The organism is Vibrio rotiferianus CAIM 577 = LMG 21460 (genome assembly GCF_002741985.1).
GTDB lineage: Bacteria > Pseudomonadota > Gammaproteobacteria > Enterobacterales > Vibrionaceae > Vibrio > Vibrio rotiferianus.
On record NZ_APHW01000023.1, the window covers coordinates 1 to 57671 of the forward strand.

The window sequence follows — 57671 nt, forward strand, 5'->3', positions numbered from 1 at the left end:
CAAGCTTTTAGGGCTCGTAGTAGCCATAACCAAGTTTGCAACGCCAATGAACGTGATGACAAAAACGGTCGATCGGCCAGATTAGTAACCTGATACAAAAAATAGCACCTAGTTGCTTTGGGGCTTTTAAGGATAATCTGGCGCGGATATCATCGTGGAGCGGGGAAGTTAATGTTCCCAACGTGGACTCCGAATACATTAGCGCAAACCAACTCCGTTATTACTAAATTGTAGTTGCAATAACGGGGCGGACCATACATTTTTTTCACCCAGTGCAAGTTAACTAGGCACTCCATAGCTCTGGCTCCTATCACTCCCCAACTCAGGTAATCAAAGCACTTTGGCCAGCCACAACCTTGAGATTATTCAAGTCGACACCAAACTTAGGTGCCAACAGGTGCAGCCAAAAACATTGGAAGCAAGATAACAGAACTCATTTTCAATGAGCTATCTTACGCTATTTTTATCACCTTCATTTTCTACTGATTTACCATTTTTTATCTTGCAAAATACACCTTAATTACACTTCATTTCTTGTATAAAAAAAGCATGGTCAGCTGCCTTCTTTCGTTTACAAAAACAGCCATTTTCACTCCAATCAGGCTAATAAGACCAACAATTGATGTAGATTGAGACGTCAATCACAACAGAACGGCAGATTAAATTTCACCTAATAAATTAACGTCATTTTACGCTGTGAGCCAGATCGCTAATGTAATCAAAAGGCAAAAACCCCTTCATTTAAAAATGATCACGGGTTAGCAATCACTAACATGACAAGTTTAACCCCATATAAACTGCGAGGCATATCAATGTTCAAAAAATACGCTCAGAGAGCAAAATCAAATCAGAAATGACGTTTATAACGGAGATTTGATGTGTTTTAACGTTTTTAACGGGAATCGAGTTTGATTATTTAGTAGATAAGGTGTTTTCTTAGTCCTGCCTAAGGCCTACAGGCCACTCTAGAACTCAGTTGTAATGACAGAGGTAGGCCTTAGAGAGTGTTTATCAATTGATGACATTCAATTCCATTAGTGAAATGAAAGCAAATAGTAAGGAACAGCTATGCTTGCCAATATTAAAAAAACAGCACTAGCAACAGCAATTATTGCCACTGCTACTACAGGTTTCGCATCAGTAGCAACAGCAGCTGAACGTAGTGAGCTGACTATCCACCCTAAAGAGTTTACAACTTTTGTTCGTAACTTTAACCCGTTCTTGGGTGCAACTAACCTGCACACAACAACAGACTTCATCTACGAGCCATTAGTAGTTTTCAACGAAATGCATGGTAACACGCCTGTATTCCGTCTAGCAGAAAACTTCAAAATGGCCGATGACCTAATGAGCGTAACTTTCGATATTCGTAAAGGCGTGAAGTGGTCTGACGGTAAAGCATTTACTGCTGACGATGTTGTTTACTCATTCAACCTAGTAAAAGAAAAACCTGAACTAGACCAGTCTGGTATCAACTCTTGGGTTACTGGCGTTGAAAAAGTTAACGATTACCAAGTGAAGTTCCGTCTAAGTGAAGCGAACTCAAACGTTCCTTACGAAATCGCGAAAGTACCAGTTGTACCGAAGCACGTATGGAGCAAAGTGAAAGATCCATCAACATTCACTAACGAAAACCCAGTAGGTACTGGTCCATTCACAGAGATCGATACTTTCACTCCTCAGCTATACATCCAGTGTGAAAACCCGAACTACTGGGATGCAGCTAACCTAGATGTAGACTGTCTACGTGTTCCTCAAATTGCGAACAACGACCAGTTCCTAGGTAAGATTGTTAACGGCGAAATGGACTGGACGTCTTCATTCGTTCCTGATATCGACCGTACTTACGCTGCAGCAAGCCCTAGCCACCACTACTGGTACCCGCCTTCAGGCACTCAAGCGTTTGTTGTGAACTTCAAGAACCCAGACGCAGCTAAAAATGAAGCGCTAACAAACGTTGATTTCCGTCGTGCATTCTCTATGGCACTTGACCGTCAAACTATTATCGATATCGCATTCTACGGCGGCGGTACAGTGAATGACTTCGCATCTGGTCTAGGCTACGCATTCGAAGCATGGTCTGACGAAGCAACACACAACAAGTACAAAGGCTACAACACGTACAATGCTGAAGGTGCTAAGAAGCTTCTATCAAAAGCTGGCTTTAAAGACGTAAACAAAGACGGTTTCGTTGATACTCCATCAGGCAAGTCTTTTGAACTTCTAATTCAATCTCCAAACGGTTGGACAGACTTCAACAACACTGTACAGCTAGCAGTTGAACAACTAGCTGAAGTAGGCATCAAAGCTCGTGCTCGTACACCAGATTTCTCTGTGTACAACCAAGCGATGCTAGAAGGTACTTACGACGTGGCGTACACCAACTACTTCCACGGTGCAGATCCACACTTGTACTGGGATAGCGGCTACAACTCTAAACTGCAATCTGGTGACGGTATGCCTCGCTTCGCGATGCACTTCTACAAGAACGAGAAACTAGATGGTCTACTTAACAGCTTCTACAAAACAGCTGATAAGCAGAAGCAGCTAGAGATTGCTCACGGTATTCAGCAAATCATCGCTCAAGACCAAGTAACTATCCCTGTGATGTCTGGTGCTTACATGTACCAATACAACACAACTCGCTTCACTGGTTGGTGGAACGAAGAAAATCCTAAGGGCCGTCCAAACATTTGGGCTGGTATCCCAGAGCGTCTACTTCACGTACTGGACCTAAAACCGGTTAAATAAGTAGAAGTTCATTCCTCGCGGCACACCTTCCGTGTGCCGCCTATAAAAAATCCCCTCGTGACCAAAGCAACATATGGCGCTCGTCGTCAGGGGATTTTTCGCTCTAAATTTCGCTAGGAGCGACCTGAAACCAGAAACAGGGAAAAAATCTGGGTGAGTAAGGTGTGAGTTATGGGTTATTTTTTAAGACGTTTGTCGTTCTATCTTGTCGCGCTCTTGGTTGCAGCGACGTTAAACTTCATTATTCCGCGAGCAATGCCTGGTGACCCAGTTACCATGATGTTCGCTAACGCTTCAGTACAGGTTACGCCAGAAAGAATCGCAGCAATGAAAGAGTTGCTAGGTTTCGTTGATGGTCCTATTTACATTCAATACCTGTCATACATCAAAAACATTCTAAGCTGGGAGCTAGGTACTTCTATTCAGTTTTACCCGCTTTCAGTTAACAGCCTACTAGGTAGTGCATTCGGTTGGTCACTATTTCTTGCTGGTACTGCAGTAGTACTTTCGTTCTCGATTGCTTCTGTACTAGGTATCTTCGCGGCATGGAAGCGTGGCAGCAAATATGATGCTTTCGTTACGCCAGGCACACTGATTGTTCAAGCGATTCCACAAATGGTTATCGCAATGCTAGCGCTATTTACTTTCTCAATCGGTCTGAAATGGTTCCCATCAGGTTACGCTTACACGCCAGGTACTATTCCAGATTGGACTAGCTGGGAGTTCCTAAAAGACGTTGGTTACCACGCAATCCTGCCATTATTCTGCGCAACGATTGTTCAGATTGGTGGCTTCCTGGTAAACATGCGTAACAACATGATCAACCTTCTTGCTGAAGATTACATCACAATGGCAAAAGGTAAGGGTCTGAGCGAAAACCGCGTAGTATTCAATTACGCTGCACGTAACGCTCTTCTACCAAGTGTGACAGCACTTTCCATGTCACTAGGTATGGCGATTGGTGGTCAGCTAATTATCGAGATGATCTTCAACTACCCGGGTCTAGGTACCGTTCTTCTAAACGCAATTCACGCACGTGACTACCAAGTACTTCAAGGTCAGCTAATCATCATGACCATGTTCATGCTGTGCTTCAACTTAATGGCTGACATGCTGTACATGATTCTAGATCCTCGCCTACGTAAGGGAGGCAAATAATCATGAAAGATCTATTCAAACTAATTCTGGGCAACCCGTTCGCACGTATTGGCCTAGGTATCGTAACTGTGTTCCTGTTCGTGGCAATTGCCGCACCATTAATTACCAAGCATGCTCCTGACAAACGTACAGGTAATCCACATGAGTACCCGGGCTTTGTTGTGAAGCAGGCGCAGAATAACCCTGATGGTTGGGTCGCGAAAAACCTTGCTGATGACCGTCGCACACTGATCATGTCTAAGAAGGCTGATCATGTTATGGGTACAACCCGTATGGGTCGTGATGTTTGGTCTCAAGTGGCTTACGGTGCTCGAGTATCGCTAGGTGTTGGCTTTGGCGCTGGCATTATTGTGTGTTTCTTAGCAACGGTAATCGGTATCTCAGCTGGCTACTTTGGTGGTCGTGTCGATGACATTTTGAGTGCAGCAATGAACATCATGCTGGTAATTCCTCAGTACCCACTATTGTTCGTACTTGCTGCTTTCATTGGGGAGGCAGGCCCGCTCACCATTGCCTTGATCATCGCTGGTACCTCCTGGGCTTGGGGCGCCCGTGTCGTTCGCTCTCAGACGATGGCACTGCGCGAGAAAGAGTTTGTGAAAGCCGCTGAAGTACTGGGTGAATCGTCGTTCCGTATTATCTTCGTTGAGATTTTGCCAAACCTTATCCCTATCGTGGGCGCAAGCTTCATCGGTTCGGTAATGCTAGCAATCAACACAGAAGCGGTAATCTCGTTCCTAGGTCTAGGCGACGCAAATACCATCAGCTGGGGCATCATGCTGTACAACGTACAGACTTCGTCTGCAATGCTTATCGGCGCATGGTGGGAAGTACTAGCTCCTTGTATTGCACTGACTCTACTGGTTACAGGTCTTGCTCTACTGAACTTCGCAGTAGATGAAATTGCTAACCCTCAGCTTCGTTCTCACAAAGGTATGAAGCGTTGGAAGAAATTGGCATCACAAGACAAGAAAGAACGTGAGCCTGAATTGGCACCACAAAATGCACTATGGAGCGGAGATAAATAATCATGACTGCACCACTAATTTCTATCCGTAACCTATGCGTAGACTACATTACAGACGCGGGCGATGTCCGCGCCTGTAACAACGTCAGCTTTGATATTGCACCAGGTGAAGTATTCGGCCTAGCTGGTGAATCAGGCTGTGGTAAATCAACCGTTGCATTCTCGCTAATGCGCCTTCATAAGCCACCAGCGTTTATCACAGGTGGTGAGGTTATCTTCAACGGTGAAGATATCCTCAAATACAGTGATGACCGCATGCAAGCTTTCCGCTGGAGCGAGATGTCGATGGTATTCCAAAGCGCAATGAACGCTTTGAACCCTGTTCTTACTATGGAAGAGCAATTCTGTGACGTAATCATGCGTCATACCAATATGACTCGTGCTCAAGCGAAAGTTCGCGCTGAAGGTTTATTGGAAATCGTAGATATCCACCCTAGCCGTCTAAACGATTACCCGCACCAGTTCTCTGGTGGTATGCGTCAGCGTCTGGTTATTGCTATTGCTTTGGCTCTGAATCCAAAAATGATCATCATGGATGAACCAACGACGGCACTAGACGTGGTTGTTCAGCGTGAGATTCTGCAGAAGATCTATGCACTTAAAGAAGAGTTTGGCTTCTCCATTTTGTTCATCACCCATGACTTGTCATTGATGGTCGAGTTCTCTGACCGCATCGGCATCATGTACTCGGGTGAACTGATTGAAGTCGCGCCTTCTAAGCAAATTCTGGAAAGTCCTTACCACCCTTACACTAAAGGTTTGGGTAGCTCTTTCCCTCCATTAACTGGTCCTAAAACCAAATTGACTGGTATTCCAGGCAACCCTCTGAACTTACTAGAAGTTCCTCAAGGCTGCCGCTTCCAAGCTCGTTGCGAACGCGTCCACGAAGCTTGTACTCGAGTACCAACTCAGCTGCGTCAAATTGAACCTGGTCGTTTCTCAAACTGCCACTTATACGGCGACCCGATTGCTCAAGCCAAGGTTTAACAACAAAAAATAACGCTAGCTAAGAACAAAATTACACTGGAGAGAATTATGAGCAAACAACTCGGCGAACTGCTGATTGAAGGTAAAAATGTCGTTAAGGACTTCCCTTTAAACAGTAACTCAATCAAGCAGTCTAAGATGCGTGCTATCAACGACGTATCATTCAAAATGTACAAAAGCCGCGGTTTGTCAGTAGTAGGTGAATCTGGTTCAGGTAAATCTACTACCGCAAAAATGATTGCGAAAATGTACGCACCTACGGATGGCATCATCGAGTACAAAGGTCGCGATATTCAAGATATCACGTCTAAGCACGACTTAATGACCTACCGTGAAGGCGTACAAATGGTATGGCAAGACCCATTTGGCTCGCTAAACCCAACGCACAACATCTTCCACCATATCGCTCGTCCATTGCTTATCCATAAAAAGATAGCACCAGGCAACAAGAAAGAGTTGGAAGAGCGCGTGTATGATTTGTTGGAACAAGTTGGTCTGATCCCACCAAAAGAGACGGCACAAAAGTTCCCTCATCAGCTATCTGGTGGTCAGCGTCAACGTGTTAACTTGGCACGTAACATCGCAGTGGGTGCAGAAGTGGTTCTAGCAGATGAACCTACCTCAATGCTAGACGTATCGATTCGTGCAGGTGTACTGAACCTGATGGAAGAAATGAAGTTTGAGAAGCAAATGTCTCTGCTTTACATCACTCACGATATCGCAACAGCACGTTACATCGCAGAAGATCTCGCAGTTATGTATGTAGGCCACATGGTTGAATGGGGCGATACCGAGGAAATCATCCACGATCCTCAACACCCATATACACAATTGTTGGTTTCTGCAGTGCCAGATCCATCGAAGTCAATTCACGAAAAGTTGAAAGGCAACAAAGGTGAGATCCCTCTTTGGACACCAGAGTCTGTAGGTTGTCCATTTGCAGGACGCTGTGTTCATGCAACAGAAAAATGTCGTGAGCGACTGCCTGGTGTGACGCAACTGTCCGATAACCACTTTGTTCGTTGTTACTTATTCGAAGATTAATCATAACGAGGGTCAGGTATCAACCTGACCCCTTTTTCCATTTTATTTTATTGTTTCCCGGAGAAATCGAATGCTGCTACTGACTAACCACATTGGTTACGAGCGCCTGGGCCCTAAGAAAGCGATCATCCAGACGAGCCGACCACGTCTGTCTTCTTACACAGCTTTACTCGTATGCGCAGATAGCCACCAGACGGTCGCAACTCTGACAGTAGAGAAGCAAGGCAAAGTAGCAAACTGGCATCAAGGTCATTTCTACCTTATCGACTTTTCCTCATTTAATACTCCAGGTCACTATTACCTTCGTTTCGATCATTTACGCTCGTCTCACTTTGAGATCGGTGAACATATTCTTCTCGATTGCACGCTGTCTGATGTGATCCACTACTTTAAATCTCAACGCTGTGGTGGCATTTTCGATCAACAAGATCGTCAAGCACCACTGCTTAATTCAAATGAAACCGCAGATGTTCACGGCGGTTGGTATGACGCATCGGGTGACGTCAGCAAATATCTGAGCCATTTGTCATACGCAAACTATCTGAACCCACAACAAACACCAATGGTGGTGTGGAATATATTGAAAGGTTTGTCTCTGCTTGAAGGCAACGACAAACTGGCTAAATTCACGGCTACTCGCCTTATTGAAGAAGCACTATTCGGCGCTGATTTCCTTGTTCGTATGCAAAACGAAAAAGGCTTCTTCTACATGACGGTGTTCGACAAGTGGAGTAAAGACACAGCGCAACGCGAGATCTGTGCCTACGAGACTCAGCTCGGTCATAAATTTGATGATTACCAAGCGGGCTACCGACAAGGCGCTGGCGTTAGCATTGCGGCATTAGCCTCGGCAGCACGCCTAGACTTTCACGGTGAGTTCGACCAACAAAAATATCGCAATGCGGCAGAAAATGGCTATTGGCATCTAAAAGAACACAACACCCAATATCTAAACGATGGTGAAGAGAACATCATCGATGAATACTGCGCACTGCTTGCCGCTGTCGAGCTATTCAAGACGACGAAAGAAACGCGCTACTTAGAAGAAAGCCGCTTGTGGGCGAACCGTCTTTCAGCTCGTCAAATGAGTGATGAGCACATTCAACACTTCTGGTCAGCCAATCAAGATGGTAGCCGCCCTTATTTCCATGCGGCAGAAGCCGGGCTTCCTGTTATCGCGCTATGTGAGTACTTATCAATTGAAGACGACTCTGAGCTCGCATCACCAGTAAAACAAACCATCAACAGAGCGTGTGAATTTGAAGTCTCTATCACCAACAAAGTAACCAACCCATTTGGCTACCCTCGACAATACGTAAAAGGTGTGGACGAGGCCAAACGTGATGCGTTCTTTGTGGCACACAACAACGAATCCGGTTACTGGTGGCAAGGTGAAAATGCCCGCCTGGGTTCACTGGCAACCATGGCTTATGTGGCGCAACCTTTCATTGAATCAGAAACTCTACAGCAGCAGCTTTCAAAACTGGCACAAGACTCTATGAACTGGATTGTTGGCTTAAACCCGTACGACATGTGCATGTTAGACGGTCACGGCCGCAATAACCCTGATTACCTTCCGCAATACGGTTTCTTCAACGCAAAAGGTGGCGTATGTAACGGCATTACTGGCGGCTTTGAAGATGAGGAAGACATTGCATTTAATCCACCAGCACAGAAAGACGACATGCTTCAAAACTGGCGCTGGGGAGAACAATGGATCCCACATGGTGCTTGGTATCTACTCGCCGTAATGAGTCAGGCTCAGCACATCTCAACTTTAGCGAACTCTCAAGCATTCAAGGAACAATAAACATGGGGATGTATTTTGTAGGTATTGATGGCGGTGGCACTTCATGTCGCGCCCGTATCAAAGACGCGCAAGGCAACTTCATTGGCGAAGCAAAAAGTGGTAGTGCCAACATTATGTTGGGAGCAGAAGTCGCAATGGCATCGATTCTTGAATCTATTGCTTCAGCAGCACAACAAGGCGGCCTAACCCAACAAGACTTTGCCTCTATGCACGTAGGTTTAGCGCTTGCAGGAGCTGAGCATAAAACCTCTTGGCAATCTTTTATGGCTTTGGAACACCCATTCGCCAGTATGACTCTCAACACCGACGCATACGGTGCTTGTATCGGTGCACACAATGGTGAAGATGGCGCGATCATGATTGCAGGAACAGGTTCTTGCGGCATTTTCCTAAAAGGCCTTGAGCAACACGTTGTTGGTGGCCGAGAGTTCCCAATATCCGATCAAGGCGGCGGTGCTGTAATGGGTCTACGCCTAATTCAGCAAGTCTTGCTAGCAGAAGATGGCATCCGTGAAAAAACACCTCTGGCCGCGCACGTTATGGCTCATTTTGAAAATGACGTCGACAACGTGGTGGCATGGTCTAAGCAAGCTCTGCCTCGCGATTACGGCCAGTTCTCTCCAGCAATTTTCCAACATGCAGAACAAGGTGATGCACTGGCGATTGAAATGCTAAAGCAAACCGCAGCGGATATAGAAATGTTCTTAGTTGCTTTGAATAAGCGCGGCGCAACTCGTATTTGCTTGATGGGTAGCATTGCCGAGCGAATTCTGCACTGGCTATCTCCACCAGTACAACAATGGGTGGTAGAGCCTCAGTTTGATGCGATTGAAGGGGCAATTATGTTTGCTGGCAAGCCAGAACATAACCTTTACTCGGTGAGTGTTGAATAGGAGTGAGCATGGAATATCGTGTTGATTTAGTGGTCCTTTCTGAGCAAAAACAAAACTGCCGTTTCGGACTCACCTTTCATAACTTGAGCGATCAGGACCTAAACAACTGGAGTCTGACCTTCGCATTTGATCGCTACATACTTCCAGATAGCGTTTCAAATGGTCAACTGACTCAGATTGGTAGCTTTTGCACACTCAAACCTGAGGGCATGGTGCTGGCTGCCAACCATCACTACTACTGTGAATTTAGCATTGGCTCTAACCCATTCCGTTACTACTCGGATGGTTTTAATGAAGCGATAATCGACTTTATGGTAGATGGTCAACCTCAACGTGCTCAAGTCGATGTCACCCCTATCGTTTTAGCTTCACCTTATCGTGAGCGCAGTGACATTCCAGCAAGCTTAACCCACGCTCAGCCGCTGCTACCGAAACCAAATCATATTGAAGTCAATGAAGGCTACTTTACGCTGACTGAGCAATCTGGTGTTGCAACATATACCGATTTGGCTCAGCCAGCTCAAAATTGGTTCATAGACGAACTTCAGCGCATTCATCAGTTCTCAGTAAAAGAATCAAACAGTGGCAATGTAATATTTAAAGGAAACCCGACTTTAGACGAAGGCGTCTACAAGCTAAAGATATCGGAAGAATCAATCAAGATCGAAGCAGGTTCCACTTCCGGTTTTATACACGCGACAGCGACATTGTTGCAGCTAGTTAAGGCGGGGAGAGAAGCATCCACTCTCGATTTTGTCTGCGTCACAATCAAAGACAGCCCTCGCTTTCGTTACCGCGGCATGATGCTAGATTGTGCTCGTCACTTCCATTCTGTAGAGGAAGTGAAACGCCTTATTAACTTATTGGCACACTATAAGTTTAATACTTTTCACTGGCACCTCACTGACGACGAAGGTTGGCGAGTTGAGATTAAATCCTTACCAGAACTAACCAGTATTGGCGCTTGGCGAGGTGTAAATGAAGCGGTTGAACCTCAATATACTCATTTATCTGAGCGTTATGGTGGCTTCTATACCCAAGAAGAAATCAAAGACGTTATTGAGTTTGCAGCGCAACGTAGCATCACGATTATTCCTGAAATTGATGTACCCGGACATTGCCGCGCAGCGATCAAATCTCTGCCGCACCTTTTGGTAGAGAAAGAGGACTCAACAGAATATCGTAGTATCCAGCACTACAACGACAATGTCATCAACCCTGCTCTACCGGGAAGCTACGAGTTTATCGACAAAGTTCTTGAGGAAGTAGCCGCTTTATTCCCAGCTCCTTATGTACATATCGGCGCCGACGAAGTACCTAATGGCGTGTGGTCAAAGAGCCCTGCATGCCAAGCGTTAATGGAGCAATTGGGTTACACCGATTACAAAGAGCTGCAAGGCCACTTCCTACGCCACGCCGAAGACAAGCTGCGCAAGTTGGGCAAACGTATGGTGGGCTGGGAAGAAGCTCAGCACGGCAATAAGGTCAGCAAAGACACCGTGATCTACTCATGGTTAAGCGAAGAAGCAGCACTGAACTGCGCTCGCCAGGGCTTTGATGTGGTGCTACAACCAGCACAAACCACTTACTTAGACATGACTCAAGATTACGCACCAGAAGAGCCAGGTGTGGACTGGGCGAACCCGTTGCCACTAGAGAAAGCCTACAACTACGAGCCGTTAGCAGAAGTACCTGAAGACGACCCAATCAGAAAACGCATTTGGGGCATTCAAACTGCTCTATGGTGCGAAATCATCAACAACCAATCGCGCATGGACTACATGATTTTCCCTCGCCTAACGGCCATGGCTGAAGCATGTTGGACTGAAAAACAACACCGCAATTGGACCGACTATTTATCACGTTTGAAAGGACACCTTCCTCTGCTCGATTTGCAGGGAGTGAATTACCGTAAACCGTGGAAGTAATAACAAGCCAGATGCAACCGCATCACGCTTAAAGAGTTTTTAAATTTTTGGCTGCAGACGCAGCTTAGTAAAAAGGAAATACACAAATGAAATACGGCTATTTCGATAACGAGAATCGCGAATACGTCATCACTCGCCCTGACGTACCAGCACCATGGACAAACTACCTAGGTACTGAGAAGTTCTGTACGGTTATCTCGCACAACGCGGGTGGCTACTCGTTCTACAACTCTCCAGAATACAACCGTGTTACTAAATTCCGTCCAAACGCGACATTCGATCGCCCAGGACACTACGTTTACCTACGTGATGATGAGACAGGTGATTACTGGTCAATCTCTTGGCAACCAGTTGCGAAGAGCCTAGACGAAGCAAACTACGAAGTCCGCCATGGCTTGTCTTACTCTAAGTTCAAATGTGAATACAGCGGTATTACCGCAACGAAAACACTGTTCGTGCCAAAAGGCGAAGACGCTGAAATCTGGGATGTAGTAATTAAAAACACTTCAGATAAACCACGTACGATCAGCGCATTCTCATTTGTTGAGTTCTCATTCAGCCATATTCAGTCTGATAACCAGAACCATCAGATGTCTCTGTATTCTGCGGGTACGTCATACAATGAAGGCGTGATTGAGTACGACCTGTACTACAACACGAACGATTTCGAAGGTTTCTACTACCTAGCTTCAACGTTTGACCCAGATTCATACGACGGCCAACGTGACAGCTTCCTAGGTCTATACCGTGACGAAGCAAACCCGTTAGCGGTAGAACAAGGTAAGTGTTTCAACACTGCACAGACTTGTTACAACCACTGTGGCTCTCTGCACAAGCAATTTACTATCCAGCCGGGTGAAGAAGTTCGTTTTGCTTACATTCTAGGTATCGGTAAAGGCAACGGTGACCGTCTACGTGCTAAGTACCAAGACCTTGCAGAAGTCGACAATGCGTTTTCGGGTATCAAAGCACACTGGGATGAGCGTTGTGGCAAGTTCCAAGTGAAATCGCCAAACGAAGGTCTAGACACCATGATCAACGCTTGGACACTATACCAAGCAGAAACTTGTGTGGTGTGGTCTCGTTTTGCTTCGTTCATCGAGGTGGGTGGTCGTACTGGTCTTGGTTACCGCGATACAGCGCAAGATGCAATCTCAGTTCCTCACGCTAACCCAGCAATGACGCGTAAACGTATCGTCGACCTACTGCGCGGCCAAGTGAAAGCGGGTTACGGTCTACACCTATTCGATCCAGATTGGTTCGATCCAGAGAAAGCTGACGTTAAACCATCGAAATCTCCAACAGTCGTTCCAACACCTTCTGATGAAGACAAGATCCACGGCATCGAAGACACATGTTCTGATGATCACCTATGGCTAGTTCCAACCATCTGTAAGTACGTGATGGAAACGGGTGAGCACAGTTTCTTTGACGAAGTGATCCCTTACGCAGATGGCGGCGATGCAAGCGTTTATGACCACATGAAAGCAGCGCTAGACTTCTCTGCGGAGTACGTAGGTCAAACCGGTATCTGTAAAGGTCTACGCGCAGACTGGAACGACTGTCTAAATCTAGGTGGTGGCGAATCTTCAATGGTGTCGTTCCTACACTTCTGGGCACTGCAAGAGTTCATCGACCTAGCGAAATACCTAGGTAAAGAAGCCGACGTAGAGAAATACACGGAAATGGCAGCAAACGTTCGTGAAGCGTGTGAAACACATCTTTGGGACGACGAAGGCGGCTGGTACATCCGTGGTCTGACGAAGAATGGCGACAAGATCGGTACAGCGCAACAAGCAGAAGGCCGAGTGCACCTAGAGTCAAACACGCTAGCGGTACTTTCTGGTGCGGTATCTCAAGAGCGCGGTGAGAAAGCGATGGACGCAGTCGATGAGAACCTGTTCTCTGAATACGGCCTGCACCTAAACTCACCATCATTCGCAACACCAAACGATGACATCGGTTTCGTAACTCGCGTTTACCAAGGCGTAAAAGAGAACGGCGCTATCTTCTCACATCCAAACCCATGGGCTTGGGTAGCAGAAGCGAAATTGGGTCGTGGTGACCGTGCAATGAAATTCTACGATGCACTAAACCCATACAACCAAAACGATATCATCGAAAAACGTATTGCAGAACCTTACTCATACGTGCAGTTCATCATGGGTCGTGACCACCAAGATCACGGTCGTGCAAACCACCCGTGGTTAACAGGTACATCTGGCTGGGCTTACTTCGCTGTTACCAACTTTATCCTTGGTGTGCGTACAGGCTTCGATGGTCTGACTATCGATCCATGTATCCCAACGAACTGGCCTGGTTTCGAAGTGACTCGTCAATGGCTAGGTGCAACGTACAACATCAAAGTAGTTAACCCAGACTCAGTAAGCAAAGGCGTTAAGTCGATTACTGTGAACGGTGAAGCTGTAAATGGTGCCTCTGTACCAGTTCAAGCGGAAGGTTCAGTAAACGAAGTTATTGTTACTCTAGGTTAATCATCTTTTAGGGGAGAGCTTCTCCCCTTTTGATTTATCCGATGCGCTTGAGTTTGATGAGTGCATCGGTTCGCTAGCAAAGATTTAAGAAGCGGTGGGATGCCGCTCTTATCGAGGATCGAATCATGATCAAATTTGGTACAGGCGGCTGGCGTGCATTTATTGGTGAGGAGTTCACCAAAGATAATGTACGTTTGGTGGCTCAAGCAGTAGCAAACATTACCAACAACGAATCCGCTGCTGATCGCGGCTTTGTGATTGGCTATGACCGTCGTTTTCTTTCTGATAAAGCAGGCCGTTGGTTTGCTGAAGTATTGGCAGCAAACGGTATTGTGGTTAGCTTTATCGACAAGTTTGTCCCTACACCTATCGTGATGTTCAAAGCGAAGGAAATGGGCTGTGCTTACTCTGCATGTATTACCGCATCGCACAACCCAGCCGATTACAACGGCATCAAAGTCTTCATCGAAGGCGGTCGTGACGCAGATGAAATCATCACCCAAAAGATCGAATCACAAATCTCAACCCTAACAGTGAATGACGTGAGAAGCGTCGATTTCGAACAAGCAGTTGAAGACAAGCTAATTGAAATCATCAACCCAATGAACGAGTTTGTTGACTCGATCATCGACTTTATCGACATCGAGGCGATCAAGAAGGCGAATCTACGCGTGTTGATCGACCCTATGTTTGGTGTTGCGAAAAACGCGCTACAAACCGTGCTGATCAACGGCCGTTGTGAAGTCGACGTGATCAACGATGGTAAGAACCCAGACTTCGGCGGCTTAATGCCATCACCAAGTGCTGCAACCCTTTATCGCTTGATGCACCTCGTGGAACAAGAAGGCTATGACATCGGTATTGGTACCGATGGCGACGCGGACCGTCTTGGTATTATCGACGAGAAAGGTCACTTCATTCATCCAAATGAAGTGTTACTGCTGCTTTACTACTACCTACTTGAATACAAAGGCTGGACAGGTTCCGTGGTACGTAACATCGCAACCACTCACCTGTTGGATAAAGTCGCAGAAGATCACGGCGAGAAATGCTTTGAGGTTCCAGTGGGCTTTAAGCACATCAGCTCTCAAATGGAAGCTGATGATTCATTGATTGGCGGTGAAAGCTCTGGCGGCCTAACTATTCGCGGTCACATCAAAGGTAAAGACGGCGTATTCGCATCAAGCCTATTGGTAGAAATGATTTCAGTAACTGGCAAGAAGCTGTCTGAGTTGCTGGATGAAATCTACGGTAAGTACGGTTATGCCTACATGGCAGAAGGTGATTGCAAGTTCAAACCGGCGCAAAAAGAAGCACTGTTCAACAAGGTTTATGTTGAGAAACAGTTACCTGAATTTGAATTTGAAATCGAAAAAGTCAGCTACGAAGATGGGGCAAAAGTGTACTTCAAAAATGGCGGTTGGATCATCGCTCGTTTCTCAGGTACTGAACCATTACTACGAATTTTTGCAGAGATGCAAGATAAAGACACTGCAGAACGTGTTCTTCAACAGTTTAAGGACTTTCTGTCCTTATAGCTAAATTGTGTGCCCGCTTCGTGCACACGACCTATAGGTGAAGAACACTTGCCCGGCGACATACCCGCCGGGCCTTTTTCTTTTCGATGATACTACTTAGGCGAACGCCAACACGCCTTGAGTTTCTACTTTCACCGTCACACTATCACCAACATTCAACGCTTGGGTTGAAGTTGCCAACAGTCGGTCACCATTGACATCAATCACGTAGCGGCAGTGGTCACCCATAAAGTGCTGCTCAAGTACTTTGACCGCACTCTCTTCATCAGCAGCAATTTGCACATGTTGTGGGCGAAGCAGTAATGCACATTCTGCATCAACTTGGATTTCTTGCTGAGCATTGGCTTCCACCACACCAAGATGAGTTTCAAATTCACTGTCAGAAATGCGCTTCGCTGCAAGGTAGCTACCACCACCTAAGAAGTCTGCAACAAATTTGCTCGAAGGCTGGTAGTAAAGCTCAGAGGCTGTTCCATATTGCTCGATTACACCGTGGTTCATTACTGCCATCTTATCGGCAAAGGCAAACGCCTCTTCACGACTGTGAGTAACGAAAATTGCGGTAACGCCTTGCTCTTTAAAGATTTTACGGATCTCTCGGATCAGTTCATGGCGAACTTGGGTATCGATATTGGAAAACGGTTCATCCAACAACAGAAGATCAGGTTTGTAAGCCAGTGAGCGGGCAATCGCCACGCGCTGCTGCTGACCACCAGAAAGCTGGTGAGGATAACGATCACCGTAGCCTTTGAGGTGAACTAAGCCGAGCATTTCTTCTACTTTGAGAAGCTTTTGCTGCGCCGTTTCATTTTTCAAGCCAAAAGCGATGTTCTCTGCCACTGTCAGATGCGGGAATAAGGCGTAATCTTGGAAGATCATACCGATATTACGCTGCTCTGGTGGTAACCAGTTTTCACCGTCATCAATAGTGAGACAATTTAAGCTCATTTGACCAGAACTTAGCGGCAGCAAACCAGCAATCGCTTTCAATAGCGTTGTCTTACCGCAACCACTCGCGCCGAGCAGGCACACGATCTGTCCTTGTTCAACTTCTAAAGAAAGTGATTCAAGGACGGTTTGATCGTCATACTGACAAGTTAGGTTTTTAATCGATAGTGCGCAGCTCATCAGTGATTTTGCTCCAGTGAACGGTTAACAACAACAAGCGGGATCAACCCAACTAGGACCAGTAATACTGCTGGTAGAGCAGCAAGTTCCAAATGCTCGTCCGAGGCGAAGTTGTATACATACGTCGCCAAGGTTTCAAAGTTAAATGGACGCAATAATAGTGCAGCATTGAGCTCTTTCATCGACTCAATAAACACCAACAAACCAGCAATCAGTGCACCACGTTTAACCAGAGGGAAGTGCACTCGCCAAAGCATGGTATTAGGCGTACAGCCCATGGTACGGGAAGCCATATCCAGCGACGGAGAGATCTTATTTAAGTTACTTTCGACACTACCAATCGCCACAGCGGAGAAACGCACCACCATCGCAAAAATCAGCGCAAACATAGAGCCAGAAAAAATCAGTCCAGGTCTGCCCCATTCCATCGCTTTAGCAATATCGTTAACACGGTGATCCATAAACAGCACTGCCACCATGACACCAATCGCAAGTACAGTGCCTGGAACCGCATAGCCCATTGAAGACAGACGCATGAAAGCTAAGCTAGAGCGGCCGCCGTTTACGCGTTGACTGAAGTTCACAGTCAATGCAATCGCAACACCGATGATGGCAGCCACGACTGACACCACCAAACTGTTCCATGCATATTCACGAAACTCCGGTGTCCAACTTTGTGCAAAGTAAGTAATCGCGTAATCAATTAACTGTAGCAATGGGAAGATGAACGCAATTGCTACCAAACCCCAACACCAAATCAGTGCGCCCCACTTTCGCCAACCTTTTAGCTCATAACGGAAATCTTCATGACTATTAAACTGGCTTTGGAATAACTTCTGTTTGCGGCGGCTGTAGCGCTCGGCACTCAGTAACAACACCACAATCATCAACATCATGGCTGAGATCTTCGCGGCTGCATTTAAGTTCGAGTAGCCTAGCCAAGTATCGTAAACCGCAGTAGTCAGCGTGTTCACCGCAAAATAGCTGACGGTGCCGAAATCGCCAATGGTTTCCATTGCAACCAGAGACAGGCCAACAGCGATAGAAGGCCTGACAAGCGGCAAAGAAATGCGCCAAAAGCTCTCCCAAGGAGAACATTTCAGTAAGCGTGCACTTTGTAACAAAGAGACGTTCTGTTCCATAAATGCCGCTCGGCAAAGCAAGTAAACGTATGGGTAGAGAACGAGAGAGAGGACGAAAGTGGCACCGCTCAAGGTTCGGATATCAGGGAACCAATATTCGCCAGGTCCCCATCCCGTTATATCACGCAAAAAGATCTGAATCGGCCCAGCAAAGTCAAACCAATCAGTAAAGATGTAACCAATGATATAGCCCGGCATCGCAAGCGGCAGAACCAGTGCCCACTGCAACCACTTCTCGGTTGGCAGCTTGCACATCGCCATAAACCAAGCACTTGGGATTCCAAGAATCAAAGAAAGGAGCATCACACCTGCAGTCAGGACTACGGTGTTATAGATGTAGGTTGGCATAACCGTCGACATCAAATGTGTGAACAGGTCATCCGTCTCGCCAATGGCGGTATAGAAGATCGCTAAGATCGGCAAAACCAGTAACAGGGTAATCACCCCACTACTGGTTTTCCATAGAGAATGTTTATTCTTCATTGCCTAAATACTGCAAGGCTGTATGAAATACAGATGCGTCTGCAAATACATCTCATATCCTTTAATCAAATGGGGGTATAGTTATACCCCCACATGGAATTAAAGGTCAAATTTCACTTCATCTAGTAGCTTGATTGCCGCTTCGTGGTGAGAAGCGATATCGTCTAGAGAAACCGTATCCGCTTTGAAGTCACCCCAAGATTCCACAAGTTCAGAACGCTTAACGCCTTCTTTTACTGGGTACTCGTAGTTTACTTCTGCGTACATTTGCTGCGCTTTGTCACCCGTTAGGAATTCCATTAGCTTCACAGCGTTGTCTTTGTTTGGAGAGAACTTCGCCATCGCCATACCAGAGATGTTTACGTGTGTACCCGTTGTCTCTTGGTTAGGGAAGTTGATGTATACCGCATCAGCCCAAGCTTTTTGCTCTTTGTCGTTAACCATCTTACCTAGGTAGTAGCTGTTACCTAGAGAAACGTCACATAGACCTTCTTTGATTGCTTTAACTTGAGCACGGTCGTTACCTTGAGGCTTACGAGCTAGGTTCGCTTTTACGCCTTCTAGCCATTCTTTTGTCTCAGCTTCACCGTGGTGCGCGATCATAGAAGACACTAGAGATACGTTGTAAGGGTGCTTACCGCTACGCGTACAGATTTTGCCTTTGAATTCTGGCTTCGCTAGATCTGCGTAGTTGAAGTCGTTACCTAGTTTGCCAACACGGTCACGTGAAGAGTAAACGTTACGAGTACGTAGAGTCAGAGCAAACCACTCGTTTTCTTTGTCTTGGTACTGTGCTGGTACGTTTTCTTCGATGATTTTGCTATCTACCTTTTGAACTAGACCTTTGTTAGTCAGCTCCGCTAGACGGCTGATATCTGTAGTAAGGATTACGTCAGCTGGGCTGTATTCGCCTTCTTGAGCCAACTTCTCTGCTAGGCCTTTTTTGGCAAACTTCACGTTTACTTTAATGCCAGTTTCTTTAGTGAACTCGTTGAACATTGGTTCAACTAGGAAAGGTTGACGGTAAGAGTAGACGTTCACTTCTTCAGCAGCCATTGCTGTTGGAGCTAGAGTAGCGCAAGTAATCGCTGAAAGAGTTAGCAGTTTTTTCATTGTTTAATCCTTTACCATGCTAATGATAACGTTTATCAGTTGCGTTATTATATGCATGTTCAGTAGGAAAACAATGATGTGACACTAAAAAACCTGCTCATCAGAGCAGGTTTTTGATAGTTTACTTTGTAACTAATTGTTTCTTTATGTCGACTATTTCACAGTAACAAATTCAGGGTAGGCGCCAACACCACAGTCGTGCATATCCATACCTTCAAGCTCTTCTTCTCCCGATACGCGAATGCCGATGGTTGCTTTTAAGATTGCCCATACCACAAGGCTCGCACCGAATACCCAAGCAAAGATAACTGCCGCCCCAAGAAGCTGTGCGCCGAACGTTGCATCACCATTACTTAGCGGTACAACCATTAAACCAAAGAAACCACACACACCGTGTACAGAGATAGCACCTACAGGGTCATCAATCTTCACTTTATCTAGACCGATGATACTGAATACCACTAGCGCGCCCGATACTGCACCGATTGCAACTGCGTAAAGTGGTGATGGTGATAGAGGATCTGCCGTGATGGCAACAAGACCTGCCAATGCACCGTTAAGAATCATAGTTAGATCAGCTTTACCCCAAGTCGTTTTACATACGAGTAATGCTGCGATTGCACCTGCTGCCGCTGCTGCGTTTGTATTAAGGAAGATTTGACCTACCGCTGTCGCGTTTTCAAAATCAGATACCATCAACTGAGAACCGCCATTAAAACCGAACCAACCGAACCAAAGGATGAACGTACCCAATGTAGCTAGAGGCATGTTTGAACCAGGAATTGGATAGATTTCGCCATTTTTACCGTATTTACCTTTACGAGCACCCAGTAGTAATACGCCAGCTAACGCTGCTGCTGCACCCGCCATGTGTACGATACCTGAGCCAGCAAAGTCACTGAAACCTGCTTCTGATAGGAAACCACCGCCCCATGTCCAGTAACCTTCCATTGGGTAGATAAATGCCGTCAGCACTGCAGAGAAGATGAGGAAAGACCAAAGCTTCATACGCTCTGCTACCGCACCAGATACCACTGACATTGCTGTTGCGACGAATACCACTTGGAAGAAGAAATCCGACTCTAACGAGTGATCTGCGCCTTCACCTTGTGTGCCAATTAGCGCACCAAATGATGGTAACCAGCCACCTTCGCCATTATCAACGTACATAATGTTGTAGCCGACCAATAGAAACATTGTACAAGCAATCGCGTACAGACAGATGTTTTTGGTTAGAATTTCTGTTGTGTTTTTCGAGCGAACTAAGCCCGCTTCCAGCATGGCAAAGCCAGCTGCCATCCACATAACCAACGCACCAGAAATGAGGAAGAAAAAGGTGTCGAGTGCGTAACGTAATTCAGTTACCGTTGTTGTTAATTCCATGATAGTTCTCCAATCCCTTGAATTCTTAAAGTGCTTCTGCGTCCATTTCACCAGTACGAATACGTACTGCTTGATTTAGGTCGTAGACAAAAATCTTACCGTCACCAATTTTTCCCGTTTGAGCCGCTTTAGTGATGGCCTCTACCACACGATCCACATTGTCTGCATGGGTTGCGATTTCTAGTTTTACTTTTGGTAGAAAGTCGACTTGATACTCGGCTCCACGGTATAGCTCCGTGTGGCCTTTCTGACGACCAAAACCTTTAACCTCTGATACTGTCATCCCTTCAATACCGACATCAGCCAATGCTTCGCGCACATCGTCTAATTTAAAAGGTTTTATAATGGCATTAATGATTTTCATTGAATCTTCTCCGCAGCTTTCATCCTGAAACATTTGTATTAATCCAATCGGCGTGCCAACTTTTTATCTTGTTGATTTATATAGAATTAGAAAAATTAACAAACTTATAAACAAAAAGGGCGCACCATATCGGTGCGCCCTTCTCACAAATATAAGGCAACCCTAATTAGGCTCCCCAAAACTGTGCGTTAAATGTTCAAAAAGTCTTTCCATTGCTCTATCAGGGTACAAAAGTCTTCAATACCACAACTGGCTGTACTCTCTGCATCGTAGAAGTCAAACTCACTTTCCATTTCCACTTCATACTCATGGCCCAATGCGTTTTCTTGCACTAGCACCTCATCACCATGGATCATCAAACTGATCTCTGCACCGGTTAATCTATGCTCTTGAGATGGCGAAGAAAATGCCAGATCAATTAAGGCTTCAACTTGCGCGATTTTCGCTGGGTCTTTACCAATTTCTTCTTGCAACCAACGACCTACAATCTCATGCCCCATGCTGCATTTGACATAGTATTCGCCCATCAATGTGTTGCGGATGAATTCAAATTCCATCGTGATCGCCTTTTCGTATCAATTTGGTGCGGAGTATACAGGGAGATGTTGGATGGGAGAAGCGAGAGACGAGAGCTCTCTCAATGGCTTGTTTAAAAGAGATTCCCGACTGCACTCCTTCGTCGCTTTCGGGAATGACATCGTTGTTACTCTTAGCTATTTAAATCGTCATCCTCAAGAGCGAGGCTCGAGCGAGTTGGGGATCTCTCAATACGTTGCCTAAAAGAGATTCCCGACTGCACTCCTTCGTCGCTTTCGGGAATGGCATCGTTTTTACTCTTAGCTATTTAAATCGTCATCCTCAAGAGCGAGGCACGAGCGAGTTGGGGATCTCTTAATACGTTACCTAAAAGAGATTTCTATTCCCTCAGTCTAGGAAATGACGTAGTTCAGTCTCTCGTAGCATAGCGTTCCACAAAAGAAAGCGCCCACCAAATGGTGGGCGCTTAATTAAGTATTAGCAAAGCTCGCTAAAATTATGCAGGCTCTTGGAAGATAACCTCTGCCGCTTTCTTGGTGTACTCATCCATCTTGTGGAAGTTCAAGTAACGGTAAGTATCTGCTGCTGTCGCATCGATTTGCTTCGCGTATTCCAAGTACTCTTCCTTCGTTGGAATCTTACCTAGAATTGCACCAACCGCTGCTAGCTCAGCTGAAGCAAGGTATACATTTGCACCTGTACCTAGTCGGTTCGGGAAGTTACGCGTTGAAGTCGACATTACTGTTGCTTTGTCTGCTACACGTGCTTGGTTACCCATACATAGCGAACACCCAGGAGTTTCAATACGAACGCCAGCGCGGCCGTAAATACCGTAGTAACCTTCTTCCGTCAGTTGGTCGCGGTCCATCTTGGTTGGTGGCGCTACCCATAGACGAGTATCTAGCTGACCACCGAATTGCTCTAGCAGTTTACCTGCAGCACGGAAGTGACCAATGTTAGTCATACAAGAACCGATGAACACTTCATCAATCTGTGTGCCTTGAACTTCTGATAGAAGACGAGCGTCATCTGGATCGTTCGGTGCACATAGGATTGGCTCGTGAATATCTGCTAGGTCGATTTCGATGATGTGCGCGTATTCCGCGTCTGCATCCGCTTCCATCAACTCTGGATTAGCCAACCACTCTTCCATCGCTGTGATACGACGCTCGATAGTACGACGGTCGCCGTAACCTTCCGAGATCATCCACTTAAGCATGGTGATGTTTGAGTTTAGGTATTCTTCAATAGACTCTTGAGACAGCTTAACTGTACAACCTGCCGCTGAACGCTCTGCTGACGCATCCGATAGCTCGAAGGCCTGCTCAACTGTTAGGTGCTCAACGCCTTCGATTTCTAGTACGCGACCAGAGAATTCGTTGATCTTACCTGCCTTCTCAACCGTCAATAGACCTTGTTGAATTGCGTAGTAAGGAATTGCATGTACAAGGTCACGTAGCGTAATACCCGGCTGCATTTCACCTTTAAAGCGCACCAAGATTGACTCTGGCATATCCAGTGGCATAACACCTGTCGCGGCAGCGAATGCAACCAGACCGGAGCCTGCTGGGAATGAAATGCCTAGAGGGAAACGAGTATGCGAGTCACCACCTGTACCTACAGTATCAGGCAGAAGCATACGGTTTAGCCATGAGTGAATTACACCATCACCCGGACGAAGTGATACACCGCCACGGTTCATGATGAAGTCAGGTAGTGTGTGGTGTGTGTTTACATCGACTGGTTTTGGATACGCAGACGTGTGACAGAATGACTGCATCACAAGATCAGCGGAGAAGCCCAGACACGCAAGGTCTTTTAGCTCATCACGAGTCATAGGACCGGTTGTATCTTGAGAGCCAACTGTGGTCATCTTAGGCTCACAGTATTGACCTGCGCGTACACCTTCAACGCCACATGCCTTACCTACCATCTTCTGAGCTAGTGTGTAGCCTTTGTCAGATTCTGAAGGGTCAACTGGCTTAGCAAACAGGTCTGTTTCTTCTAGGCCCAGTGATGCACGAGCACGGCTTGTTAGACCACGACCAATGATAAGTGGAATACGACCACCAGCACGAACTTCATCAAGCAACACTTTGCTCAGTTCAAAGCTAGAGATCTCTTCACCGTTTTTACGCACAACGCCTTCGTATGGGAAGATATCAATCACATCACCCATGTTCATATTCTGTACGTCTAGTTCGATTGGGAGTGCGCCAGAGTCTTCCATTGTGTTGTAGAAGATAGGAGCAATCTTACCGCCTAAACAGATACCACCAGTGCGCTTGTTTGGTACGTATGGGATATCTTCGCCCATAAACCAAAGCACTGAGTTAGTCGCTGACTTACGAGAAGAGCCGGTACCAACAACATCACCCACGTAGGCTAGTGGGATGCCATCTTTTTGTAGCTCTTCAATTTGATTGATAGGACCAACGCTGCCTGGTTGATCTGGCACGATGCCATCACGTTCCATCTTCAGCATCGCTTTCGCGTGTACTGGGATATCAGGACGAGACCAAGCATCTGGTGCTGGAGACAAGTCATCGGTGTTGGTTTCACCAGTAACTTTAAATACTTTAACAGTAATCTGTTCCGCGACTTTCTTCTTCGATGTGAACCATTCTGCGTCCGCCCATGATTGCAGGACTTGCTGTGCGAATGCATTACCAGCTTTGGCTTTCTCTTCTACATCATAGAAAGCATCGAACATCAGTAGGGTATGAGACAACGCTTTAACTGAGATTGGCGCTAGTAGGTCATCGTCTAGGAATTCAACTAGAGGAGCGATGTTGTAACCGCCTTGCATCGTACCTAGTAGCTCAGCAGCTTTTTCACGGCTTACTAATGGTGATTCCACTTCACCTTTTGCTACCGCCGTTAGGAAACCTGCTTTTACATATGCAGCTTCATCTACACCCGGTGGGATACGGTTCTCTAGTAGGTCAAGAATAAATGCTTCTTCACCTTGTGGGGGATTTTTCAGAAGTTCAACAAGTCCAGCAACTTGTTCAGCGTCTAGCGGTTTAGGAACAACTCCTTCGGCAGCACGCTCTTCGACGTGTTTACGGTAGGCTTCAAGCACGACTTTTTTCCTCTCATTGCGGTTCCTCCTTTTTAATTACTATTTTTCAAAGTAAAGGAGTGAACATCCTTGGAAACTTGGCTCTCCATTGCCCTTGTTTTCATTCAATTCTGATTGAGAAACAGCGCCGTAGAGGCCAAACTGTGGGCGAAAGGATAGCAAATTTAACGTTAAATTAAAATCTCATCATTTTGACCAACATAGCAACTTACGACTAAAGTCCGGTAAATTTTGGCTAAATATGCGGAGATCTTGCTATCCTACTCCCGGTTATTTAAATGATGTTCCAACGATCAGGTACACTGCATCTAAATTCTGCTCTGTACGACCGTATGCCAACATGATCGGCCCAACTGGAGAGTCTACTCCAAAGAAAACCGACGCAGCATTATACAGTGGCGCCTCATGCAACTTGAGATCGTTGTCTGACCAAACACCACCGTGTTCAAGGGACGCACCTAGATAAACAGGTGCTTCAAACAGCCCGAAGTCGTTATCCATCCATTTATAACGATACACCAAGCTGGTATAGAATAAGTTTTGTCCAATTAAGCTATTACGTGGAATGCCTGACAAATTCAAAAAGCCGCCAAGTTCACGAGGATCAAGAGGGATAGAAGAATTTTTGCTCTCAACAAAGCTGTATTCCGCCTGTCCGACTAAAGTATGACGGCTATGGGTCACCGCCCCTTTAAAACGCGCCGTAATTTCGTACACGGTATCTTCAATATCACCCTCAACATTGGTTTGACGAAAATCCTCTGGACTCTTGTCATGAGATACCAAGTAATCTAAATCAATCAACATACCTCGCGTAGGAAACGCAAAGTCATCCAAAGTATCTAAACGATAATTGGCAAACACTCCTAGGCGGTTGTAATCAAAAGTCCCAGCTGAAGCAATCGTAGACGCTTCGATCTCGCCTTTGGTATAACGACCACCAACGCGAAACTCTTGCCATAGAGTTGGCTGCACGCCTGCCGCGAGCTCAGCAATGAACTCGGTATAAGAAACCGGAAGAAAATCATACACTGAACCTATATCCGGATTTTCTATGTCACTAAAAGGCCAGTTGCGATTTTCATTGTTGTAATTGAGCTTACTGGAAACAAATAGCTGTTGACTTGAAAGCACTGGCGAATAGAGTTCTGCTTCGATCAACTTATCAGTGCCCATATCAACATTGAACGTCAGCTCCGCACCGTGCGAGTTTAAGTTGGTGAAATTTGCCGACATTCCAATGCCATACTGACTGTCAGTATTGAAGTCGTCTTCCAAGAAAAATCTAAAGTTGAGGTAGTTTGGTCCCCATGACTTTTCGTTTACCTCAAAGACCAGTAGGTTGACGCCTTCGATCTCTTCAAAGTGGTAAGTAATCAGTTCAAAACGATCCAATGCGTATAGATTTTCTACCGCTTTTTCGATCTCAGCAGTGGTTAGCTGACGTCCAGTATCAAGCTCTAAACGGTTGGTAAGAAGCACATCTGTATAGTGGGTATTATTCACTAGCACGATCTGATCAACAACGCGCTCATCACCATATTCAAGGTCTTTTCGTGCGGCCTGCTTGTGCTCAATGTACTCTTGATATTCTGCGTTCGAGACACTCAGCCCTTTAAGCTTCGACTCAAGCTTTTTTGTAATCTCATAGCCTGCTTGAAACGCACCTGGCATTTTGTTGAATTCAACTGTCTCCATTTGCCCCACATCAGGACGAATATAGACATCATCGCCGTGTAACGTTCCCGCTTGTTCTTGTGTGCTGCGACGAACGAGGTAGTTGGAAAGCTGATCTGCTACGGTGAATAAACCAGTGAAGTCTTCTTTGGTTTTGTAATCTGTACTGATATCCACCGCAATAACGACATCAGCCCCCATCGCGCGTGCAACATCAACCGGCATGTTATTAACCACGCCACCATCCACCAGCATATGACCATTGAGTTCGTAAGGTGGAAGCGCGCCAGGCACTGACATACTCGCCATCATGGCATCAACTAAATAACCGTTATCTAAGACGACCTCTTCTAGCTCGACGATGTCCGTCGCGACTGAACGGTATGGAATGGCAAGATCATCAAAGGAGTTAAATCGGCCAAGATTGCCTGTGGTTTCACGCAGAATGCGCAACATGTTTTGACCTTGCACCACGCCTGTTGGCGAACGCACTTCACCAAACCTTAACCCTAGGTCCGTGGTGATTTGATAACGGTCTTCGTATTCTTTGTCGCGGACACGACGTTGGCTGCGGTCAACACGGTCTCGGTAACCACTGTTCCAATCGACGCTGTAGATAAAGCTTTCGATTTCATCGGCACTCATGCCAGTAGCATAAAGGCCACCAACATAAGCGCCCATGCTAGTACCAGTGATGATATCAACCGGGATATTCATTTCTTCAAGCGCCTTGAGCACACCAATGTGTGCGGCACCTTTCGCTCCACCACCAGCGAGAACGACAGCAATTTTAGGTCGAGAAGAGTCTTCTTCGAGATGTTTAGCAAAGGAAGGCGTTGCAATCAAAAAGGAGCAGACCCACAACGCAAAGCAACGTATCCATGGGTTCGTATTTGACCTTTTGAACATTCATTTCTTCCTTTACTGAATATTGAACACCTACTTTTACTAAGAATTAAACAACTGCACAAGTCAGCGATGGTGTTTTTGGTGGTCCTACCAATCAAATAAGCTGTTCAACCAGTTCGATTTTTTTTCACACTGTTGCTTAATTTGCCCGGTTTTATCCCACACTGGCAGTTTGTACTCACTACGACAATTCATTTCCAGCGCACCATTCGTCGCTTTCTGAAAGCCTAATGTGGTCACTTCATTCGGCCATGGTAGCTCTAGTCGCTCTGGAATACGCTGTTTCAAGTATTCAGCATACACACGCAATGCGCCACTAGACCCGGTTAGTTTAGTCGATTTATTATCATCGCGACCAAGCCAAACGGTGGTGACTTCTCGCCCATCAATACCCACAAACCAACTGTCACGGCTATCGTTACTCGTCCCCGTTTTACCTGCTAATGCCGCCCATGCGAATTGGCTTTGTAGGAATCGGCCCGTACCTTGTGCAACACCTTGCTTCATCGCATAAGTCGTCAGCCAAGCAGCTTGCTGATCAACGGCCTGAGTTGAGCGGGGCAGCGATTGATAAATTACATTGCCATCCATATCAATCACCGAGCGTAATGCAGAGAGTTTCGCACGTTTACCAGAGTTCGTTACTGTTTGGTACATTTGTGCTACTTCAAAGGGCGTTAACGAAAATGATCCTAAGAACATTGAAGGAACAGGGCGGATCTCGCTCTTATCTACACCAAGGCGCTCAAGTGTGTCTGAAACTTCTGGAATTCCTAACTGCATACCCAAGCGCACGGTAGGCACATTGAGTGATTTTGCTAAGGCTAGATATAACGGCACATCGCCACGGAACTTACGGTCGAAGTTGCGCGGTGACCAAACCGTCCCTTTACTTCCTTTCAAGCTTAACGGCGTATCATGTAGCGTCGTCGCCAAATTGTATTTTTCTGGTTGCTCCAATGCCGTCAAGTAAATTGCGGGTTTAACTAAAGAACCAATTGGACGACTCGCATTCAATGCGCGGTTAAAACCTTCATAACCAACACGCTTACCACCGACCATGGCACGGATTTCACCACTATGACGATCCACTGCGACAGCTGCGGCTTCAAGATCTTTGCCAGCACGTTTAGCAAGCTCAGGCACTTTCTTCGCAATGGCTTGCTCTAACTTACTTTGAGAGACTGGATCTAGAGAAGTAAATAAACGCAGGCCGGTTTCAGCCTTGAAGTTATCTCCTACCTTCTCTTTCAACTCGATATTCAACTGCTGAAAGTAAGCAGGCTGGCGACTGGCAATACGTGGGTGACTCTGTGTATCCAGAGGGCGATTCACGGCTTGCTCATACTGCTGCGCAGTAAGCATCTCTTGTTGCATCAAAAGACGCAGTACCAAATCGCGACGAGTTTTCGTGCGCTCTGGGTAGCGAATAGGGTTGTAGTAAGACGGTCCTTTTACCATCCCCACTAGCATAGCGAGTTGATCAATACGCAACTCTTGGATCGGCTGGCCGAAGTAGTAACGCGATGCCAGTGCAAAACCATGAATCGCATCCCCGCCACTTTGCCCCAAATACACTTCGTTTAGATAAGCTTCTAAAATACGATCTTTGCTATAGCGGTAGTCCAGAATCAGAGCAATGTATGCTTCACGGACTTTACGCCAAAGGGTTTTATCACGCGTTAGGAAAAGGTTTTTCGCTAACTGCTGAGTCAGTGTACTGCCACCTTGCACGGTGCGTCCGGCTTTGATGTTAGCAACTAAAGCACGACCAATCGCCAGTGGTGATACACCATCATGTTGATAGAAATCACGGTCTTCCGTTGCAAGAAGTGCATCGACAAGGATCTCAGGAAACTGATCTCTGCGTAAGAAAAGACGTTGCTCATTTTGATCTTTTTCTAGCATGCCCAACATCTTAGGCTCAATGCGTAAGTAACCCAGATCGCCTTTAGATTCTAAGGATTGAATGCGTTTTAGACCACTATCAGAAAAGTACAGCATGACGTGACGATCAGGCTCTGGGCCATCGGCAAATTCAAATGGACGACGGATCAACTCAATACGCGTTGACGAAGAAGAGTATTCACCAGGGTAACGAGGCTGACTTACCTTACGGTAGTTCAATACATCAAGCTCATTACGCATCTCTTTGATGGTAATATTTTCCCCTGGGCTTAAGTGAAGAATTCGCGCATAAACCACTGTCGGGAGGTCAAACAACTGACCATCAAAACGGTCTTTCACCACGCTATCGAGATAAATACCGACAAACAACAATACCGCCGCTAGTGCAATGCCCGCTTTCCAACTGAATGACCACATAGCTTTTAGCCAAGAACGGTTACTACGCTCTGGTTTTTTGGATGGTGATTTTCTCGGACGTTTTGCACCACTTTTTTTCGCGGGTGCCGTTTTGCTTGACGTTGTTTTCTTGGCAGGTGCTCTTTTCGCTCCTGGCTTTTTAGTATCAGTCATTATTCATTTGTCTTTTTGTTTTCGTTGTCGCTACATGAGTCGCAGGGTCGTCAGGCCAAACATGTTTAGGGTAACGGCCCTTCATCTCTTTTTGCACTTCTTTGTAGCTTCCCGCCCAAAAGGCTGCTAAATCCGTTGTCACCTGTAGTGGCCGCTGAGCTGGAGACAACAACTCTAACACCAATCGCTTACGACCTTGCGCCACGGTTGGAGAAGTACTTTCTCCAAACACTTCTTGCATACGCACCGACAGCACAGGCTCATGACCAAACTGGTAACGAATGCGCTTTTTCGAGCCAGTAGGTAAGCGATAATCTTCAGGTAACCACTCATCAATCTGTTGATTCAAAGGCCAACCTAGTCGAGCATTTAAGGCTTCAACTAAGTTCACCTTAGCTAAATCTTTCACCGACGAGACCGTGTTCATGTACGGCTCTAGCCACCCTTCTAAGCTATCAAGCAAACTGGCGTCATCAACGCTCGGCCAAGGTTGCTCGGGTAACCATTCCACTGCACAACGAATGCGTTCCAGTAAACTCTCCGCTGCAGGTGACCAGTTTAGACTCTGTAAGCCCTGACGGCGGACATACGTGAGTAAAGCTTGTGTCATTTTTTCTGTACCCGGACTCGGCAAGGCTTCACGCTTAATCACCAGTTGACCGAGCTTGATTTGGCGTTCGGCAATCAAACGGCCTTTTTTTTCATCCCAATCGACCATTTCTTTCGTATTAAAAAGGTGCTCGAATGTTTCTTGTAAGCTATTGATATCTAAATAACACGCCAAGTTAATTTGGCTGGAACTAGAGTGCGAACGCATCAAATCAATCGCCACCAAATACTCACAATCGCCCAGCGTCTCTTCTGGTCGACATTCAGCACCATGTCCATTCGACAGAGTAAAACGACCATGTTGATTAACGCGCTGCTGAGCGATTCGATCAGGAAAAGCCAGGCTTAACACCAATGGCAGCAATCGCTCATCGACATTTGATAGACGAAATGCTGCATCCAATTTGTAAGCTAAGTTCTGAGCACGCTTACTCAATACGGTTCTCTTAGAATGCGTGCTACTCATCCACCGATGAAGGCTATGAGAGATATTAGTGACATTACGCTCTGGTTCTTCAATAAGGGCGACTGCCGCTAGCGCAGTATTTAGCATCTTTTCGCTGTGTTGCTGAGCCTGAATCAGCATTGCGGCCGAACGGGGTTCAACGCCCAGCTCATGTGCCGTCTTACCTTCAGGAGTCAGTTGACCTTGCTCGGTAAGCAATCCTAGAGAAATCAGCAACTGTTTAGCTTGAGCAAGCGATGCCGAAGAGGGAATGTTTAGCCATTTAAGGTCAGAGATATCCCCAGCGCCCCAAAATGCCAGCTCCATCACCAAGCTTGCTAAGTCAGAATGCAGAATTTCCGGTTGCGGTACTTGTGGTTGCTGTTTGAATTGGCTTTCAGAATATAAACGAACACAAATGCCCTCTTCGATACGACCTGCACGACCGGCACGTTGAATCGCAGAAGACTGCGCTACGCGGACTTGCTCCAAGCGCGTAAGTCCATTCTTCAAATCAAAACGTGCCACACGCTCTAATCCAGAATCGACGACTAATCGAATACCTTCAATGGTCAATGAGGTTTCGGCAATATTGGTCGCCAACACGACTTTCCGTTTACCAGAAGAAGCCGGTGAGATGGCTTTTTGCTGCTCGGCAAAGCTAAGTTGACCATACAGTGGACACACTTCAACGTTATCAGGTAGGTGCGATAAACGCTCTTCCACCTGTTTGATGGCTGCGACGCCTGGAAGAAAAGCCAGCAGAGAGCCCGACTCTTTGTGTAGTAAGCTCTCTATCGTTTTTGCCATAGATGTAGGCAGATGATCGTTCGCACCAAGCGGTAAATAGCGCGTTTCCACCTCAAAGCTACGACCTTCCGATTCAATGTAAGACGCTTCTGGTAGCAAGGATTGCAAAGCATCTTGATCGAGCGTTGCCGACATAACCACCAGCTTTAAGTCGTCTCGCAGCGCTTCTTGCACCTCTAAACTGAATGCTAGTGCCGTATCAGCATGAATACTGCGCTCATGAAACTCATCAAAAATCAGCAGATCAATGCCATCTAACTCCGGGTCATTTTGGATCATGCGCGTCATGATCCCCTCGGTCACAATTTCAAGTTGCGTGCTCTTACTCACCTTTGTTTCACCACGAACACGATAACCAACGCGCTCCCCGACTTGCTCTCCCAACTGCTGCGATAAAAAACAGGCAATGTTACGAGCAGCAAGGCGTCGAGGCTCTAACATCACGATTTTGCCTGTCACGGTTTGATTATTGAGAAGTTGCAGCGGGAAATAAGTGGATTTACCGGCACCAGGGGCGGCTTTGAGGATCACTTGATGTTGATTTTTGACCGCCGTAAGTAATTGTGGCATCACGGCTTCAATCGGCAATTGTGACAAAGGAAATACCCTATGTTGTAATGTTGGCCACATTGTACATAAAAACCTTCTTGGCTAAATAAGCAAATGCAATTCAACCCCACTCTAGAGTCAGCAACTCTGCTCAAACGCTACAAACGCTTCCTTGCCGATATCGAACTAGATAGTGGTGAAGTTCGCACCATCCATTGTGCCAATACTGGAGCAATGACGGGCTGTGCAACACCGGGCAATAAAGTTTGGTATTCCACTTCTGACAATCCTAAGCGCAAATACCAAACAGTTGGGAGCTTAGTGAGACCGCACAAGGACACAGAATCTGTATCAATACTGCTCGCGCTAACCAATTAGCGGTAGAAGCCATTGAAAATAATGTGATTTCAGAACTGATTGGGTATGACCAACTTCAAACTGAAGTGAAATATGGCAATGAAAATAGCCGAATTGATATCTTGCTCAGCGCAAGCAACAAACCAAAGTGCTATATAGAGGTGAAGAGCGTCACCCTGCTTGATGAGAACAATTCATCAGGACAAGGATATTTCCCAGATGCCGTGACCACTCGAGGACAAAAGCACCTAAGAGAGCTCACAGAAATGGCACAAACTGGAAGTAGAGCCATACTTTTATTCACTGTTTTACATTCAGGTATTGAAAAAGTATCTGCGGCACACCATATAGACGCGAAATATTCAACGTTACTAAAACAAGCACAAGAAGCGGGAGTAGAAGTTCTCTGCTATAAAGCTGAACTGAGTAATACTGAAATCAAACTGATCTCTGCTATTGAATTTATCAATTAAGAGAAAAAATGATGTCACCTTCACAATGACGATAAGTTTGCGATTCAGTAATTGCCTGCACCGCCTCTTTTTGCTATAGATACCCGCCTTAAATTGACTGCAAAGCAGTTGACTAGGTGTAAGTAGGAGATGCTGTATGCCAGAATCAAAGAAGAAAACGATAGGCATCCTAGCCATTGCCGGTGTGGAGCCATATCAGGAAAAGCCTGGTGAAGAGTACATGTCACCAGAGCAGGTTGAACACTTTACAAAGATCTTAACAGCTTGGCGTAATCAGCTCAGGGAAGAAGTCGATCGCACTGTACACCATATGCAGGACGAAGCAGCAAACTTCCCAGATCCAGTTGACCGAGCTTCTCAAGAGGAAGAGTTCAGCTTAGAACTGCGTAACCGTGACCGTGAGCGTCGCTTGATCAAGAAGATCGAGAAAACACTAGATAAAATCACTGAAGAAGACTTCGGCTTCTGTGAGTCTTGTGGTGTTGAAATTGGTGTTCGTCGCCTAGAAGCGCGTCCAACAGCAGACCTTTGTATTGACTGTAAAACACTTGCAGAAATCAAAGAGAAACAAATGCAAGGTTAATCAACCAAGCATCATGATTATTGAAAGGGAGCTCAGGCTCCCTTTTTGTTTTGGCTTAGCCCTAATAGAATAATTTCGAGATACACGCATGACACGCTATGTGGGTCGATTTGCCCCATCCCCTTCAGGCCCTTTACATTTTGGCTCCTTAGTCGCAGCACTAGGCAGCTACTTTCAAGCAAGAGCCCAGCAAGGCACTTGGCTTGTTCGTATCGAAGATCTTGATCCTCCAAGAGAAATGCCTGGCGCATCAGAAATGATTCTAAATGCTCTAAAGGCCTATCAGCTGCATTGGGATGGTGAGGTGGTTTATCAAAGTGAACGACACGACCTTTATCAAGCACAGATTGACGCTTGGTTAGCTAAAGGTGATGCCTATTACTGTCAGTGTACGCGTAAGCAAATTAAAGAGCACGGTGGTTATTATCCCGGCACTTGTCGAGACAAGGGCTTGAAAGAAGGCGCGATTCGCCTAAAAATGACCAAGCCGATCGCTAATTTTCTCGATCAGAAGCATGGTTTGATGGCCATTCCTGAAGCGTTAGTAAATGAAGATTTCATTATTAAACGTCGAGATGGATTATTTGCCTATAATCTTGCGGTAGTATTAGATGACATTGACCAAGGTGTAACCGAGGTTGTCCGTGGTGCCGATTTAATTGAGCCCACTGGCCGTCAAATCAGCTTGTACCAAATTCTTGGGCAGCCAGAAGTGAGCTACCTGCATTTACCATTGGCGATGGACACCAATGGCAACAAGCTGTCCAAACAGAACCATGCGACAGCTATTGATGTCGACAACCCAAAGCCAGCTCTGCTGCATGCCATGACGTTTTTAGGCTTCGATATCCCTGAGGAAATTGAAGCGGCCAACGTGGATGAAATACTGCGTTGGGGATGCGAAAATTGGGACTTAGAACAACTTCCAGCAGAGATCGAGATCACACCGTGATTCTCAAATGGCACTGTGTAGGCTATCATTAGCCGCAAAATTGGCCCTAGAGGCGTAAAAAACTAACCAAAGCAAAATTGGATTAAACCCAGTTATTGCCAGATGCACATGAATACAAACGACTATACAACAAGCGAATCTGCCATGATCCCAGAACTCGCTCTCAATGTAATTACTCGTGAAGAGCACAACATTTCGCGTAAGCAGATCAGTGATAATGCACTGAAGGTGCTATACCGACTAAACGGTGCCGGTTTCGATGCTTTTCTTGTGGGTGGCGGGGTTCGAGACTTACTGCTTGGACAAAAACCAAAAGATTTCGATATCGCAACCAACGCGACACCAGAACAGATCAAACAGCTATTTAGAAACTGCCGTTTGATTGGTCGTCGCTTCCGTCTCGCACATATTATGTTTGGCCGAGACATCATCGAAGTTGCGACCTTCCGTGGTCACCACCAAGAGCAAAAGAACAAGAACGTCTCCCAGCAGTCTAAAGAAGGCATGCTGCTTCGTGACAATGTTTACGGCACTATTGATGAAGATGCAGAGCGCCGTGACTTCACGATTAACTCGATGTACTACAACATCGCAGACTATTCGATTCACGACTATGCTCGTGGCATTGAAGATTTAGAAGACCGCCTTATTCGATTGATCGGTGATCCAGAAACCCGCTATCGAGAAGACCCTGTACGTATGCTACGTGCAGTTCGCTTTGCGGTGAAACTCGACTTCGATATCGAAGAGGATACCGCAGCACCAATTGAAGAAATGGCGCCACTGCTGCGTGATATTCCATCCGCTCGCCTTTTCGAAGAATCTCTGAAGATGCTTCAATCTGGCCATGGTCTAGAAACCTACCACCTATTGCGCGAGTACAACCTATTCCAACAGCTATTCCCAGCAATTGCAGAGCACTTCACTGAAGAGTATGAATCTCATACTGAGCAAATGCTCGATTTAGTACTTGATTCAACCGATATGCGTATCGAAGAAGGCAAACGTATCAACCCTGCGTTTATGTTTGCTGCAATGTTGTGGTATCCACTGTGTGCCATGGCAGATAAGCTAATGGAACAACGCAATCTGTGTCATTACGATGCGATTATGGAAGCGAGCAATATCATTCTTGATGACCAAGTTCGTACCATCGCAATTCCACGCCGTCATACCGCAACCATTCGTGAAATTTGGCAGTTACAGCTACGTCTTCCACGACGCAATGGTAAGCGCGCGTTTCGTCTTATGGAGCTCAATAAATTTAGAGCTGGCTTTGATTTTCTTGAAATGCGCGGTGAAATTGAGGGTGGTGATACTCAGAAGCTTGCCAAGTGGTGGGAAACTTTCCAAAATGCAGGCCGAGAAATGCGCCAAGCCATGGCTGCCGACCTAGATGGTCAAGCACCAAAAACTGGCCAACGCCGCCGTAAAACCTATCGCAAGAAAAAGAGCAAGCCAAAGTCATGATCACAGCGTACATTGCGGTAGGCAGTAACTTGGCTGATCCTGTCAGCCAAGCGAAACAAGCAATTGAGGCTTTAAAAACGCTACCAAACTGTGAGTTTGTGCAAGCCTCTTCGCTTTACAGCAGCACGCCAATGGGACCACAGAACCAACCGGATTACATCAATGCGGTGGTGGCGATAAAAACCAATTTGACGCCTCTTGAACTGCTCGATTGCACTCAAGCAATTGAGCAAGAGCAAGGGCGTGTCCGTAAAGACGAACGTTGGGGTCCAAGAACCTTGGATCTCGACATAATTCTGTACGGCAATGAGGTGATTGATTCCGAAAGACTGACAGTTCCACACTATGGAATGAGAGAGCGCGAGTTCGTACTCTACCCTCTTGCGGAAATTGCACCAAGTTTACAACTCCCAGACGGGACCGAGGTGTCGTCACTACTTAAACAAGTAGATCGAAACGGCCTCAGCATTTGGCAGTCATAGCCAACTCCTAGTGAGGAAAAAACAATGAAAAAAATGACCATTAACGACCTGATTAAGTGGAAGCAAGAAGGTCGTAAATTTGCTACTTCAACTGCATACGATGCAAGCTTTGCCCAACTTTTTGAAAGCCAAGACATGCCGGTTTTATTGGTAGGTGACTCTCTAGGCATGGTTCTGCAAGGTAAGACAGACACATTACCTGTGACCGTTGAAGACATCGCTTATCACACACGCTGTGTGCGCGCTGGTAGCCCTAATTGTCTATTGATGGCTGATATGCCATTCATGAGCTATGCAACGCCTGAGCAAGCGTGTGAGAACGCAGCAACGCTAATGCGTGCTGGTGCAAACATGGTAAAAATCGAAGGCGGTGATTGGTTAGTTGATACCGTTAAGATGCTAACTGAACGTGCTGTTCCAGTTTGTGCTCACCTTGGTCTAACACCTCAATCTGTAAACATCTTTGGTGGTTACAAGGTACAAGGTCGCGATCAAGAAAAAGCGGATCGTATGGTTAAAGACGCTCTGGCATTGCAAGAAGCCGGTGCTCAAATTGTTTTACTCGAGTGTGTTCCTGCTGACTTGGCAGCGCGCATTACACAAGTACTTGATGTGCCAGTGATTGGCATCGGTGCTGGTAATGTGACAGACGGTCAAATTCTTGTAATGCACGATATGTTTGGAATTTCGGCGAACTACATGCCAAAATTCTCGAAAAACTTCCTTGCTGAAACAGGCGATATGCGCAAAGCCGTGGCTCAATACATGGCTGATGTTGAAAGCGGTGCATTCCCAGACGAAGCACATACTATTGCCTAGAGGATAAATGCATGCAAACTTTTGCGGAAATCTCAGCGATTCGTGAACAGGTAAAAACCTTTAAGCGTGAAGGTCGTAAGGTAGCGTTTGTCCCAACCATGGGTAACCTACATGAAGGCCACTTAACGCTTGTTCGTAAAGCTCGCGAATACGCGGATGTCGTTGTCGTAAGCATCTTTGTAAACCCGATGCAGTTTGACCGTGCAGACGATTTGAATAACTACCCTCGCACTCTAGAAGAAGACCTAAGTAAACTAGGTGGCGAAGGTGTAGAACTGGTGTTCACTCCAACACCAGAAATCATCTACCCTGAAGGCTTAGACAAACAAACATTTGTTGACGTCCCTAGTCTATCAACCATCCTCGAAGGTGCATCTCGCCCAGGTCACTTCCGTGGTGTTACCACCATCGTAAACAAACTGTTCAACATTGTTCAGCCAGATGTGGCTTGCTTTGGTGAGAAAGACTTTCAACAGCTTGCTGTGATTCGCAAGATGGTTGATGACCTAGCAATGGACATTGAGATCATTGGCGTACCAACCGTACGTGAAATGGACGGCCTTGCAATGAGCTCTCGCAATGGCCTGCTTACCATTGATGAACGCCAACGTGCACCGGTTTTAGCACGCACTATGCGTTGGATCAGCAGCGCTATGCGTGGTGGTCGTGACGATTACGCTTCTATCATTGAAGATGCGAACGATCAGCTACGCGCAGCGGGTCTACAACCTGATGAAATCTTCATCCGTGATGCACGTACACTTCAGGCCATCACAGCAGAGACCGCACAAGCGGTGATCTTGATGTCTGCATTCTTAGGAAAAACACGCCTAATCGATAACCAAACGGTTGATATGGTAGTCGAAACCAAAGAAGAAGAATCAAGTGAAGATGACTCTGCAAATACTGAGTAAATCGAAGTCTTAAATGAAAAGGTCGGCGCTAAGCCGACCTTTTTACATCTGCTAATTTGATCTATGAGTAAACAGATTGAAGCCCTTCTGGACGAGTCTTAAATCGCTTGTGTAACCACATCCATGCTGGAATATCTCGCTTTATCATCCCCTCGATTTCTTGATTCAAGATACTCGCCGCTTTAACCGGATTTCGTCGTTCAAATTGCTCGCTCAGGTCCTCACCAATATAAAGCGTATATTGGTTGTCACTCATGACAGTCACTCCAGACATCACCGCACACTTGGTTGCATCAACCAAAACACTCGAGCCAGCCGTGCTTGCCGCCTGTTCGACGGCGAAGAAAGGTACGAATACCGAATTGTTCATCCCATAATCATGATCCGGTAAGTACCATAATCGCTTGCCATTTTTCAGGACTTTGAGCATCGATTTTACGTCTTTCCTGTCTATCATTTGATGCCCACATCGAGTTCGACCACGGTGCTGAATGAACTCATAAGCTGGGTTTGAGTTCGGGCGATATACGCCGTAGCCTTCAGCAAATTGACTAAAGATTCTCGCCGTCATTTCCAAATTGAGGTGATGACTGCATACTACTAGCACACCTCGCCCATTCTTTTCCTGCTCAAGCAGACGCTCTTTACCCACAACTTTAGTTAGATGCTTCACTCGCCACTCAGGCCAAAACCAAGCCATACCCGTTTCAATCAGTGCCATACCAGTGTACTTAAAGTTTGCTTTTACCAGCTCCTCACATTGTTGATCGGTGTATTCAGGAAAACAGAGCTTGAGATTGCGCTTAGCAATTTCTCGGCGACGCTTCATTGGCAGCATAGCGAGAGAGCCGATACCTCTTCCCAATACTCGCAACAACGGATACGGCAGAACATTGACGATAAACGCTAACAAGCCGAATGCAAACCAAACAGACCAGTATTTAGGAAGAAGCAATTTAAAGGAAAAAGAAGGAGATGGGACGGTATTCATGGCTTCACTCATTTACAACAGATGTATTTACGACAGATGAGTGAAACCTAGCATGTAAAAAGTCGAAAAATTGTATGGGAATGTATTGGTGTGCATAGAAAAAGAGCAGCCCCAATAGCTGCTCTTTCAATTCTTTGTGTATTAGCTTCTTAAACCAATTCCTTTGGTCACCAAATAATGAGCCACACCATAAAGCGCGACCACAAATACCGTCAGTACGCTAAACGAAGTGACAATACCCACGTCGGACACACCAAGGAAGCCATAACGGAATGCATTCACCATGTAGACGATAGGGTTCAGTTTAGACACCCCTTGCCAAAACTCAGGCAATAGACTGATTGAGTAAAAAACACCGCCGAGGTAAGTCAGTGGCGTCAATACAAACGTCGGGATGATGGAGATATCATCGAACGTTCTTGCGTAAACCGCGTTAATCAAGCCACCGAGTGAGAATACAACCGAAGTCATAAATACGGTCGCGATAATGATGCCCCAGTGATCCACTTGCAAATCAACAAAGAACAGCGACACGAAAGTTACGATAGTCCCCACCAGCAAACCACGAACGACGCCCCCCCCATAACAAAACCAAGAATGATGACGTAGTTTGGTACTGGCGCTACTAGTAGCTCTTCAATGTTACGCTGGAACTTAGAACTAAAGAACGACGACGCGACATTAGAATACGAGTTGGTGATCACCGACATCATGATCAAGCCCGGCACAATGTATTCCATGTAACTAAAGCCGTTCATTTCACCAATACGAGAACCAATTAGGCTACCGAAGATGATGAAGTACAGCGTCATCGTAATCGCTGGCGGCACAAGAGTTTGCACCCAAATTCGTGTAAAGCGATTGATTTCTTTCGTTAGCAGGCTACAAAAAGCGGTCCAATATAACTTGTACATTATTGGTTACCTCCACGTACGATGCTGACAAACAGCTCTTCCAAACGGTTTGCTTTGTTACGCATAGAGAGTACTTTCACCCCACTGTCTGAAAGTTGACTGAATACTGAGTTCAGACCTTGGCTCTTGTCCAACTCAATCTCTAGTGAACCATTGATCATCGTTTGGCTATTCACACCCGCAAGCTCTGGCATCTCACCATCACACTCGACATCGAGGATGAAAGTTTCAACACGAAGTTTTCCGAGTAGCGCTTTCATCGTTGTGTTCTCGATCAGCTGACCTTTATTGATGATACCGATGTTACGACATAGCATTTCTGCTTCTTCAAGGTAGTGAGTCGTTAGGATGATAGTAATGCCCTGCTCTTGGTTAATCTCCTTCAAGAAATCCCACATTGAGCGACGTAATTCGATATCCACACCTGCTGTTGGTTCATCAAGGATCAACAGCTGCGGCTCATGCATCAAAGCGCGAGCAATCATCAAACGACGTTTCATACCACCCGATAGGTTACGTGCACGCTCTTTGCGTTTTTCCCATAAGTCGAGCTTAGTCAGGTACTTTTCTGCTCGCTCTCGTGCAAGCGTTTTGGATACACCATAGTAACCTGCTTGCTGCATCACAATCTGTTCGACCGTTTCAAACTGGTTGAAGTTAAACTCTTGCGGTACCAAACCTAGATTTTGCTTCGCTAGTTCTAGGTGTGTATCGATGTCGTAACCGAAAACCTTAACCGTACCGGAAGTTTTGTTTACCAAAGAAGAGATAATGCCAATCGTAGTGGATTTACCAGCACCATTCGGCCCTAAAAGCGCGTAGAAATCACCTTTTTCTACTGTTAGGCTAATGCCCTTCAACGCTTCAAATCCGCCCGCATAAGTCTTGCGAAGCTGTTCTATTTCTAATGCGTACATTGCGTAATCATTGCCATCTGTTGATGAATCGTGAATGCCAATACCTTTAGGGGCTCATTGATAGCGACTAAAAAGTCGAAAGCGGTATTGCACTGAAGTTGAATTAGTTTATCGTTGAATAACGATGAACACAAATAAACCTTTCCATAAAATTAGAAATAACTATAAGTTTTCTTAACTCTATATACGAAAAAGCGCCACCAAACCTCTCTGGTAGCGCTTTTAAGTAAACCACTTAGACTACATGGTTAGCATTTGATGCTCATCTGTTTCTACATGCTTTATCGCCGCATTCAATGCTTCGTAACGGAACTTGTAGGTGTTTTCATCAGGAACTAAATCTATCACGTGGAACTTCTCTAACTGTTCACGAGTACGTTGATTTGGACACAGTAGGTAAACTGCACAGTTTGCATCTAGAGCATCTTTAATCGCGTTTTCTAGCGCCAGACCTACCGTCACATCAATCATAGGTACATCAGTAAGATCGAGGATCATCACTTCATAGTCAGAGATACTCGAATGCTGACGAGAAATGGCTTTCGATACGCTGAAGATCATTGGCCCCGAAAGATAGAAGAACAACACTTTGCCATTCGCTCTATCTAGTAGGCCTCGCTCACTGTCTGTTAGCGGCACATCGTCTTCATCCGCATCACTGATTGCCTTCACTTGGCGCGCTTGCTCGCGGCTTAAACGCTCAATAATGATGATGTTAGAAATAAACACACCAAGACCGACCGCAACAATCAAATCTACGAACACCGTTAGGAACATCACGCCATACATGACTGCCATACCCGGAAAGCTGACTTTATGGGCACGTTGAATGAAGCTCCAATCAAGAATGTTGAAACCAACGTACACCGCGATACCCGCGAGCACTGCCATTGGGATTGGCTCAGTCAACCCGCTTGCAACCAAAACCACCAGCGCAAGGATCAACGCACGAATCACTCCAGATAATGGCGAGCGTGCGCCAACTTGGATATTGGTTACTGTGCCCATAGTGGCACCTGCTCCAGGCAGCGCGCCAAACAGACCAGAAATCATGTTTGCTAAACCTTGGCCACGTAATTCCTTATCTGAATCATGCTCTTTACGCGTCAGAGAGTCACCAATAACGGCCGTCAACAAGGTATCAATACAACCTAGCGTACCCAGTACCAAAGCATCAATGACCATCTCCGTGAACATAGCAGGATCGATATGCGGCACAACCAAAGATGGTAAGCCTGCCGGAATTTCACCAATACGGCGAATGTCTTCTGCGTCAAATAAAATGACAGAAAGCAGCGTGACGGCAACAAGAGCCACTAGCTGAGCGGGAACGTATTTACGATAGTGTTTTGGGAAAAAGAATAAGATACCTAACGTCAGCAAGCCCAAAAATAGCTCACTAAACTTCAGGTTTGAAATCGTGTCTGGTAACGCAGAAAGCGTCCCGATAACCCCACCGGAAGGGGCTGCATGGCCTAATAAAGGTGATAACTGCAAGATAATCAGAATCACACCGATACCGGACATAAAGCCTGATATCACACTATAAGGCATTAATGTGATGTACTTGCCTAGCTTCAATGTACCGAGAACAACTTGGAACGCCCCCGCCATCATGACAACAGTGAAGGTCATGGCCATGCCCGTTTCTGGATACTTAGCCATCATGCTAGTCAGTACCGCGGTCATGATCACCGTCATTGGACCGGTTGGCTCAGAAATCAGGGTATTCGAGCCACCAAACAGCGAAGCAAAAAGCCCCACCATGATCGCTCCCCACAGCCCCGCTTCCGCGCCTGCACCTGACGCTACACCAAAGGCTAACGCAAGAGGAAGTGAAATGATGGCTGTTGTTACACCACCAAACAGATCCCCTTTCAAGTTGATATCCTTAAAGCGACTACCGAACATTGAATTTGCTCCCTGCGTAAAAAAGACAAAATGCTATCAATCTATCAAATATTTCGATGTAGAAAAAAACCAAATATAACCATGTAACTAGTAAGCTCATTCGTTTAATGAATGATGACTGCATATTTTATGATTTTAACGGCGAGAACTCGTCAGATGAGTCATCTTTGATGGATATTTAACGGGATCGAAATTGTAACATTGTGTATAGTTACAGCGCTGATCGCTTTATAAACAAGCTTGAGCGATGAGCTTTTTGAATTATTAGGGAAGTAGATTGCCAGATGCCGGAAATTAAACAATTATTCGAAAATAACTCGAAATGGTCGGAAGAAATTAAATCTGATCGTCCAGAATATTTTGCAAAGCTAGCGGAAGGTCAGAAGCCTGATTTTCTTTGGATTGGATGTTCTGATAGTCGTGTACCTGCAGAACGATTAACCGGACTTTTTTCTGGCGAGCTTTTTGTTCACCGAAATGTAGCGAATCAAGTGATCCATACCGACCTAAACTGCCTTTCGGTTGTGCAATATGCGGTCGATGTATTAAAAGTAAAACATATTATTGTCTGCGGCCACTATGGCTGTGGTGGCGTTAACGCAGCTATCGACAACCCTCAACTTGGTCTTATCAATAACTGGCTCCTTCACATCCGAGATCTCTACTTTAAACACCGAACTTATCTAGACCAAATGCCTGTCGAAGACCGCGCGGATAAACTTGGTGAAATCAACGTAGCAGAACAAGTCTACAACCTGGGTAACTCGACCATTATGCAAAATGCTTGGGAACGTGGTCAGGATGTAGAAATTCATGGCGTGGTGTACGGGATTGAAGATGGTCGCCTTGAATATTTAGGTATTCGTTCAAACTCAAAAGAGACCGTTGAAGCCTCTTACCAAAAAGCGCTCTCAACCATTCTTAACTCAGACAACAAATTGCTTTGTCGCTGAGTTAAAAAGTATCAGTCGAACCAAATAAAAGAAAACGCCCGTTAATTTCTTAACGGGCGTTTTTGTATTCTTCTAGTAAGAATAATGATTACTCTTGTGGTACCACTTTACCAATGAACGGTAGGTGGCGGTATTTTTGAGCGTAGTCGATACCCACACCAACCACAAACTCGTCTGGAATCGCGAAGCCAACGTAATCAACTGGCACTTCAACTTCACGACGTGATGGCTTGTCTAGCAGCGTACAGATAGCAATCGACTTTGGTTCACGTAGAGAAAGAATCTCACGGATCTTGTTCAGCGTATTACCCGTATCAATGATGTCTTCAACGATCAGGACATCTTTACCTTTGATGTCATCATCTAGATCTTTAAGGATACGCACATCACGAGAGCTTTCCATCGTGTTACCGTAGCTAGAGGCAGTCATAAAGTCCACTTGATGAGTCAGATCAATTGCACGTGCCAGATCCGCCATAAATACAAATGAACCACGAAGCAAACCAACCAAAACTAGATCTTCACTGCCTTGGTAACGTTCTGTAATTTGCTTGCCTAATTCGCGAATACGTTCCTGAACTTCTTGCTCAGAAATCATAACTTCTACTGTATGTTTCATACTGTGCTCAATATTCTTGTGAGTTGAGGTTGGTCGTACGCAAACGATCACCTTTTTACGCAGCGTAGTGTAACACCACGAGTAGAGCGATAAAAGCGCTCTTCACCACCAAGAAATTTTTAGACCTACATCTAAGTTTTCACAAGCAGTTGATGAAAAATGCCACAGTAATGACATTCCTATCGATAATTTTCTGATTGCATATTGACCTTAATCATATGCACCATTACACTCATCAAGCTTTAAGCAATCATTAGAATAATTAAATATAAGCGTATTAAACGCGAAATAATCAACTCAAATGGCAAGGATATTTAATATGGACTCAATTGCAAAGAGGCCTCGTACTAGGCTTTCACCTCTTAAACGTAAACAACAACTGATGGAAATCGCTCTAGAAGTGTTTGCTCGTCGCGGCATTGGCCGTGGTGGTCATGCGGATATTGCCGAGATCGCTCAAGTTTCTGTTGCAACTGTATTTAACTACTTCCCGACTCGTGAAGATTTGGTGGATGAAGTTCTGAACCACGTTGTTCGTCAGTTCTCTAACTTTTTGTCTGATAACATTGACTTAGACATTCATGCTCGTGAGAACATCGCCAACATCACTAATGCAATGATTGAGCTAGTAAGCCAAGATTGCCACTGGCTGAAAGTATGGTTTGAGTGGAGCGCATCAACACGTGATGAAGTATGGCCGCTTTTTGTAACCACAAACCGTACCAACCAACTGCTAGTGCAAAACATGTTCATTAAGGCAATCGAACGTGGTGAAGTATGTTCTGAGCATGAACCAGAGCACTTGGCAAACCTCTTCCATGGCATCTGTTACTCTTTATTTGTGCAAGCAAATCGTTCTAAGAGTGAATCTGAACTAGCTAACTTAGTTAATTCTTACCTAGATATGCTTTGCATCTACAACCGCGACCATTAAGCTGAAACGCGAATTTGATTAAATCAAAGGCTGATACTTAGGTATTGGCCTTTTTTGTTTTTGAGAAGCGATTAGCGATTAGCGATTAGCGATTAGCGATTAGCGATTAGCGATTAGCGATTAGCGATTATTATTTGTCTTTCTTGAAACAAGTCATCTCCTTTAGAGCCGATCCTCTTTCATTAGCCTTCCCAAAACCAGCTCTCGATTCCTAAAGCGGAGCACTCCCGAATCTCCAAGCGTAGCGTTCTTTTCCTCCAATAAAAAAACCGCTGACGAATCAGCGGTTTCTAAAAACATTAGCGAGTAGCTAAGAAAAAGTTACTTTTTCTTTTTAACTGCTTTTTTGTTTGGAAGGTCAGTGATTGAACCTTCAAATACTTCAGCAGCTAGACCCACAGACTCATGTAGAGTTGGGTGAGCGTGGATAGTTAGTGCAATATCTTCTGCATCACAACCCATCTCGATAGCCAGACCGATTTCACCAAGCAGTTCGCCACCGTTAGTACCAACGATAGCACCACCGATTACGCGGTGAGTTTCTTTATCGAAGATTAGCTTAGTCATACCGTCTGCACAGTCAGATGCGATTGCACGACCTGATGCAGCCCATGGGAATGTTGCCACTTCGTAGTTGATGCCTTCCGCTTTCGCTTCTTTCTCAGTCTTACCAACCCATGCCACTTCTGGCTCAGTGTAAGCAATTGAAGGAATAACTTTAGGATCGAAGTAGTGCTTCTTACCAGAGATAACTTCTGCCGCTACGTGGCCTTCATGCACACCTTTGTGAGCAAGCATTGGTTGGCCAACTACGTCGCCGATCGCGTGGATGTGAGGAACGTTAGTACGCATTTGCTTATCAACGTTGATAAAGCCACGCTCGTCCACTTCAATACCCGCTTTTTCAGCATCGATAAGTGCACCGTTTGGTACACGACCGATAGCAACAAGAACGGCATCGTAGCGCTCAGCTTCTGCTGGTGCTTTTTTGCCTTCCATTGAAACGTAGATACCGTCTTCTTTCGCTTCAACTGCTGTTACTTTAGTCTCAAGCATTAGCTTGAACTTGTCTTTAATGCGCTTAGTGAAGACTTTAACGATGTCTTTATCTGCAGCAGGGATAACTTGGTCAAACATCTCTACTACGTCTACTTTAGAACCTAGAGAGTGGTAAACCGTACCCATTTCTAGACCGATGATACCACCGCCCATGATAAGCAGTTTTTCTGGTACTTCTTTCAGCTCTAGTGCATCCGTTGAATCCCAAATACGTGGATCTTCGTGCGGGATGAATGGCAGTTTGATTGGGCGAGAACCCGCAGCAATGATAGCGTTGTCGAAGTTAACTGTTGTTGCTTCGCCTTCGCCTTCTACAAGGATAGAGTTAGGGCTTGTGAACTTACCGTAGCCGTTTACTACAGTAACGTTACGCATCTTAGCCATACCGCTAAGACCGCCAGTCAGTTGGTTTACAACTTTCTCTTTCCAGATACGGATTTTGCTGATGTCTGTTTGTGGTTCGCCAAACACAACACCGTGCTCAGCCATCGCTTTTGCTTCTTCGATAACTTTTGAAACGTGAAGAAGTGCTTTAGATGGAATACAACCAACGTTTAGACATACACCGCCAAGAGTGCTGTAACGTTCAACTAGTACTGTTTCTAGACCTAAGTCCGCACAACGGAATGCAGCTGAGTAACCAGCAGGACCAGAACCAAGTACAACAACTTGGGCTTTAATTTCTTTGCTCATTGTGACCTCTTGTAGTCATTATCCCTAACAGGCTGAGTAGATGTTCTTAAATTATTAGGCTTTCAAACGATCAATATTTTACAGAGATGTTAACAGTGTGAAAGCAGCTTTAAGTTAGCCTGTGAGCTAGACAACAATTCATCTTTCAGATTCTGAACGATATGAGAAATTGTCGTCTAAAAATAGTCTTTTATATAAAGAAGTAAGGTGACCCGAAAGCCACCTTAACTATTACTTTCTAAATTACAGTACTAGGCGACGAATGTCTGATAGTGCACCGTTTAGGAAAGTAATGAAGCGTGCACCTTCTGCACCATCAATCACACGGTGGTCGTATGATAGAGACAGTGGAAGTTGTAGGCGTGGTTCGAACTCTTTGCCGTTCCACACAGGCTTCATTTCAGACTTAGATACACCTAGGATACCTACTTCTGGAGCGTTTACGATTGGCGTAAATGCCGTACCGCCGATGCCACCAAGGCTAGAGATTGTGAAACAACCGCCTTGCATGTCAGCTGCCGTTAGCTTACCAGCACGTGCTTTCTTAGATACAGCCATTAGCTCTTCAGACAGCTCGTAGATGCCTTTCTTGTTCACGTCTTTAAATACAGGAACAACTAGACCGTTTGGCGTATCTACCGCAATACCTACGTTCACGTACTTCTTAAGAATGATGCTTTCGCCATCTTCAGATAGAGAAGAGTTAAACGCTGGGAACGCTTCTAGTGCTTTCGCAACTGCTTTCATGATGAACACAAGAGGAGTGATCTTCATGCCAGTGTCTTTCTTAGCTTCGATAGCGTTCTGCTCTTTACGGAATGCTTCTAGCTCAGTGATATCAGCGTTGTCCCACTGTGTAACGTGAGGGATCATTACCCAGTTACGGTGTAGGTTAGCACCAGAGATCTTCTTGATCTTAGAAAGCTTCTGAACTTCAGTTTCGCCGAACTTGCTGAAGTCAACTTTTGGCCATGGTAGTAGACCAAGAGCAGAGCCGTCACCGCCTTTGCCAGATGCTGCTGCACCAGACTCTAGACGCTTAAGTGCATCTTTAACGTAAGCTTGAACGTCTTCTTTTAGTACACGGCTCTTACGACCAGTACCTTTAACTTTCGCTAGGTTTACACCAAATTCGCGAGCTAGACGACGAACTACTGGAGACGCGTGTGCGTATTCGTTGTTTTCTTGGAAATCACCAGTCGCTGCAGGAGCTGCTGCCGCTGGAGCTTTAGGTGCAGGTGCCGCCGCTGGAGCTGCTGCTTGAGCAGGAGCTGCTACTGGTGCCGGAGCTGCGCCTGCAACTTCGAATACCATAATCAGAGAACCAGTCGTTACTTTGTCGCCCTCAGCAATCTTGATCTCTTTAACTGTACCTGCGAATGGTGCTGGTACTTCCATAGAAGCTTTGTCGCCTTCAACAGTGATTAGAGATTGCTCTTCTTCTACTGTATCGCCAACTTTAACCATGATCTCAGTAACTTCTACTTCGTCACCGCCGATATCTGGAACGTTAACTTCTTTTTCTGCTGCGGCCGGCGCTCCGGATGCCGCAGGAGCTGCTGCTGGAGCCGCTTCAACTGCAGGAGCAGCTGCTACTGGCGCACCAGAGCCTGCTACTTCAAATACCATCACAAGAGAGCCAGTTGTTACTGAATCACCTTCAGCAATCTTGATCTCTTTAACCGTACCTGCGAATGGTGCTGGTACTTCCATAGAAGCTTTGTCGCCTTCTACAGTTAGAAGTGATTGCTCTTCTTCTACTGCATCGCCAACTTTAACCATGATCTCAGTAACTTCTACTTCGTCGCCACCGATATCAGGAACGTGAACTTCTTTTAGTTCTGCTGCCGCTGCTGCTGGAGCTGGAGCTGCTGCTGGAGCCGCTTCCGCCGCAGGAGCAGGTGCAGCGTCAGCTGCACCCTCGGCTTCGAAAATCATGATAAGAGAACCAGTCGTAACAGAATCACCTTCTGCTACTTTGATTTCTTTAACGATACCTGCTTGAGACGCTGGAACTTCCATAGAAGCTTTGTCGCCTTCAACAGTGATCAGAGACTGTTCTTCTTCAACCTTGTCGCCAACGCTTACAAGAATCTCAGTAACTTCAACCTCATCCGCACCGATGTCAGGTACATTAATTTCGATTGCCATTGCTTATTTACCTTCTAGTTAAGCGCTGTATTAAGCGTAAAGTGGGTTTGTTTTTTCAGTGTCGATGTTGAACTTAGCAATTGCTTCAGCAACAACAGACTTCTCAACATCACCACGTTTCGCTAGTTCAGTTAGTGCTGCAACTACCACGTAGCCTGCATTAACTTCGAAGTGACGACGTAGGTTCTCACGGCTGTCTGAACGACCGAAGCCATCAGTACCAAGAACTTTGTAAGACTCAGTTGGCATGAATGCACGTACTTGCTCAGCGTAGTTCTTCATGTAATCCGTCGCAGCGATTGCTGGTTCGTTACCAAGAACAGTAGTGATGTAAGGCACTTTCGCTTCAGCTTCTGGGTGAAGCATGTTGTAACGCTCTGCATTTTGACCATCACGAGTTAGCTCGTTGAATGAAGTTACAGAGAACACGTCAGATGCTACGCCGTACTCTTCGCTTAGGATAGTCGCTGCTTTACGTACTTCGTTCATGATAGTACCAGAGCTCATTAGCTGAACTTTACCCTTAGCACCTTCGTGAGACTCAAGCTTGTAGATACCTTTACGGATGCCTTCTTCAGCGCCTTCTGGCATTGCTGGCATTGCGTAGTTCTCATTCATTACTGTTAGGTAGTAGTAAATGTTTTCTTGCTCAGGACCGTACATACGACGGATACCATCTTGCATGATTACTGCTAGCTCGTAAGCGAATGTTGGGTCGTAAGAGATACAGTTCGGGATAGTGTTCGCTTGAATGTGCGAGTGACCATCTTCGTGCTGTAGACCTTCACCGTTCAGTGTTGTACGACCAGCTGTAGCACCTAGTAGGAAGCCACGAGCTTGTTGGTCACCTGCTAGCCATGCCATGTCACCAATACGTTGGAAACCGAACATTGAGTAGTAGATGTAGAACGGGATCATTGGCAGATCGTTTGTGCTGTAAGAAGTAGCAGCAGCAACCCAAGATGCCATTGAACCTAGTTCGTTGATACCTTCTTGAAGAACTTGGCCTGATGTTGCTTCTTTGTAGTAAGAAACGATGCCTTTATCTTCAGGTGTGTATTCTTGACCGTCTGGGTTGTAGATACCCACTTGACGGAATAGACCTTCCATACCGAACGTACGCGCTTCATCACAGATGATAGGAACAATGTTCTTACCGATGTTCTTGTCTTTAAGCAGAATGTTCAACGTACGTACGTAAGCCATAGTCGTTGAGATTTCACGCTTCTGAGCGCCTAGTAGAGGAGCGAACTCTTCTAGTTCTGGTACTTTGAACTCTTGTGTGAAGTTAGGTAGACGCTGTGGCGTGTAACCTTTCAGAGCTTTACGACGAGCATGCAAGTATTCGTACTCAGCAGAACCTTCTTCCAGTTTCAGGTATGGAAGCTCAGCCACTTTCTCATCAGAAAGAATGTCTTGTAGACCTAGACGATCACGTAGGTATTGTACGTGAGTCATGTCCATCTTCTTAACACCGTGAGCGATGTTCTTACCTTCAGCCGCTTCACCCATGCCGTAACCTTTAACAGTCTTAGCTAGGATTACCGTTGGCTTGCCGTTTGTTTCTTTTGCATTGTTAAATGCAGCAAACAGCTTAGAAGAATCGTGACCACCACGCTTCAATTCGAAGATTTGGTCGTCAGTCATGTCTGCAACTAGTGCAGCAGTCTCAGGGTACTTACCAAAGAAGTGCTCACGTACGTATGCGCCATCTTTAGATTTGAATGTTTGGTAGTCGCCATCGATCGTTTCGTTCATAAGCTGTAGTAGCTTACCAGTCGTATCTTTAGCTAGTAGTGCATCCCAGTTGTTGCCCCAGATAACTTTAACTACGTTCCAACCAGCACCTTTAAACAGACCTTCAAGCTCTTGAATGATCTTACCGTTACCCATTACAGGGCCGTCTAGACGCTGTAGGTTACAGTTGATTAGGAAACATAGGTTGTCTAGCTTCTCACGCGCAGCGAAAGAGATAGCACCGCGTGATTCTGGCTCATCCATCTCACCGTCGCCTAGGAAAGCGTATACACGTTGAGCAGAAGTATCTTTCAGGCCACGGCCGTTTAGGTACTTAAGGAAACGCGCTTGGTAAATAGCAGAGATTGGACCAAGACCCATAGATACTGTTGGGAACTGCCAGAACTCAGGCATTAGTTTAGGGTGCGGGTATGAAGGTACGCCTTTACCGTCTACTTCTTGACGGAAGTTGTCTAGCTGCTCTTCAGTTAGACGGCCTTCAACGAATGCACGAGAGTAGATACCCGGTGAAATGTGACCTTGGTAGTAAACTAGATCGCCACCGTCCGTCTCGTTTGGAGCACGGAAGAAGTGGTTGAAACAAACTTCGTAGAACGCTGCTGCTGACTGGTAAGAAGCCATGTGACCACCAAGGTCTAGGTCTTTCTTAGAAGCACGCAATACAATCATGATTGCGTTCCAGCGAATAATCGAACGAATACGACGCTCAAGAGTTACATCACCAGGGTAAGCTGGCTCTTGTGCAGCTGGAATAGTGTTGATGTAGTTTGTGTTGATGCCAGTTGGCATATCAACGCCGTCTAGACGTGCTTTTTCTAGAACGGTTTCTAGTAGAAACTGTGCACGTTCTACACCTTCTTCACGAACAACGGATTCAAGGGCTTGTAGCCAATCTTGAGTTTCCAGTGCATCTACGTCATGCTTCATGTCAGACATGGCGATCTATCCTTCTGTTGGTTGGATCTACTTATTTAAGTAAGCGGTTCTTGTGTTAAGAATCGTTACCTTGCTGAATTCGACGCAGAGAACGCTCTCGTCGAGACTCTTCTCGAGTCAAATCCAACAATGTTTCTTCAATATAAGCTAAATGTGAGTGAGACATTTCACGTGCCTTTTCAGGCTGACCAGAAACAATCGCATCCACGATATTAGCTCTGTGTTTACTTACTTTATCGACCACTTCATCGCGGCGATGTAAGAGCTTTAGATTCTGTAAAACATTTTGCTCAAGCAAAGGGGCAAGACTACGAACAATATGAAGCAGGACGACATTGTGTGCCGCTTCGGTCAAAGCAATCAGAAACTGCATAACCGCAGCAGCTTCTGCCTCAACGTTATCGCCTTTTTGCTCTTCACTGATTTGATTCAAGCATGCCTGAATACGAGCAAAATCCTCATCGGTACCACGTAATGCTGCAAAGTACGCTGAAATGCCTTCCATCGCATGACGCGATTCAAGTAGGTCTAACTGCGTTTCGGAGTGAGTTGACAATAAGTTCAATAAAGGATCTGAAAAGCTTTTCCAGATGTTTTCGCTAACGAATGTGCCACCGCCTTGACGACGAGTAAGCAGACGTTTTGCTTCTAAACGCTGAATGGCTTCACGGACAGATGGACGAGACACATCGAACTGCTTAGCGAGTTCGCGCTCTGGTGGCAACTGCTGCCCCGGAGAGAGTGTTCCTTCCACAATCAACCTTTCTAGCTCTTGTTCAATAACATCAGAGAGCTTTGGCTGACGAATCCTTTGATAAGCCATAATTTATTGTTCTTCTACTCTTGCAGGTAATTGGTAATACCAATTTTAAGTTGGTGCAGAAATTAACATAATTAAAACGTTACTGTCCAGCCAAAAATTGACCTAAATCATAGAACAGACCTACAACCAACACTTTGATAACAATCGCCCATTAAAACAGCAATAAAATTGGTATGACCAATTACATAAACAAAACAGTTGGGGAGTCTGCGTGCTAGTGTTTTTGGTAAAGAAATACAAAAAATGACAAAAAATTTCGTTTACTTATCCACCAAGATTGCGTTTTAGCACTCAAAATGTAGTTAACTTTTAACAAGTGCTCATATTTCTTGTATCGAAAAAAGGCATACTTGAGTGTATGCCTTATTTGTTTCTGTTTTTTGAATTTACACTTTCGCTACAAATTAGCGTTTTATCTGGCGCCGGAACTTGACCCAGTCAAAGCTTAGACCAGGATCGGCTTTTCTCAAGGGAGCGATATACTGATGCCCCGTAATTCTCGGTAAAGTAATTTTTGGGTAGGAATGCATGACAGCTTGGGTCAAAGCAGTAAGTGATTGATATTGTTCTTCGGTATAGGCAATAAACTCGGTGCCTTCGAGTTCAACTCCAATGGAATAATCGTTACAACGTTCACGGCCAGCAAAGCTGGATTGCCCGGCATGCCATGCTCGGTCTAAAAAAGAAACAAACTGAACAATCTCGCCATCGCGCTTAATTAAACAATGTGCCGAAACGCCCATTTTGTGAATTACCTCAAAAAATGGATGGGCGCTGGGATCAAGACTGCCTGTAAAGAAGTCCTCGATGTAAGGACCACCAAATTGCCCCGGCGGTAAACTGATGTTATGAACCACCAGCAGAGAGATGTCTTCTTTGTCTGAACGAGCATCAAAAAATGGCGATGGAACGTGCTTTGCCTTCGTCAACCAACCATTCTCGATTTTTAGGCACATATCAACCTCTCTACTTTGCAAATTAACTGCTGAAATTATTGACACCGGAGAGTATCATTCGTTGCCATCTCCCTTTCAAGACAAGATTTGCGATGAAGAACACACACAACAGCCAAGAACGCCTAGAATACCTTAAGCAACAGCTTCCAATAGAAATCACTCGTGCCGTAGCCGATACCCTAAAAGAAGACCTAGGTGGCGTATTGGATGCAGACAAAGACATCACCGCATCGCTTATCCCTGCTGACGCTATTAACACTGCAACCATCATCACTCGTGAACACGGTGTGTTCTGTGGTCAAGCTTGGGCAGATGAAGTATTCAAACAACTGGGTAGCAAAGTGACCATCGAGTGGCATGTAAAAGATGGTGACAAGGTAGAACCGAACCAAACGCTTTGCACCCTAACTGGTCCTGCTCGTGATTTGCTCACTGGTGAGCGCAACGCAATGAACTTTATTCAAACCCTTTCAGGTTGCGCGACCATTACCGCTGAGTATGCAGAGAAAATTGCTCACACTGAATGCCGTCTATTAGATACTCGTAAAACGATTCCTGGCCTACGTAGCGCGCTAAAATACGCAGTAGCTTGTGGCGGTGGTTTCAACCATCGTATCGGTGTGTTCGATGCATACCTTATTAAAGAAAACCACATCATTGCATGTGGCGGTATCACTCAAGCGATCACTACTGCGAAAGAATTGAACCCAGGTAAGCCTGTTGAAGTTGAGACGGAAAGCTTGGAAGAGCTAAAAGAAGCGATCGAAGCGGGTGCAGACATCATCATGCTAGATAACTTCACTACAGATATGATGCGTGAAGCGGTCGCGATCAACGTAGGTCGTGCGGCGTTAGAAAACTCAGGTAACGTTACTCTAGAAACCATCGCTGAATATGCAGAAACTGGCGTAGATTACATCTCTGTAGGCGCTTTGACTAAGCACCTAAAAGCGCTGGATCTTTCGATGCGCTTCAAGTAACGAACGTAAAATTCGTCACTAAAAAATGACTAATATGGAGAGGAGCTTAGGCTCCTCTTTTTATTTCGAAGCTCAAAATTCATCGCAAAAGCATGAAACGCATATGCAACAGCACGTTAAAGATACCTACCTGACTCGAAACCTTTTATTTGCTTAGTTTTCTTAGGCTTAATCTATTTTATGCTTCCGCCCCGTGCAAGATGCATCTGGAATTAAAGGAAACATATATGAAAACAAACAAACGCAATAAGCAAAAAGGTTTTACGCTGATTGAATTGATGATTGTGGTAGCGATTATCGGGGTATTATCTGCTTTTGCTATCCCGGCATACTCAGACTACACACAACGTACGCGAGTAGCCGGAGCCGCGGCTGGTATTAGTGGTTTCAAAACAGCAGTAGCAATGTGCGCTCAAGATCTTGGCCAGCTTACTGGCTGCGACCAAGCTACTAATGATATTCCAGCAACAATCGCTACTGGTGATGACGGCGCGACTATTTCATATGTAGATGAGGTTACCGTCGCTGACGGCGTTATTACAATGGTAACTACAGGCGTTGATGATACAGGTACTTTACTAGAACTTGAGTTTACTCCAACTATTGGCAATGGTGTGGTTCAGTGGGCCATTACTGGAACGGGCTGTTCAACTGCTGGTCGTAGCATCGACTGTTCAGGTAACTAATGCTCACCAACCTCTGCTCTGTTCTTCGTCAGGCTGGTTTAGTTGATACTCAGCAAGAAGATGCCGTCATTGAGCTAGTAAAAGCCTCTGGTATTTCGGTACCGGAGGCTTTGATCCAGAACATGTATTTTACCTCAGATGAACTAGCTGTTCATTTGAGCTCTTTGTTTGGCTTAAACTATTGCTCATTATGCGAGTTTGACTTTGAACCACTTTGTAAAGAGTTGGGGTTACGAGAGCTCATTACAAAATATACTGCTCTCCCTCTAAAAAAAGACTCCAATGCGCTTACGCTAGCAATTCCCGACCCGACAATGTGGCATGCTGAAGATGATTTTAGATTCGCTACAGGATTGCCAGTGGAGCTAGTCCTTGCAGACTTCAAAGAGCTTCAAGCTTCTATACGTCGCTTATATGGCAGAACAATTGAAAACTCTCACTCAAACTTAAAAGATATCAATCAAGACGAACTGGCTAACCTTGTAGATATTGGTGAAGACGAAATAGAAAACATCGAAGATTTAAGTGAGGATCAATCCCCAGTCAGCCGTTACATCAACCAAATTTTGCTCGACGCAGTCCGGAAAGGAGCTTCCGACATTCATTTTGAGCCATATGAAAATATCTTTCGTGTTCGGCTACGTTGTGATGGCATCTTAGTTGAAACTCAACAGCCCCCTAGCCATCTTAGCCGTAGACTCTCTGCACGCGTAAAAATCCTCTCTAAACTTGATATTGCAGAACGACGGTTACCACAAGATGGCCGAATTAAGCTTAAGTTAAATAGTGATGTCGCCATTGATATGCGCGTATCTACGCTCCCTACGTTATTTGGCGAAAAAATAGTATTACGCCTATTGGATAGCAGCTCCGCATCTTTAGATATTGATAAGCTCGGATACAGTACAGAGCAGAAAGCTTTATATTTGAATGCCTTAAAACGCCCTCAAGGTATGATTCTTATGACCGGCCCCACCGGTAGTGGAAAAACGGTGTCACTGTATACCGGGTTAAACATTCTAAACCAACCAGAAGTTAATATTTCTACAGCGGAAGATCCTGTTGAAATTAACTTATCTGGCATCAATCAAGTGCAAGTTCAACCAAAAATTGGTTTTACATTTGCAGAAGCACTGCGTTCATTTTTAAGGCAAGACCCTGATATTGTCATGGTTGGTGAAATACGAGATTTAGAAACTGCCGAAATAGCAATAAAAGCCTCCCAAACTGGCCACCTCGTTCTATCAACACTGCATACAAATTCCGCTGCCGAAACGGTTGTTCGCTTAAATAATATGGGCATTGCAAGCTTTAACCTAGCTTCCTCTCTAAGCCTTATTATTGCTCAACGTCTCGCAAGACGTTTATGCCAAAACTGCAAGCAGCCGGCGTCAATGACTCCTGCGTTATCCTCACTGGGTATATCTGACAAAGACCATGTTTTTGACGCCAACCCTGTAGGGTGTAGTGATTGTACAAATGGTTACAGTGGGCGCACAGGGATTTATGAAGTAATGCCATTCGATGATGCAATGTCAGAGGCGATCATCAAAGGGTATACATCTCTGGAGCTTGAACGATTAGCTGTAGAGCGAGGAATGAAAACACTAAAGGCTTCAGGGTTAGAAAAACTAAAACAAGGGATCACCAGTTTTAGCGAGCTTCAACGCGTACTTTACTTATAGTCAGGTTCTATCAACATGAAAGTATCAACACCCCAACTTAAGAACTTCCGCTGGAAAGGCATCAATAGCTCAGGGAAACAAACATCAGGCCATATACTCGCTCTGAATGAGGTCGAGGTTCGCGAAAGACTCGATGGTCAACACATCAAAGTTAAAAAACTGAAAAGAAGCAATGCTTCTGTCTTATCAAAATTAAGTAACAGAGTTAAAGCCAGAGACATCACGATTTTCACTCGCCAGATTACAACTATGCTGACAACCGGTGTTCCTATTGTCCAAGCGCTCAAGTTGGTGTCAGAAAATCACCGCAAA

The 57671-nt window shown here is 45.5% G+C and carries 41 protein-coding genes and 2 pseudogenes (1 of these 43 running past the window's edge); 23 read left to right on the forward strand and 20 right to left on the reverse strand.

Features of this window, described 5'->3' with window-relative positions; translation table 11 throughout:
• Nucleotides 1–1068 precede the first annotated feature (1068 nt).
• The 10 genes from B853_RS12075 to B853_RS12120 all read left to right on the forward strand — a co-directional run bounded on the left by B853_RS12075 (nt 1069) and on the right by B853_RS12120 (nt 15631).
• Nucleotides 1069–2751 carry an ABC transporter substrate-binding protein gene (locus B853_RS12075; protein ID WP_038884260.1) on the forward strand — a complete coding sequence of 561 codons (1683 nt, stop codon included), beginning with the start codon at nt 1069–1071 and terminating at the stop codon, nt 2749–2751.
• A 171-nt stretch (nt 2752–2922) separates the two neighbouring features.
• On the forward strand, nt 2923–3909 hold the full coding sequence (locus B853_RS12080) for an ABC transporter permease (protein ID WP_038884262.1): 987 nt from the start codon (nt 2923–2925) through the stop codon (nt 3907–3909).
• Between the two features lie 2 nt (nt 3910–3911).
• A complete protein-coding gene (locus B853_RS12085; protein ID WP_038884263.1) occupies nt 3912–4937 on the forward strand; it encodes an ABC transporter permease in 1026 nt (341 codons plus the stop codon).
• 2 nt (nt 4938–4939) lie between these two features.
• Entirely contained in the window at nt 4940–5923 is a 984-nt protein-coding gene (locus B853_RS12090; RefSeq protein WP_010450116.1) for an ABC transporter ATP-binding protein, read from the forward strand.
• A gap of 48 nt (nt 5924–5971) precedes the next feature.
• Nucleotides 5972–6967, forward strand: a complete 996-nt coding sequence (locus B853_RS12095; protein WP_010450118.1) for an ABC transporter ATP-binding protein — start codon at nt 5972–5974, stop codon at nt 6965–6967.
• A gap of 70 nt (nt 6968–7037) precedes the next feature.
• A complete protein-coding gene (locus tag B853_RS12100; protein WP_038884264.1) occupies nt 7038–8777 on the forward strand; it encodes a glycoside hydrolase family 9 protein in 1740 nt (579 codons plus the stop codon).
• Nucleotides 8778–8779: 2 nt separating this feature from the next.
• Nucleotides 8780–9670: a glucosamine kinase nucleotide-binding domain-containing protein gene (locus tag B853_RS12105; protein WP_010450122.1), complete on the forward strand. Its 891-nt coding sequence runs from the start codon at nt 8780–8782 to the stop codon at nt 9668–9670.
• 8 nt (nt 9671–9678) lie between these two features.
• Complete coding sequence (locus B853_RS12110) at nt 9679–11598, forward strand: beta-N-acetylhexosaminidase (RefSeq protein ID WP_010450123.1); 1920 nt, start codon at nt 9679–9681, stop codon at nt 11596–11598.
• Between the two features lie 86 nt (nt 11599–11684).
• The gene (locus B853_RS12115; RefSeq protein WP_038884265.1) at nt 11685–14093 is read left to right on the forward strand and encodes a glycoside hydrolase family 94 protein; all 2409 of its coding nucleotides are present in this window, start codon (nt 11685–11687) and stop codon (nt 14091–14093) included.
• A 125-nt stretch (nt 14094–14218) separates the two neighbouring features.
• Nucleotides 14219–15631 carry a phosphoglucomutase/phosphomannomutase family protein gene (locus B853_RS12120; RefSeq protein WP_038884267.1) on the forward strand — a complete coding sequence of 471 codons (1413 nt, stop codon included), beginning with the start codon at nt 14219–14221 and terminating at the stop codon, nt 15629–15631.
• A gap of 96 nt (nt 15632–15727) precedes the next feature.
• Here B853_RS12120 and B853_RS12125 read toward each other — a convergent pair whose 3' ends face one another.
• The 10 genes from B853_RS12125 to hrpB all read right to left on the reverse strand — a co-directional run bounded on the left by B853_RS12125 (nt 15728) and on the right by hrpB (nt 32391).
• Nucleotides 15728–16759 carry an ABC transporter ATP-binding protein gene (locus tag B853_RS12125; RefSeq protein WP_005425293.1) on the reverse strand — a complete coding sequence of 344 codons (1032 nt, stop codon included), beginning with the start codon at nt 16757–16759 and terminating at the stop codon, nt 15728–15730.
• The gene (locus tag B853_RS12130; RefSeq protein WP_038884268.1) at nt 16759–18384 is read right to left on the reverse strand and encodes an ABC transporter permease; all 1626 of its coding nucleotides are present in this window, start codon (nt 18382–18384) and stop codon (nt 16759–16761) included. The genes B853_RS12125 and B853_RS12130 overlap by 1 nt, the downstream gene beginning before the upstream one ends.
• A 99-nt stretch (nt 18385–18483) precedes the next feature.
• Nucleotides 18484–19497 carry a Fe(3+) ABC transporter substrate-binding protein gene (locus B853_RS12135; RefSeq protein WP_010450132.1) on the reverse strand — a complete coding sequence of 338 codons (1014 nt, stop codon included), beginning with the start codon at nt 19495–19497 and terminating at the stop codon, nt 18484–18486.
• 153 nt (nt 19498–19650) lie between these two features.
• Nucleotides 19651–20880, reverse strand: coding sequence for an ammonium transporter (locus B853_RS12140; protein ID WP_010450134.1), 1230 nt, complete (start codon nt 20878–20880; stop codon nt 19651–19653).
• A 25-nt stretch (nt 20881–20905) separates the two neighbouring features.
• Nucleotides 20906–21244 (reverse strand): P-II family nitrogen regulator, encoded by a 339-nt coding sequence (locus B853_RS12145; RefSeq protein WP_010450136.1) that lies wholly within the window; start codon nt 21242–21244, stop codon nt 20906–20908.
• Between the two features lie 188 nt (nt 21245–21432).
• On the reverse strand, nt 21433–21801 hold the full coding sequence (locus B853_RS12150; RefSeq protein WP_038885757.1) for a YacL family protein: 369 nt from the start codon (nt 21799–21801) through the stop codon (nt 21433–21435).
• Between the two features lie 476 nt (nt 21802–22277).
• Nucleotides 22278–24866 (reverse strand): bifunctional aconitate hydratase 2/2-methylisocitrate dehydratase, encoded by a 2589-nt coding sequence (gene acnB / locus B853_RS12155; RefSeq protein WP_038885755.1) that lies wholly within the window; start codon nt 24864–24866, stop codon nt 22278–22280.
• Nucleotides 24867–25136: 270 nt separating this feature from the next.
• Complete coding sequence (locus tag B853_RS12160) at nt 25137–27452, reverse strand: patatin-like phospholipase family protein (protein WP_038885754.1); 2316 nt, start codon at nt 27450–27452, stop codon at nt 25137–25139.
• 87 nt (nt 27453–27539) lie between these two features.
• Nucleotides 27540–29930, reverse strand: a complete 2391-nt coding sequence (mrcB, locus tag B853_RS12165; RefSeq protein ID WP_038885752.1) for a penicillin-binding protein 1B — start codon at nt 29928–29930, stop codon at nt 27540–27542.
• Nucleotides 29923–32391: an ATP-dependent helicase HrpB gene (gene hrpB / locus B853_RS12170; protein WP_038885751.1), complete on the reverse strand. Its 2469-nt coding sequence runs from the start codon at nt 32389–32391 to the stop codon at nt 29923–29925. The genes mrcB and hrpB overlap by 8 nt, the downstream gene beginning before the upstream one ends.
• Nucleotides 32392–32457: 66 nt before the next feature.
• Here hrpB and sfsA point away from each other — a divergent pair.
• The 7 genes and pseudogenes from sfsA to panC all read left to right on the forward strand — a co-directional run bounded on the left by sfsA (nt 32458) and on the right by panC (nt 38393).
• Nucleotides 32458–33173 (forward strand): annotated as a pseudogene (sfsA, locus tag B853_RS12175) (DNA/RNA nuclease SfsA).
• Nucleotides 33174–33309: 136 nt separating this feature from the next.
• Nucleotides 33310–33756: an RNA polymerase-binding protein DksA gene (gene dksA, locus B853_RS12180; RefSeq protein WP_010450149.1), complete on the forward strand. Its 447-nt coding sequence runs from the start codon at nt 33310–33312 to the stop codon at nt 33754–33756.
• A gap of 88 nt (nt 33757–33844) precedes the next feature.
• Nucleotides 33845–34708, forward strand: coding sequence for a tRNA glutamyl-Q(34) synthetase GluQRS (gene gluQRS / locus B853_RS12185; protein ID WP_038885749.1), 864 nt, complete (start codon nt 33845–33847; stop codon nt 34706–34708).
• A gap of 102 nt (nt 34709–34810) precedes the next feature.
• Nucleotides 34811–36178, forward strand: coding sequence for a polynucleotide adenylyltransferase PcnB (pcnB, locus tag B853_RS12195; protein WP_010450152.1), 1368 nt, complete (start codon nt 34811–34813; stop codon nt 36176–36178).
• A complete protein-coding gene (folK, locus tag B853_RS12200; protein WP_038885747.1) occupies nt 36175–36660 on the forward strand; it encodes a 2-amino-4-hydroxy-6-hydroxymethyldihydropteridine diphosphokinase in 486 nt (161 codons plus the stop codon). The genes pcnB and folK overlap by 4 nt, the downstream gene beginning before the upstream one ends.
• Nucleotides 36661–36684: 24 nt before the next feature.
• On the forward strand, nt 36685–37479 hold the full coding sequence (gene panB / locus B853_RS12205) for a 3-methyl-2-oxobutanoate hydroxymethyltransferase (protein ID WP_038885746.1): 795 nt from the start codon (nt 36685–36687) through the stop codon (nt 37477–37479).
• A gap of 11 nt (nt 37480–37490) precedes the next feature.
• Nucleotides 37491–38393 (forward strand): pantoate--beta-alanine ligase, encoded by a 903-nt coding sequence (gene panC / locus B853_RS12210; protein WP_038885744.1) that lies wholly within the window; start codon nt 37491–37493, stop codon nt 38391–38393.
• A gap of 61 nt (nt 38394–38454) precedes the next feature.
• On the opposite strand, the gene B853_RS12215 is transcribed toward panC, so the two are convergent.
• From B853_RS12215 to B853_RS12230, 4 genes and pseudogenes are all read right to left on the reverse strand, one after another.
• Nucleotides 38455–39384 carry a Kdo(2)-lipid IV(A) acyltransferase gene (locus B853_RS12215; RefSeq protein ID WP_038885743.1) on the reverse strand — a complete coding sequence of 310 codons (930 nt, stop codon included), beginning with the start codon at nt 39382–39384 and terminating at the stop codon, nt 38455–38457.
• A 141-nt stretch (nt 39385–39525) separates the two neighbouring features.
• A pseudogene (locus B853_RS12220) lies at nt 39526–40298 on the reverse strand (ABC transporter permease).
• Complete coding sequence (locus B853_RS12225; RefSeq protein ID WP_010450163.1) at nt 40298–41215, reverse strand: ABC transporter ATP-binding protein; 918 nt, start codon at nt 41213–41215, stop codon at nt 40298–40300. Before B853_RS12225 ends, B853_RS12220 begins: the two are co-directional and overlap by 1 nt.
• A gap of 240 nt (nt 41216–41455) precedes the next feature.
• On the reverse strand, nt 41456–43126 hold the full coding sequence (locus B853_RS12230; protein WP_038885742.1) for a SulP family inorganic anion transporter: 1671 nt from the start codon (nt 43124–43126) through the stop codon (nt 41456–41458).
• Nucleotides 43127–43410: 284 nt separating this feature from the next.
• Between B853_RS12230 and can the strand changes: the two genes are divergently transcribed.
• Nucleotides 43411–44079: a carbonate dehydratase gene (gene can, locus B853_RS12235; RefSeq protein ID WP_010450166.1), complete on the forward strand. Its 669-nt coding sequence runs from the start codon at nt 43411–43413 to the stop codon at nt 44077–44079.
• An 88-nt stretch (nt 44080–44167) separates the two neighbouring features.
• Here the strand turns inward: can and hpt are convergent, their stop codons facing one another.
• A complete protein-coding gene (hpt, locus tag B853_RS12240) occupies nt 44168–44698 on the reverse strand; it encodes a hypoxanthine phosphoribosyltransferase (RefSeq protein WP_010450168.1) in 531 nt (176 codons plus the stop codon).
• 319 nt (nt 44699–45017) lie between these two features.
• Here hpt and B853_RS12245 point away from each other — a divergent pair, with 319 nt between their 5' ends.
• The gene (locus B853_RS12245) at nt 45018–45632 is read left to right on the forward strand and encodes a LuxR/HapR/OpaR family quorum-sensing transcriptional regulator (protein WP_038885740.1); all 615 of its coding nucleotides are present in this window, start codon (nt 45018–45020) and stop codon (nt 45630–45632) included.
• A 321-nt stretch (nt 45633–45953) separates the two neighbouring features.
• On the opposite strand, the gene lpdA is transcribed toward B853_RS12245, so the two are convergent.
• The 5 genes from lpdA to ampD form a co-directional block, all read right to left on the reverse strand.
• Nucleotides 45954–47384 carry a dihydrolipoyl dehydrogenase gene (gene lpdA / locus B853_RS12250; protein ID WP_005438019.1) on the reverse strand — a complete coding sequence of 477 codons (1431 nt, stop codon included), beginning with the start codon at nt 47382–47384 and terminating at the stop codon, nt 45954–45956.
• A gap of 243 nt (nt 47385–47627) precedes the next feature.
• Nucleotides 47628–49535, reverse strand: coding sequence for a pyruvate dehydrogenase complex dihydrolipoyllysine-residue acetyltransferase (gene aceF, locus B853_RS12255; RefSeq protein ID WP_038885739.1), 1908 nt, complete (start codon nt 49533–49535; stop codon nt 47628–47630).
• A gap of 30 nt (nt 49536–49565) precedes the next feature.
• Nucleotides 49566–52229, reverse strand: a complete 2664-nt coding sequence (aceE, locus tag B853_RS12260) for a pyruvate dehydrogenase (acetyl-transferring), homodimeric type (RefSeq protein ID WP_038885737.1) — start codon at nt 52227–52229, stop codon at nt 49566–49568.
• Between the two features lie 55 nt (nt 52230–52284).
• Nucleotides 52285–53052 carry a pyruvate dehydrogenase complex transcriptional repressor PdhR gene (gene pdhR / locus B853_RS12265; RefSeq protein WP_005446261.1) on the reverse strand — a complete coding sequence of 256 codons (768 nt, stop codon included), beginning with the start codon at nt 53050–53052 and terminating at the stop codon, nt 52285–52287.
• A gap of 404 nt (nt 53053–53456) precedes the next feature.
• Nucleotides 53457–54008, reverse strand: a complete 552-nt coding sequence (gene ampD, locus B853_RS12270; RefSeq protein WP_038885735.1) for a 1,6-anhydro-N-acetylmuramyl-L-alanine amidase AmpD — start codon at nt 54006–54008, stop codon at nt 53457–53459.
• Between the two features lie 92 nt (nt 54009–54100).
• Between ampD and nadC the strand changes: the two genes are divergently transcribed.
• The 4 genes from nadC to B853_RS12290 all read left to right on the forward strand — a co-directional run.
• The gene (gene nadC / locus B853_RS12275; RefSeq protein ID WP_038885734.1) at nt 54101–54988 is read left to right on the forward strand and encodes a carboxylating nicotinate-nucleotide diphosphorylase; all 888 of its coding nucleotides are present in this window, start codon (nt 54101–54103) and stop codon (nt 54986–54988) included.
• A 227-nt stretch (nt 54989–55215) separates the two neighbouring features.
• Complete coding sequence (locus tag B853_RS12280; protein ID WP_038885733.1) at nt 55216–55674, forward strand: pilin; 459 nt, start codon at nt 55216–55218, stop codon at nt 55672–55674.
• Complete coding sequence (gene pilB, locus B853_RS12285; RefSeq protein ID WP_038885732.1) at nt 55674–57359, forward strand: type IV-A pilus assembly ATPase PilB; 1686 nt, start codon at nt 55674–55676, stop codon at nt 57357–57359. Before B853_RS12280 ends, pilB begins: the two co-directional genes overlap by 1 nt.
• 15 nt (nt 57360–57374) lie before the next feature.
• Nucleotides 57375–57671: the 5' portion of a type II secretion system F family protein gene (locus B853_RS12290; RefSeq protein WP_038885730.1), read on the forward strand. It continues 927 nt past the right edge of the window; 297 of the gene's 1224 nt are visible here — the first part of the coding sequence; it begins with the start codon at nt 57375–57377; the stop codon falls past the right edge of the window.

Excerpts from the sequence above, each read along its gene's own strand:
- B853_RS12130 (WP_038884268.1), bottom strand. The coding sequence starts at position 18,384 with ATGAAGAATAAACATTCTCTATGGAAAACCAGTAGTGGGGTGATTACC.
- B853_RS12105 (WP_010450122.1), top strand. The coding sequence starts at position 8,780 with ATGGGGATGTATTTTGTAGGTATTGATGGCGGTGGCACTTCATGTCGC.
- B853_RS12110 (WP_010450123.1), top strand. The coding sequence starts at position 9,679 with ATGGAATATCGTGTTGATTTAGTGGTCCTTTCTGAGCAAAAACAAAAC.
- B853_RS12080 (WP_038884262.1), top strand. The coding sequence starts at position 2,923 with ATGGGTTATTTTTTAAGACGTTTGTCGTTCTATCTTGTCGCGCTCTTG.
- B853_RS12150 (WP_038885757.1), bottom strand. The coding sequence starts at position 21,801 with ATGGAATTTGAATTCATCCGCAACACATTGATGGGCGAATACTATGTC.
- aceE (WP_038885737.1), bottom strand. The coding sequence starts at position 52,229 with ATGTCTGACATGAAGCATGACGTAGATGCACTGGAAACTCAAGATTGG.
- gluQRS (WP_038885749.1), top strand. The coding sequence starts at position 33,845 with ATGACACGCTATGTGGGTCGATTTGCCCCATCCCCTTCAGGCCCTTTA.
- B853_RS12230 (WP_038885742.1), bottom strand. The coding sequence starts at position 43,126 with ATGTTCGGTAGTCGCTTTAAGGATATCAACTTGAAAGGGGATCTGTTT.
- nadC (WP_038885734.1), top strand. The coding sequence starts at position 54,101 with ATGAAGAACACACACAACAGCCAAGAACGCCTAGAATACCTTAAGCAA.
- B853_RS12245 (WP_038885740.1), top strand. The coding sequence starts at position 45,018 with ATGGACTCAATTGCAAAGAGGCCTCGTACTAGGCTTTCACCTCTTAAA.
- pdhR (WP_005446261.1), bottom strand. The coding sequence starts at position 53,052 with ATGGCTTATCAAAGGATTCGTCAGCCAAAGCTCTCTGATGTTATTGAA.
- B853_RS12145 (WP_010450136.1), bottom strand. The coding sequence starts at position 21,244 with ATGAAAATCATTAATGCCATTATAAAACCTTTTAAATTAGACGATGTG.
- B853_RS12075 (WP_038884260.1), top strand. The coding sequence starts at position 1,069 with ATGCTTGCCAATATTAAAAAAACAGCACTAGCAACAGCAATTATTGCC.
- folK (WP_038885747.1), top strand. The coding sequence starts at position 36,175 with ATGATCACAGCGTACATTGCGGTAGGCAGTAACTTGGCTGATCCTGTC.
- aceF (WP_038885739.1), bottom strand. The coding sequence starts at position 49,535 with ATGGCAATCGAAATTAATGTACCTGACATCGGTGCGGATGAGGTTGAA.
- B853_RS12115 (WP_038884265.1), top strand. The coding sequence starts at position 11,685 with ATGAAATACGGCTATTTCGATAACGAGAATCGCGAATACGTCATCACT.
- B853_RS12120 (WP_038884267.1), top strand. The coding sequence starts at position 14,219 with ATGATCAAATTTGGTACAGGCGGCTGGCGTGCATTTATTGGTGAGGAG.
- can (WP_010450166.1), top strand. The coding sequence starts at position 43,411 with ATGCCGGAAATTAAACAATTATTCGAAAATAACTCGAAATGGTCGGAA.
- panB (WP_038885746.1), top strand. The coding sequence starts at position 36,685 with ATGAAAAAAATGACCATTAACGACCTGATTAAGTGGAAGCAAGAAGGT.
- B853_RS12160 (WP_038885754.1), bottom strand. The coding sequence starts at position 27,452 with ATGTTCAAAAGGTCAAATACGAACCCATGGATACGTTGCTTTGCGTTG.
- B853_RS12135 (WP_010450132.1), bottom strand. The coding sequence starts at position 19,497 with ATGAAAAAACTGCTAACTCTTTCAGCGATTACTTGCGCTACTCTAGCT.
- dksA (WP_010450149.1), top strand. The coding sequence starts at position 33,310 with ATGCCAGAATCAAAGAAGAAAACGATAGGCATCCTAGCCATTGCCGGT.
- B853_RS12090 (WP_010450116.1), top strand. The coding sequence starts at position 4,940 with ATGACTGCACCACTAATTTCTATCCGTAACCTATGCGTAGACTACATT.
- B853_RS12125 (WP_005425293.1), bottom strand. The coding sequence starts at position 16,759 with ATGAGCTGCGCACTATCGATTAAAAACCTAACTTGTCAGTATGACGAT.
- panC (WP_038885744.1), top strand. The coding sequence starts at position 37,491 with ATGCAAACTTTTGCGGAAATCTCAGCGATTCGTGAACAGGTAAAAACC.
- B853_RS12225 (WP_010450163.1), bottom strand. The coding sequence starts at position 41,215 with ATGTACGCATTAGAAATAGAACAGCTTCGCAAGACTTATGCGGGCGGA.
- mrcB (WP_038885752.1), bottom strand. The coding sequence starts at position 29,930 with ATGACTGATACTAAAAAGCCAGGAGCGAAAAGAGCACCTGCCAAGAAA.
- B853_RS12085 (WP_038884263.1), top strand. The coding sequence starts at position 3,912 with ATGAAAGATCTATTCAAACTAATTCTGGGCAACCCGTTCGCACGTATT.
- pcnB (WP_010450152.1), top strand. The coding sequence starts at position 34,811 with ATGCACATGAATACAAACGACTATACAACAAGCGAATCTGCCATGATC.
- lpdA (WP_005438019.1), bottom strand. The coding sequence starts at position 47,384 with ATGAGCAAAGAAATTAAAGCCCAAGTTGTTGTACTTGGTTCTGGTCCT.
- B853_RS12100 (WP_038884264.1), top strand. The coding sequence starts at position 7,038 with ATGCTGCTACTGACTAACCACATTGGTTACGAGCGCCTGGGCCCTAAG.
- ampD (WP_038885735.1), bottom strand. The coding sequence starts at position 54,008 with ATGTGCCTAAAAATCGAGAATGGTTGGTTGACGAAGGCAAAGCACGTT.
- B853_RS12215 (WP_038885743.1), bottom strand. The coding sequence starts at position 39,384 with ATGAATACCGTCCCATCTCCTTCTTTTTCCTTTAAATTGCTTCTTCCT.
- B853_RS12140 (WP_010450134.1), bottom strand. The coding sequence starts at position 20,880 with ATGGAATTAACAACAACGGTAACTGAATTACGTTACGCACTCGACACC.
- pilB (WP_038885732.1), top strand. The coding sequence starts at position 55,674 with ATGCTCACCAACCTCTGCTCTGTTCTTCGTCAGGCTGGTTTAGTTGAT.
- B853_RS12095 (WP_010450118.1), top strand. The coding sequence starts at position 5,972 with ATGAGCAAACAACTCGGCGAACTGCTGATTGAAGGTAAAAATGTCGTT.
- B853_RS12280 (WP_038885733.1), top strand. The coding sequence starts at position 55,216 with ATGAAAACAAACAAACGCAATAAGCAAAAAGGTTTTACGCTGATTGAA.
- hpt (WP_010450168.1), bottom strand. The coding sequence starts at position 44,698 with ATGAAACATACAGTAGAAGTTATGATTTCTGAGCAAGAAGTTCAGGAA.